The organism is Microcoleus sp. CAWBG27, assembly GCF_020883145.1.
GTDB lineage: Bacteria > Cyanobacteriota > Cyanobacteriia > Cyanobacteriales > Microcoleaceae > Microcoleus.
The window spans coordinates 1-57671 of record NZ_JAHREU010000023.1 but is presented as its reverse complement, the minus strand read 5'-3'; the positions used below and the strand labels follow the sequence as shown (position 1 = coordinate 57671).

The 57671-nt window shown below is 44.7% G+C and carries 42 protein-coding genes and 1 pseudogene (1 of these 43 running past the window's edge); 25 read left to right on the top strand and 18 right to left on the bottom strand.

Going from position 1 to position 57671, the window contains the following annotated elements:
* The 3 genes from QZ938_RS15130 to QZ938_RS15120 all read left to right on the top strand — a co-directional run.
* Positions 1-703, top strand: the 3' end of a protein-coding gene (locus QZ938_RS15130) for a response regulator (RefSeq protein ID WP_293155928.1). Its footprint begins 734 nt before the window's first position; 703 of the gene's 1437 nt are visible here — the last part of the coding sequence; the start codon falls outside the window, past its left edge; its stop codon occupies positions 701-703.
* 124 nt (positions 704-827) lie between these two features.
* Positions 828-1223, top strand: coding sequence for a response regulator (locus QZ938_RS15125; protein ID WP_293155925.1), 396 nt, complete (start codon positions 828-830; stop codon positions 1221-1223).
* A complete protein-coding gene (locus QZ938_RS15120; RefSeq protein ID WP_293155922.1) occupies positions 1220-3826 on the top strand; it encodes a PAS domain S-box protein in 2607 nt (868 codons plus the stop codon). The genes QZ938_RS15125 and QZ938_RS15120 overlap by 4 nt, the downstream gene beginning before the upstream one ends.
* A gap of 107 nt (positions 3827-3933) precedes the next feature.
* On the opposite strand, the gene QZ938_RS15115 is transcribed toward QZ938_RS15120, so the two are convergent.
* From QZ938_RS15115 to QZ938_RS15090, 6 genes are all read right to left on the bottom strand, one after another.
* Positions 3934-5022, bottom strand: coding sequence for a response regulator (locus tag QZ938_RS15115; RefSeq protein ID WP_293352215.1), 1089 nt, complete (start codon positions 5020-5022; stop codon positions 3934-3936).
* 574 nt (positions 5023-5596) lie between these two features.
* The gene (locus tag QZ938_RS15110; RefSeq protein ID WP_293352217.1) at positions 5597-7096 is read right to left on the bottom strand and encodes an ATP-binding protein; all 1500 of its coding nucleotides are present in this window, start codon (positions 7094-7096) and stop codon (positions 5597-5599) included.
* 1347 nt (positions 7097-8443) lie between these two features.
* Positions 8444-8890, bottom strand: a complete 447-nt coding sequence (locus tag QZ938_RS15105; protein ID WP_293155910.1) for a response regulator — start codon at positions 8888-8890, stop codon at positions 8444-8446.
* A 50-nt stretch (positions 8891-8940) separates the two neighbouring features.
* Positions 8941-11637: a PAS domain S-box protein gene (locus QZ938_RS15100; RefSeq protein ID WP_293365567.1), complete on the bottom strand. Its 2697-nt coding sequence runs from the start codon at positions 11635-11637 to the stop codon at positions 8941-8943.
* A gap of 474 nt (positions 11638-12111) precedes the next feature.
* The gene (locus tag QZ938_RS15095) at positions 12112-14031 is read right to left on the bottom strand and encodes a response regulator (RefSeq protein ID WP_293352221.1); all 1920 of its coding nucleotides are present in this window, start codon (positions 14029-14031) and stop codon (positions 12112-12114) included.
* 444 nt (positions 14032-14475) lie between these two features.
* Complete coding sequence (locus QZ938_RS15090) at positions 14476-15762, bottom strand: chemotaxis protein (protein ID WP_293155901.1); 1287 nt, start codon at positions 15760-15762, stop codon at positions 14476-14478.
* A 426-nt stretch (positions 15763-16188) separates the two neighbouring features.
* Between QZ938_RS15090 and QZ938_RS15085 the strand changes: the two genes are divergently transcribed.
* The 5 genes from QZ938_RS15085 to mrdA all read left to right on the top strand — a co-directional run bounded on the left by QZ938_RS15085 (position 16189) and on the right by mrdA (position 23242).
* Complete coding sequence (locus QZ938_RS15085; protein ID WP_293352223.1) at positions 16189-18732, top strand: GAF domain-containing hybrid sensor histidine kinase/response regulator; 2544 nt, start codon at positions 16189-16191, stop codon at positions 18730-18732.
* 131 nt (positions 18733-18863) lie between these two features.
* On the top strand, positions 18864-19049 hold the full coding sequence (locus QZ938_RS15080; RefSeq protein ID WP_363318846.1) for a four helix bundle protein: 186 nt from the start codon (positions 18864-18866) through the stop codon (positions 19047-19049).
* Between the two features lie 212 nt (positions 19050-19261).
* Complete coding sequence (locus QZ938_RS15075) at positions 19262-20296, top strand: RRXRR domain-containing protein (RefSeq protein WP_293156774.1); 1035 nt, start codon at positions 19262-19264, stop codon at positions 20294-20296.
* 145 nt (positions 20297-20441) lie between these two features.
* Positions 20442-21128, top strand: coding sequence for an N-acetylmannosamine-6-phosphate 2-epimerase (locus QZ938_RS15070; protein WP_293352259.1), 687 nt, complete (start codon positions 20442-20444; stop codon positions 21126-21128).
* 296 nt (positions 21129-21424) lie between these two features.
* Positions 21425-23242, top strand: coding sequence for a penicillin-binding protein 2 (mrdA, locus tag QZ938_RS15065; RefSeq protein ID WP_293352225.1), 1818 nt, complete (start codon positions 21425-21427; stop codon positions 23240-23242).
* A 551-nt stretch (positions 23243-23793) separates the two neighbouring features.
* Here the strand turns inward: mrdA and QZ938_RS15060 are convergent.
* Positions 23794-23937, bottom strand: a complete 144-nt coding sequence (locus QZ938_RS15060) for a hypothetical protein (RefSeq protein WP_293156770.1) — start codon at positions 23935-23937, stop codon at positions 23794-23796.
* Between QZ938_RS15060 and QZ938_RS15055 the strand changes: the two genes are divergently transcribed.
* The gene (locus tag QZ938_RS15055) at positions 23936-24616 is read left to right on the top strand and encodes a pentapeptide repeat-containing protein (protein ID WP_293352227.1); all 681 of its coding nucleotides are present in this window, start codon (positions 23936-23938) and stop codon (positions 24614-24616) included. The two genes, QZ938_RS15060 and QZ938_RS15055, sit on opposite strands and share 2 nt — an antisense overlap.
* Before the next feature lie 179 nt (positions 24617-24795).
* Here QZ938_RS15055 and QZ938_RS15050 read toward each other — a convergent pair whose 3' ends face one another.
* On the bottom strand, positions 24796-25482 hold the full coding sequence (locus tag QZ938_RS15050; protein WP_293363249.1) for a DNA/RNA non-specific endonuclease: 687 nt from the start codon (positions 25480-25482) through the stop codon (positions 24796-24798).
* A gap of 13 nt (positions 25483-25495) precedes the next feature.
* Entirely contained in the window at positions 25496-26539 is a 1044-nt protein-coding gene (locus QZ938_RS15045; protein WP_293352231.1) for an IS630 family transposase, read from the bottom strand.
* Between the two features lie 428 nt (positions 26540-26967).
* Here QZ938_RS15045 and QZ938_RS15040 point away from each other — a divergent pair, with 428 nt between their 5' ends.
* Complete coding sequence (locus QZ938_RS15040; protein ID WP_293352233.1) at positions 26968-27603, top strand: IS630 family transposase; 636 nt, start codon at positions 26968-26970, stop codon at positions 27601-27603.
* A gap of 85 nt (positions 27604-27688) precedes the next feature.
* On the opposite strand, the pseudogene QZ938_RS33050 reads toward QZ938_RS15040, so the two are convergent.
* Both QZ938_RS33050 and rpe read right to left on the bottom strand, forming a co-directional pair.
* A pseudogene (locus QZ938_RS33050) lies at positions 27689-28229 on the bottom strand (RNA-guided endonuclease TnpB family protein); the annotation flags it as partial.
* 488 nt (positions 28230-28717) lie between these two features.
* Complete coding sequence (gene rpe, locus QZ938_RS15030; RefSeq protein ID WP_293156758.1) at positions 28718-29419, bottom strand: ribulose-phosphate 3-epimerase; 702 nt, start codon at positions 29417-29419, stop codon at positions 28718-28720.
* A gap of 666 nt (positions 29420-30085) precedes the next feature.
* Here rpe and QZ938_RS15025 point away from each other — a divergent pair.
* On the top strand, positions 30086-30460 hold the full coding sequence (locus tag QZ938_RS15025) for a hypothetical protein (protein ID WP_293156757.1): 375 nt from the start codon (positions 30086-30088) through the stop codon (positions 30458-30460).
* Positions 30461-30564: 104 nt separating this feature from the next.
* Positions 30565-31971, top strand: coding sequence for an LCP family protein (locus QZ938_RS15020; RefSeq protein WP_293156753.1), 1407 nt, complete (start codon positions 30565-30567; stop codon positions 31969-31971).
* Between the two features lie 108 nt (positions 31972-32079).
* On the opposite strand, the gene QZ938_RS15015 is transcribed toward QZ938_RS15020, so the two are convergent.
* Positions 32080-32502 carry a DUF2809 domain-containing protein gene (locus QZ938_RS15015; RefSeq protein ID WP_293156750.1) on the bottom strand — a complete coding sequence of 141 codons (423 nt, stop codon included), beginning with the start codon at positions 32500-32502 and terminating at the stop codon, positions 32080-32082.
* Between the two features lie 159 nt (positions 32503-32661).
* Here QZ938_RS15015 and QZ938_RS15010 point away from each other — a divergent pair, with 159 nt between their 5' ends.
* Positions 32662-33303 carry a ceramidase domain-containing protein gene (locus QZ938_RS15010; RefSeq protein WP_293156747.1) on the top strand — a complete coding sequence of 214 codons (642 nt, stop codon included), beginning with the start codon at positions 32662-32664 and terminating at the stop codon, positions 33301-33303.
* Positions 33304-33736: 433 nt separating this feature from the next.
* On the opposite strand, the gene QZ938_RS15005 is transcribed toward QZ938_RS15010, so the two are convergent.
* Both QZ938_RS15005 and QZ938_RS15000 read right to left on the bottom strand, forming a co-directional pair.
* Positions 33737-36427: an ABC transporter substrate-binding protein gene (locus QZ938_RS15005; protein ID WP_293352235.1), complete on the bottom strand. Its 2691-nt coding sequence runs from the start codon at positions 36425-36427 to the stop codon at positions 33737-33739.
* Between the two features lie 617 nt (positions 36428-37044).
* Entirely contained in the window at positions 37045-37986 is a 942-nt protein-coding gene (locus QZ938_RS15000; protein WP_293352237.1) for an alpha/beta fold hydrolase, read from the bottom strand.
* 233 nt (positions 37987-38219) lie between these two features.
* Here QZ938_RS15000 and speB point away from each other — a divergent pair, with 233 nt between their 5' ends.
* The 9 genes from speB (at position 38220) to QZ938_RS14955 (ending at position 49640) form a co-directional block, all read left to right on the top strand.
* Entirely contained in the window at positions 38220-39149 is a 930-nt protein-coding gene (gene speB / locus QZ938_RS14995; RefSeq protein ID WP_293352239.1) for an agmatinase, read from the top strand.
* A gap of 286 nt (positions 39150-39435) precedes the next feature.
* Entirely contained in the window at positions 39436-39993 is a 558-nt protein-coding gene (locus tag QZ938_RS14990; protein WP_293156732.1) for a thioredoxin family protein, read from the top strand.
* Between the two features lie 225 nt (positions 39994-40218).
* Positions 40219-41007 carry a molybdate ABC transporter substrate-binding protein gene (modA, locus tag QZ938_RS14985; protein ID WP_293352241.1) on the top strand — a complete coding sequence of 263 codons (789 nt, stop codon included), beginning with the start codon at positions 40219-40221 and terminating at the stop codon, positions 41005-41007.
* 156 nt (positions 41008-41163) lie between these two features.
* The gene (gene modB / locus QZ938_RS14980; protein WP_293352243.1) at positions 41164-43074 is read left to right on the top strand and encodes a molybdate ABC transporter permease subunit; all 1911 of its coding nucleotides are present in this window, start codon (positions 41164-41166) and stop codon (positions 43072-43074) included.
* 192 nt (positions 43075-43266) lie between these two features.
* Positions 43267-43665, top strand: a complete 399-nt coding sequence (msrB, locus tag QZ938_RS14975) for a peptide-methionine (R)-S-oxide reductase MsrB (RefSeq protein WP_293156724.1) — start codon at positions 43267-43269, stop codon at positions 43663-43665.
* A gap of 144 nt (positions 43666-43809) precedes the next feature.
* Positions 43810-44538: a UMP kinase gene (pyrH, locus tag QZ938_RS14970; RefSeq protein ID WP_293156721.1), complete on the top strand. Its 729-nt coding sequence runs from the start codon at positions 43810-43812 to the stop codon at positions 44536-44538.
* On the top strand, positions 44525-45073 hold the full coding sequence (gene frr, locus QZ938_RS14965) for a ribosome recycling factor (protein ID WP_293121796.1): 549 nt from the start codon (positions 44525-44527) through the stop codon (positions 45071-45073). The genes pyrH and frr overlap by 14 nt, the downstream gene beginning before the upstream one ends.
* A 749-nt stretch (positions 45074-45822) precedes the next feature.
* Positions 45823-46293, top strand: coding sequence for an NADAR family protein (locus QZ938_RS14960; RefSeq protein WP_293156718.1), 471 nt, complete (start codon positions 45823-45825; stop codon positions 46291-46293).
* Positions 46294-46637: 344 nt separating this feature from the next.
* Complete coding sequence (locus QZ938_RS14955) at positions 46638-49640, top strand: GAF domain-containing protein (protein ID WP_293352245.1); 3003 nt, start codon at positions 46638-46640, stop codon at positions 49638-49640.
* 33 nt (positions 49641-49673) lie between these two features.
* Here the strand turns inward: QZ938_RS14955 and QZ938_RS14950 are convergent, their stop codons facing one another.
* Positions 49674-50441, bottom strand: coding sequence for a pentapeptide repeat-containing protein (locus QZ938_RS14950; RefSeq protein ID WP_293352247.1), 768 nt, complete (start codon positions 50439-50441; stop codon positions 49674-49676).
* Positions 50442-50813: 372 nt separating this feature from the next.
* Positions 50814-51527: a pentapeptide repeat-containing protein gene (locus QZ938_RS14945; protein ID WP_293339001.1), complete on the bottom strand. Its 714-nt coding sequence runs from the start codon at positions 51525-51527 to the stop codon at positions 50814-50816.
* A 980-nt stretch (positions 51528-52507) separates the two neighbouring features.
* On the opposite strand from QZ938_RS14945, the gene QZ938_RS14940 reads away from it, so the two are divergent.
* On the top strand, positions 52508-52945 hold the full coding sequence (locus tag QZ938_RS14940; RefSeq protein ID WP_293158055.1) for a helix-turn-helix domain-containing protein: 438 nt from the start codon (positions 52508-52510) through the stop codon (positions 52943-52945).
* A gap of 698 nt (positions 52946-53643) precedes the next feature.
* Here the strand turns inward: QZ938_RS14940 and QZ938_RS14935 are convergent.
* Together QZ938_RS14935 and QZ938_RS14930 are read right to left on the bottom strand one after the other, a co-directional pair.
* Positions 53644-54000, bottom strand: coding sequence for a metal-sensitive transcriptional regulator (locus QZ938_RS14935; protein ID WP_293158052.1), 357 nt, complete (start codon positions 53998-54000; stop codon positions 53644-53646).
* Positions 54001-54221: 221 nt separating this feature from the next.
* Positions 54222-55436: an RNA-guided endonuclease TnpB family protein gene (locus QZ938_RS14930; protein ID WP_293352249.1), complete on the bottom strand. Its 1215-nt coding sequence runs from the start codon at positions 55434-55436 to the stop codon at positions 54222-54224.
* Between the two features lie 300 nt (positions 55437-55736).
* Here QZ938_RS14930 and QZ938_RS14925 point away from each other — a divergent pair, with 300 nt between their 5' ends.
* The gene (locus QZ938_RS14925; RefSeq protein ID WP_293352251.1) at positions 55737-57017 is read left to right on the top strand and encodes an HhoA/HhoB/HtrA family serine endopeptidase; all 1281 of its coding nucleotides are present in this window, start codon (positions 55737-55739) and stop codon (positions 57015-57017) included.
* Between the two features lie 107 nt (positions 57018-57124).
* Positions 57125-57571: a hypothetical protein gene (locus QZ938_RS14920; protein ID WP_293352253.1), complete on the top strand. Its 447-nt coding sequence runs from the start codon at positions 57125-57127 to the stop codon at positions 57569-57571.
* Positions 57572-57671: the final 100 nt, after the last annotated feature.

Here is a 57671-nt window from a genome sequence, read left to right as displayed (position 1 = left end):
GCAGCAACTAGATGCGGAAGGGATTGATAATGCTGACAGCCTTGCTAGCATTTTAGTCAATATCGGATTGCAAGGAAATGTGCAAGAATTCGTGCCGTTGCTCAAAGACCCTGACAGCGAAAATATTATCAAAACCGCCTACGATTTTGCTAGTATTCAAAAAAGCGCCAGAACCATCGCTACCGCTACAGAACGCGCTGCAAAAGTCGTTTTTGCTCTCAAAAATTATGCGCGTTACGATGTGCATGGGGATAAACTAGAAGTGAATATCACTGATGGAATTGAAACTGTATTAACTCTTTATCAGAACCAGCTAAAACAAGGTGTAGAAATCGTCAGAAACTATCAAGCTCAATTGCCTCCGGTATTGTGTTATCCAGACGAACTCAATCAAGTTTGGACAAATTTAATTCACAATGCCTTACAAGCGATGGACAATCAAGGAACTTTAACAATTGACGCCTGGGAGCAAGATACCAACTTTGCCGTAAAAATTACCGACAGCGGCGCTGGAATTTCACCGGAGATTTTGCCGAAAATTTTTGAGCCGTTTTTTACGACCAAACCAGCGGGAGAAGGCAGCGGATTAGGATTGGATATTGTCAAAAAAATCATTAAAAAACATCAGGGTACAATTGATGTGGAGTCGGTGCCCGGTCAAACTGCATTTACAGTGTCTTTGCCGATTAATTTAATTGAGTAGGTAAAACACCAGACTGAAATCTGGGGCTAAAAATTTGCAGTCTAGGCGCGCGGAATGTAGAATTTGGAAAACGGCGTGCTGCCCATCCGGGTTCACCCTGCCAGACGAAAGGAGGAAACTAGCGATGTCTAAACCAGCAATTTTGTGTGTTGACGATGAAGTAGCGGTGTTGGAAAGTCTGGAAATTGAACTGCAACATGCATTTAAGGGTAAATATCTTTGCGAATTTGCTGAAAGTGCTGCCGAAGCACTGGAGATTATTGAAGAGCTGTGTGAAGATGAGGTTAACATTCTAGTTATTGTCTCTGATTGGTTGATGCCTGGAATGAAAGGAGATGAGTTGCTGATTAAAATTCATCAAAAATATCCGCAGATTGTGACAGTTATGCTGACGGGACAAGCGGAAAAAGAAGCAATTGAACGCACAAAATCTCAAGCCAATCTTCATGCTTTTATACAAAAACCTTGGCAAAATCAAGAATTAATTGAAGCGATTAAGTCTGGTCTAGCAAAGTTATGAAAAAACCTGTAATTATTTGTGTGGATGATGAGCAGACTATACTCGATAGTCTGGAAATAGACCTGCTAAAAGCCTTTGAAGATAAATATTTAATTGAAACTGCCCAAAGCGGCGAAGAAGCTTTGGAATTGCTGTCTGAACTTTTAGCAGAACAGTATGAAGTTCCTTTGATTATTTCCGATCATATCATGCCGAATATGAAAGGAGACGAGCTATTGAGAAGCGTTCATGCCATCTCGCCGAGAACTCTCAAGATTATGCTGACGGGGCAGGCTAATTTGGAGGCGGTAGCCAATGCTATTAATTATGCTAAATTGTACCGATACATACCTAAGCCTTGGCAAACGGATGATTTAAAATTAACTGTTACTGAGGCAATCTACAGATATTTTCAAGATAAACAATTAGCCGAAAAACAAATAGAACTTCAGGAAATGAATCAGGAGTTGGCAAGATTAAACCGCAAGCAGGCGATGCTGATTGCCAAACTCCACGAAAACGAAAGTCGGTTGACGCAATACCTGGAAGCGATGCCGTTGGGCGTGTGCGTGCTTGATGCGAACGGTCAATCTTTTTATGCTAATCAAAAGGCACGGGATGTATTTGGAAAAGGCAATGTACCCCATATTAATTCAGAGCAGAAAGCAGCAATTTATCAATTCTATAAAGCCGGAACTAATCAGAGATGTCCTGTGGAAGAATTGCCAATTATGCAGGCGCTGCGGGGCGAAAGTGTGCGGACTGAGGGTGTAGAAATTCGGACTGGTAATAAGGTGATTCCGGTGGAGAGTTGGGCGACTCCTATTTATGATTCTCTCGGGGATATTTGTTACGGGATTATTGCTTTTACTGATATTACGGAACGCAAGCAAGCTGAAGCAGCGCTGGTGCAAGCTGAAGAGAAGTATCGCCGGATATTTGAAAATGCTCTCGAAGGTATTTTTCAGACTGCACCTGACGGAACTTTGATCAGCGCTAATCCTGCTCTCGCTCAAATCTATGGCTATGATTCTCCTGAAGAATTGATGGCAAGTGTTAATGATTTTCAGCGCCAATTGTACGTGCAACCGCACCGCCGTCAAGAGTTTTTTGAGTTGATGCAAGAGTACGGTACTGTGTCTGAGTTTGAGTCGGAAGTTTACCGCCGAGATGGCACTGTTATCTGGATTTCTGAGGATGCGCGTACTGTTTTTGATGCTAGGGGTGAACTGCTTTACTATCAGGGTTTTGCTGAGGATATTACTTTGCGAAGACTTGTAGATGCGGAACGCCTGAAGTTTACGAATGATTTGGAAAAAGCTTTGATAGCTGAAGAAAAGTTCAATGAAGCGCTGTTAGAAAGCGAAAATCGGCTGACTCAATTGCTGGAAGCGGTGCCGGTGGGTATATTTGTGGTTGATGGTATTGGGAAACCTTGTTACATGAATTCTTGGGCTGAGAAAATACTTGGCAAAGGCTTGGTTTCTGATGTTATTCCTAGCACTTTGCCGGAAGTTTATCAAACTTACTGCGCCGGAACTAATGAGCTTTATCCAAGCGAGAGACAACCGATTGTGCGGGCGCTGGGGGGGGAAGTGGTGCACTCTGATGATGCAGAAATTCACCGCCCGGAGAGGATTGTGCCGATCGAGATTTGGGCGACTCCAATCTACGACGAACGGAAAAACATTGTTTACGCGATCGCAGTTTTTCAAGATATCACAGAGCGTCAACAGGTGGAAACCGAGCGCCGCCAATTTACAAACGAGCTGGAAAAAGCTTTGGCAGCGGAAGAAAAATTAACAGATGCTTACGGGCGGTTTGTGCCGCACCAATTTCTCCACTTTCTCGGATATGAAAGTATTCTGGACGTAAAATTAGGCGATCAGGTGCAGAAAGAAATGTCGGTGTTGTTTTCAGATATTCGGAATTTCACGGCTCTTTCAGAACAGATGAGTCCTGAAGAAAATTTTCAATTTATTAATGCTTATTTGTCGCGGATGGAACCGGCAATTACTGAAAATTTTGGGTTTATTGATAAATATATTGGCGATGCGATTATGGCGCTGTTTAATGGCAGTGCGGACGATGCGGTGAAAGCTGGAATTGCGATGCTAGAACAGCTTAATGAGTATAATATGAGTCGCAGTCGGCCCGATCGCGCGCCGCTGCAAATTGGCATTGGCATCAATACGGGTTCTTTGATGTTAGGCACGGTTGGCGGCCAAAGTCGGATGGATAGCACGGTGATTAGCGATGCGGTTAATTTGGCTTCCCGTGTGGAAAGTTTGACGAAAGAGTATGGAGTTTCGATGTTAATTACTCACAATACTTTTGTACAGTTAAATGATGTTTATGATTTTAGGTTGATCGATCGCGTTACAGTCAAAGGCAAATCGCGCATGGTTACGGTTTATGAAATATTTACGGCCGATCCGCCCGAGTTGCGGCAGAAAAAGTTAGATACAAAGACAATGTTTGAGCAAGGTTTGGTTTTCTACAATAGTGACAAATTTCTCGAAGCTACAAGATTGTTTTCGGCGTGCTTGCAAGTCAATCCTGGGGATAAGGTAGCTCAAATTTATATACACCGATGTGTGAAACGGGCGATCGCTCCTCCATAAGCTTTGTTAGCCGGAGAGATTGTCTGTTTGCAAGAATGAGATGCTCCCGATCTCAACCCCGCTCCACTAAATCATCCCCAAATCTCAAATCTCAAATCTCAAATTGTTTAGATTGGCAGGAAAACGGAAACAATTGTTTCTTGCTGTGGCAAACTTTCTATTTTAAATTGTCCTCCGTGCAATTCTGCTAGGCGTTGAACAATGGCCAAGCCCAATCCCAAACCTGGTTGTTGGTAAAGTTTGCGATCGAACTGCCTGTAAGCTTCTAGCTGTGCAATCTGATCGGGAGTCATGCCGCGGCCTTGGTCTTTGACAGACAGAATAAAAGTCTCATTTTCTACGAAAGTGCTTAAGAAAACTGGCGTTCCTTCTAAAGAAAATTTGAAGGCATTGTCCAGCAGTTCCTCAACAATTTTTGTAAGTCTCATAGAATCAATAGCTACCGACGCATCCTGCAAATTTAATTGTAAATCGTCTGTTCTATTCACCTGTTTCGCTTGCTGGAGCGCTTTTTGAGTGAGCAAAGATTGTACGCAGCTAAATTGGCTACAGCGCATTTCTTTTAGCAGTTCGGGATTTGTGCCTGCTATCTCCAGTTCTGCATACAGCAAAAAGTTCTGAATCAGCCGATACAAGCGATGACCTGAAGTGTTAATTTGACCGATCATTTCTAAGATGTCTGAATCCTCGAACACCTGATATTCTGACAAAATTAACTCGGAAAAGCCCAGAATAGCATTCAAAGGAGTCCGCAATTCGTGGGGGAGCGACATACTAATATTAATGCGTAATTCGTCTAGGGTTTTTTGAGATTGCTTGCTAATTGTTTTCTGTTTATCAAGTCGAATAGCAATTGCTTTTAGCAGTTCTTGTGGCGTACAAGGCTTAGTAATGTAATCGTCTGCTCCCATTTCCATGCCAGTGCGAATGTCACTTTTATCGGCTTTGGCTGTGAGGAAAATAAACGGAATTGTGGCAGTTATGGGGTCGGAACGCAAAGCTTTGAGGACGCCGTGACCGTCAATTTCCGGCATCATCATGTCGCACAAAATTAAATCGGGGATTTGTGCGATCGCCAATTTGATGCCGACTTTACCGTCGTTCGCTCCAATGCCTTCAAAATTCTCGGCTTCCAGCAACTCTAAAATGTTTTCTCTAATCGATTCTTCGTCTTCTATTACTAAAATCTTTGCCACGGTTATTGCTCCTTTTCGTTAGTAGTTGTTGCAAAAAATCTGTGTGAGGACACTTGACAAATTTGTTTGTTTGTGTTATTAACTGAGCGTTAAGTGGCGGATGCTTATAGTTGACAATTTAGTCGTGAAGCTGGACTGCATTTAAATTGTATAACCTTTCTCCAAAAAATGATGTATGGCCTTTCGAGATCCCATATGAGGTATTCATGGGCATAGGCTTGCGCCGGGCATTGGCCAAACAGGGCATTGGGCATTGGGCATTAACCTCCGCGGGCATACCTCACCACGCTTGAGAACCGCTATATGTCTGGTAATTAGTAATTGGTAATGAGTAATTGGTAATTGGTAATCGATAGTTTCTTTCCTATAAGCTTTGTGAGGTTTAACTCCGGTCAATAGGCTCTGGGCGCGTGTGTGTTCTCATTCCGACGATCGTAGCAGAATTTGACATAGCTCATCTTTATGAGAACGGCTATATATTTGAATGAACTATTAAAATTAATCAACTCCTCTCCCCCTCTCTCCCTCTCTCCTTCTCCCTCTCTTCCTCTCCCTCTCTCTCTGGCGCAGCAGCTTATTGGCTGGCACAAATTAAAGGTAAGGTAATAGTGAAAGTTGTGCCTTTTCCTTCTTGACTCTCGATCGCCAGTTTGCCGTCGTGAAGTTCCACGGCTCTTTTCACAATTGCTAAACCGAGACCTGTTCCCGAAATAGTGCCGACATTTGTAGCTCGGTAAAAAGTTTCTAAGATCCGCTCTATATCGGCTTGGGGAATCCCGATGCCCTGGTCTTGAACCTGGAAAACAGCTTTGCCGTTTTGACAATTGAGTCGCAAGGAAACTGAACTGCCGGCGGGGGAATATTTGATGGCATTTGAGAGGACGTTTCCCAACATTTGCCGCAGCAGTTTTTCATCCATGTGAGCGTCGCAGTTGCCCCCTTCAGGTATAAAGGCGATCGGATGTTGGTTGCTATCGTTGAGCTGCTGTTCTTCTACGAGGTGACGGCAAAATTTTTCGAGGTTTAAGGAAGTCGGTTGAAATGGTAAGGTGTTTGCTTCTATTTTGCCAATTACGAGGATATCTTCTAATAACTCTGTCATGCGTTTGATGGCTAGTTGAATCCGCACAAAATGAGTGGATTTTTTTTCTTCTGACCACTTAGCGCTGTAATCTTGGAGCAATCCAGCGGAAAATTGGATGGTTGTCAGGGGGGTGCGGAATTCGTGGGAAACCATGGTGACAAATTTGGCTCGCAGTTCGGAAAGTTCTTTTTCTCGTGCGAGGGCTTTGAGAATTTCAGCTTCTGCGCGTTTGCGATCGCTAATGTCGCGGGCTTCAGCAATCAGCAGCAAAACTTGTCCTGTCTCATTTTTAACTGGTTTGAGTGAGAAATCAACTGTGACTATTTGGCCGTTTTTGCCTAACAAGTCGATTTCGCTGCGGAAAAACTCGCCGCGGCTGGCTTTGGCGATCGCAAATTGCAGTTGTTCGGAAAAATTTCGGGTTTGAGGCCAAATCGCCATTTGCCAAATCGGGCGGCCGACTATATCTTGCGATCGCACTCCGGCAAAATCGAGGGCTGTCTCGTTGACTTCCAGCACGACTCCTTCGGGAGTCAGCAGCTTGGTGAGTTGAAACGAAGAGTCAAAAATCGCCCGAAAACGTCGCTCGCTTTCCCGCAGCATTTGGAATGTTTGCGATCGTTCGATCGCGTAGCGGATAGTCCGCACTAATAATGGAGTAGTAATTTGACCTTTAACAATGTAATCTTGAGCTCCCAAGCGAACTGATTCCAGGGCTATAGCCTCATCGTCCAAGCCTGTCATCACCACCATTGCTGTATCGGGGGCCACTTCTCGCAGGCGAGTTAGCGTTTCCAAACCGCGGCTGTCTGGCAAAGAAAGGTCGAGCAATACTATATCAAAGTTTTGTTTGCACAGTTGGGCGATCGCCTCATGCAGGAACTCAACAGACACGAGTTCCCACTGAACGCCCCCAGATACTTCTAAAAGTTCTGCAAGCAAATCAGCATCAGCGGGATTGTCTTCTATTAACAGAATCTTAATCCACATAGCTTAGAGGTTTTTGGCTGTAACATTTTCACGGCGTATCAATCTCAGCTTAAACTTTTTTTCTTGACCCTGCCATTTGCAACTTGAAAATTATTATTTGGTAACACTTCCAAACCACTTTATTTAGCCAAATTCAAGTCAAGCATAATGCAATCAAGACGGGGTACGCCCACTACAAACTTTCTGGCTGGAAAAAAATCCTTGCTGACCGAAGAGCGAAACGCAAGCCCCGGGCTAACGACACGGATCCAAGTCGGTAGCGGTTGAAACCGCCTTCAATATTTCTTTACATACATCAATCAATACTTCGGACAGTTTTAGATCTGATCGAGTATCTCAAACCCTTGATGGCTATAGGGCTGACTATTTTTTCAATCTTTAAGTCTAGCCCGCTCGTTTCAAAAAATCATTAAAAATGCCAGGGCTTAGTCTGTAACGCTTACAGAGTCGTTAAAAAACTGTCCGAACTATCGATCGATGAAACATATCGAAAATTGATGTTATGATTAAGAAGATTGAGTAGGAATAACCATCTACGTGTTGAAACAACCTAGTACGGTGCAATCCCGGCAACGGACATATCCGACTTGATTCGGAATAGTTAAAGGGCAAACAAAAGGCAGGTTGTTGAGCGTACCGTAACTTTTGGCTAGTGATGGACTCTGAAAGCAAAAAAAACTAAAGTATACGCAATGCTTGAAGAAATTCAAGTTGAGCGAGTAGCGGCGAATTGATAGCGCCTTTGTAGATCCGATTATGGTTTCTTCAAGAATCCCCTCGCCTTTAGGCATGGGGAGTATCAAACTCCATCTTCCACTCTTATGCCACTTGTGAAAAAAATGCTTTTCGCCAGACTTTTTCTAGCCAAGTGATACTATTTGCGATTTGCGATTCTGGCATGAGAAATGGCTCTGGGGTTTGGAGTTAGCCTACATTTGCATTTTTTATCAATATCAGGACTGCTGGTTCATCAGTTGACAGTTGACAGTTGACAGTTGACAGTTAACAGTTGACAGTTGACAGTTGACAGTTGACAGTTGACAGTTGACAGTTGACAGTTGACAGTTAACAGTTGACAGTTGACAGTTGACAGCTACCCATAGCCGTCGATAGAAGAGGATTGAAGCAATGAATCATTTTAAGCTGTTAGTGATTTAGATTTATTGCCTCAACCCCTTACAGTATGGGGCATGGTACACAAATAGTGCAGTTTGAATGTCGAACAGCTTATTTGATTTCCCCAGTTTAGGGGGAGGCTTCAGACCCAATCTTCTGGGTGAATCCTCCTATACCGAATTTAAAAAATTGAAAAATTTTTATATTGGCCATCAGCAAAATATCTGTTGTTTAATTTAGAGGAAGCTTGACGACTGCGAGCCAGAATTCCTCAATTAACCTGACTACCTTAGTAAATTGTACGAAGTCTACAGGCTTAGTTATGTAACAGTTGGCGTGGAGCGAGTAGGACTTGGCAATATCCTCCGGAGCTGCTGAAGTGGTGAGAATCACTACAGGAATTAATTTTAAATTAGGGTCAGTTTTAATTTCTTCTAGCACTTCAACGCCACTTTTTTTGGGCAGATTCAAATCCAGCAAAATTAAATCAGGACGGGGTACGCCCAGGTAGGGTGCTGTTTTGTGTAAAAACTTGATTGCTTCAACTCCATCCTCCACAAAATGTAAGTTATTCAATATTTTACCCTGGCCGAAGGCTTCTATTGCCAAATCGGCGTCGCTGGGCGAATCCTCAATCAGCAGAATCTCAACGGGTCTAACAGTGCTTCGATCGCTCATAACTGGCGTATCCTTTTGATTAGAGGAAAAAAAAATTGAACTTTGACCCTTCAGCTATTAATTATAGGAATAGTGAAGTAAAAAGTCGCTCCTTTTCCCTCCTGAGATTCCACCCAGATCCGCCCGCCATGGCGTTCCACAATGCGCTTGCACATCGCCAAGCCTATGCCAGTACCGGAATATTCGCGGCGTCCGTGCAGGCGTTGAAAAATGATAAAAATGCGATCGGCATACTCAGGAGCGATGCCAATGCCCCGATCGCGGACGCTGAACAGCCATTCGCCCTCTTGCCTTTGGGCTGCGATCTGAATGAACGGGATGTCTTCGCGGCAAAATTTGATGCCGTTGGCGATCAAATTTTGGAATAATTGCACCAGTTGAGATTCATCTGCCATCACCGTTGGCATCGCGTCGCAGGCGATCGCAGCTTTGGTTTCGGCGATCGCAATTTGCAAATTGCACAAACTTTGCTTGACAGCAGCATTGCAGTCGGCTGGCTCAAACTCCTGACCCCTCGTTCCCAGTCGCGAATACGCCAACAAATCATTAATCAATTGTTGCATTCTGGTCGCGCCGTCAACAATATAATTAATATACTTATCGGCGCGCTCGTCCAAATTTTCTTGATAGCGCTGGGCGAGCAATTGAGTGTAACTGGTAACGGCTCGGAGCGGTTCTTGCAAATCGTGGGAAGCCACATAAGCAAATTGTTCTAGTTCCTCGTTAGAACGCTTCAAATCTTCTGTAAGTTGCAGCATTTGCTGCTCTGCTTCTTTGCGGTCTGTAATGTTGTAAACCAACGCACAACAAGACAGCATATTCCCCAGATTATCGAATACTGGACTGGTAGAAATATAAGTCCAAACATCTTTACCCTCCTTAGTTTTTAATTGTACTTCACGTTTTTCACCAATAGCTTGCTGGCGCCGATCCACAGGATAGAGATTTGATGTTCTTTCCGGTTCGTCCGTGAAATCAAAAATCGGTCTACCTAACATTTCTACTTCACTATAGCCAAGCATTCGTGCCATTGCGTGATTGACGTAAGTCGTGAGGGAATTGCTGTCAATTACCCAAATACCTTCTTCTGCTAATTCAACTATTTGTCTGTACTTGAATTCGCTTTCCTGCAAGGCTGTTTCAGTTAGTTTGCGATCGGTGATATCTTTCATGAAACAGTGGTGACCGTTAAATGTCCCTTGGGCGTCGCAAGCTTTTACCAGAGTTATTTGCTTGTAAAAAAACGTTCCATTTTTCCGGACTCCTCTAGCTTCCACGTCTACTTTGCCAGAAATTAGCATCTCCTCATAAGCTGAGATTAGCATCTCAATATCATCAGGATGTACGGTGAGTATCCATTCCATACCGACCATTTCTTCGGGTTCGTAACCGCAGGTATGAGCGTAAGCTCGGTTAGCATTGACGTAGCGTCCCTCAATGTCCAGTCGCGAAATGCCTTCCACGGCATTTTGCAAGGCAATGTTGAGGTCGCGGAAATCTTTTTCAGCTTGTTTGCGATCGCTAATATCCTGACCGATACCCAAAAAACCGTTAATATTTCCGTTGTCGTCAAATAAGGCAGTCACAGACAGCAGTACCGGAAACCGCGAACCATCTTTGCGAATGTAACTCCATTCATTTTCGTCAGCTATTCCCCGACGCGCCCCGGCGACAAAAACCTCAAACCCCGGCTCTATGTTTACTCCCAATTCTTGAGAAATAATTTCTGCTCTTTTACCGACCTCCACAGGATCGTGAATGATTGCTGGTGTAAATTTTCCCACCACTTCTTCGGAGGAATATCCTAAAAGTTTCTGGGCTGCCAGATTAAATGTTTTAATAGTACCGTCTGGTTCGGTAGAAATAATTGTGTAGTTAGGGCTATTAAGAATTGCATTTTGCAGTTGCGTCAATTCTAACAAAGTGAACGCAATTTTTTGTCTGTAGGCGATTTCTTTTTGCAATTTGTGGTTGTAAATTTCAATTTGAGCAGTGCGATCGACTACTCGACGCTCCAGGGTTTCATTGAGCAGTCGATTTTCTTCTTCTACCTGCTTGCGTTCTGTAATATCAGTAATAGTAGCAACATAACTTTTAACCTTCCCATTTTCTCCAACTTGACCGACAGCTTGACCGAATACCCAACTGATTTTAGTGCGATCGATGCCTTGAAAGCGGTACTCAGATTTAAACGGCAATTTCTCGGCAGCGGCGCTGTACCATTGGTCAAAAACCCTCTGGCGGTCGTCTGGATGAATGCCTTGGAACCACCCTTTACCCAAAGCTTCATCGCAGCCCATTCCCGAAATTTGACACCAGCGCTCGTTGACATACAAGCAATCTCCTATAGCGTCTGCATAAAATATTCCCACCGGCGAAGCTTCAGTTAAGGTTTGATAGCGAGCTTCTGTTTCTCGGCGTTCGATGATTTCTTGTTGCAGTATGCGATCGATCATCCCTAATTGAGTTGGACTCAGGAGAGTTAATGCTTGGGGAACTAAAGGAATTAATGCAAAAGCCGTGTAAGCAGAAATCGCGGCGGTAATAATTTTCAGACAGCCCGAAACCCAATAAACAGGATGCCAAAGCGTCCAAACTTCCATTACATGAGTAGTGCCACAGGAGATAATAAAGGCGGCAAACAGCCAAAAAATGTTGCGAAATGGTAAGTCTTTTCGCTGAGCGATAAAATAAATTAGCGATAGCGGTATTGAATAGTAAGCCATGGCAATTATCGAGTCTGACACGATGTGGAGCGCCACAAGCTCTCGCTGCCAAAGGTAACAGTGACCGTGAGGAATGTAATTCCCGATGAATAAGAGGTTATTTAAAACAGTCCACATGATAAAGAAATGAGTAATGGGGAATGGGGAATGGGGAATGGCATTGGTGTAAACTTAAGCTTAAAAACCCTTATATCTCTCGTTCACAATCGAGGCGCGATCCCCCTCGCATCCCCCTTGTAAAGCATAGCTGATAGTCAGGGAGTGGAGCGATAGAGACTAAGCTAGAAGCGAGATTTGTCATGTATTTGCGCCGAGAATCGACACTAATAGGACGGCTGATTTGGGCCTGCTTACCAGAAATAATTGGTTGAAAGCCGGAGCCCCGGGAGAAATTAAAATCAGACTATTCATTGCTCCAATCCTCGGACTGACCGGGAGAGGTCGCCCTCTTGCTGTCAACTGTCAACTGTCAACTGTCAACTGTCAACTGTCAACTTACCGCTGTGTCAGAGCAAGTTTGTGTCGGAGTTGAGTCCGCTCCAAACGATTCAGGATGCGAGCAATTAATTCCGGTTCCACGATCGGCTTATTCACGTAGTCATCAGCACCCGCGACAAACATTTGACGCACTATTTCCGACTCAGAATGAGCAGTCAAAAATAGCACGGGAAGCTTGCTCCAGCGCAAATCGTTCCGTACCGCCAAACACAGCTCGATACCACTATAACCGGGCATCTCCACATCTAAAATTAGCAAATCTGGACAAGTGGTTTCGAGTACCTCCCAGAACTTTTCGGGCCGCTCTAATGTTGTGACTTGCAATCCCCAAGGTTGTAGAATCATTTTCAGCGCAGCCAATAGATGCACATCATCGTCTACTACCATAACTTTGGCTTCAGCAGCGCCTGTTTGATCGAGAACCTGGGCGACTGATTTGAGTATATCTGCTGGGGTGATAGATTTGTGTAAAAAGCCCGAAGCTCCCAAACGAGCAACTTCAATTCGATCGCTCAATTGATTGTTCCCGCTAAAAATCATCACTGGAATATCAGGTTTTTCAGTGCGGAGTTCGGCTAGGAGAGTAAGTCCGTTTTCCTGAATTCTGGAAAATGTCAAATCCAGCAAAATCGCGTCGGGAGGCAGTTGAGAAATCGCGCTTCTTGCGGATTGCCCAGATGTGGCAACTTCTATCTCAAAGCCGGAACCGGATGCTGCTGCTTTTAGTAAATCGCTCTGCAAAGTATCATCATCAACGATCAGAATGCGGCGCTTTTTGGAAACCGCAGTAACCAGCTCGCTTTCAGGTTCCGGCGGGCGATCGAATATCTGTTTGAGCAAATGCAGAAATTCCTCAATCTGCTGAGCAGTCTCCGGTTTAAAGATGTTTTGGGCCTTGAACAACTGTTCGATATTGCGCGCAACTTCCGAACCTTTCGGCAGCCCTAAAGTTCCCAAAGAACCGACTAATTTGTGAGCTTGCTCCTGGGCTTCCCGCCGCAGTTGGTTGTCCAAGGTTCCGGTTTTCAGTTGGGCGATCGCGCGATCGAATATCACCACCTTTTCGATAAAATTAGCTTTTAACTTGCCCCGAATTTCCGCAACCACACTCAGGACTTGGAGGCGGCGCTCATCGTTGCTTAATTCCTGGCTGTGCGCGATCGATTCAGCAGATACATTTTCTTGACTTTTAGCAGTTTCTGCCGTATCCCGGGCAACTTTTGGACTCTCAATCTCCTCCGGCAGAGTTTTGAGCCGGTAGCCCAATCCATACACCGTTTCCACTAAATCTACAGTCATCCCGGCTGCTTTAAGCTTGTGCCGCAGCCCCTTGATATGAGCGGTAACGGCTTCTTCCTGAGGAAATTCGCCGGCCGACCAAATGCGATCGAGGATGGCACTGCGACTGAAAATGCGCCGGGGATTTCTCAGGAAAAGTTCCAGCAGATTGTACTCTTTGGGAGTCAAATGCAGAACTTTTTCGCCATAAGTTACTTCCGTAGTGTCCGGGTTGACTTGCAGTTTTTCCCAAGTCAAACTTGTACTCGACAAACTTGCCTTACCCCGGCGCAGCAAAGCCCGAATTCGAGCAATTAATTCTTGGAGATTAAAGGGTTTGACCACATAATCGTCTGCACCCGCTTCTAAACCTTGGACTCGATCGTTACTGCTATCTAGCGCTGTCAGCAGTAAAATCGGCATTTGGCAGCCGGACGATCGCAATTCCCGACACAAACTAATACCGTCGAGTTTAGGAATCAGCACATCCAAAACAATCAAGTCGTAATCGTAGGCTTGTGCCAACTCCAACGCTGTTTCGCCGTCTTCTGCCGTATTTACATTGTAATTATGAGCGTTCAGCGCTCGGGTCAGCAAATTGATTGTAATTGTGTCATCTTCTACTAGCAAAATTTTCATAAGCCTAGCCTGTTATTTGACCAATTCTTGTGACTTTAAATCAAAATCTTGTGATGCAAATAGCGTTGCCTAACTCTTAATTTATTGGTATTAACCTCCTTCAAACAAATAGTATTGTGCAAATTGTAAAATTGTTACTTTTTATTTTTTCAGACCAACCGCCCCGACGATTATGAAGTTCTTGAAACACGAGCTTTTTTCCAGATATCACGACGATAACTCAAGGCGTCTTCCTTTTTCCTTCTCCTTCTCCTATATAGCGGTTCTCAAGCGTAGTGAGTATGCCCCCGGAGGCCACGGAGGCCACGGAGGCCCATCCCTCCGCTTCGCCCCATGCCCCATGCCCCATGCCCCATGCCCCATGCCCCATGCCCATTCGTACCTCATATGAGAGCTAGAAAGGCTATACATATCGAAAAGTTAAATCAGATGAACGCTAGAATTTTAGGGTTTTTTCGACTTCAGCGCCTGCTGAATTTTTTGAATCAGATATTGCGATGAATCTTGCTGCTTAACTATATCTTCCCATTCAGAAATTTCAGCTTCAGCGTCTTCTAAATCTTTAACTAAAGAATGAGCAACAACACTTTTTTTAACTCCCAAATTTTCTTTAATGGCGGTCGGTGAATTGAAATCTTTTTCCGCTATTAATTCCTCCAACTCTAACAAAGCCATTTCCGCACGATCGATCTTGATGGTCACCGATTTAGCTACATTAGCACCCGCTCTTGCTGCCTCCGTGAGTTCGTGAACCCGAAGTTTAAATCGGCTGGCAATTTGCTCGATTTGGGTCCCCAATTCAAAAGTTTTACTTGCCAGTCTGCCAATTTCCAAACTCACCTTGCTCAGACCGCTGGGCTGATTTCCCATTTGATTGGTAACTACAGCCACCTGTACTGCTAAATGCCTGACTTGTTCGATCGCCTCCCCGATGGTTCGGGAAGTGCGGTTAACCGTTTCTAAATCATTAGCTATTGCTTTGCTAATACCCAAAATTTTCTGTGTATTATTGCAAATAGAATTAGCACCTTGAAAAGTAGCTTGAAATGCTTGGCGACCTTCTGAAGAAATTAACTTCGCAATCCTCACAAATCGCTGATTCATTTGAGAAATTTCTTCAGCTTGTTTGAGCAGTGTCACTTGCTCGCGACTCGGAGTATTCTGCAATACTTGGGCTTGAAGGTGTTGGGATTTTAGCAACTCCTGGCATTCATAAAATTTTGCCTTTTCTTGTTGAATAATTCCCATATATTTCTGTCTTTCTACTCTGTATTTTTGAATAAGCTTGTTAGCTTGAGCTAAAAGTTTAGACTGGGCAATCACCAGAGTCCGAACGTCCAAAAGGCGGAAACTATGATTGTCCATTACCACAATAATTGGTTCATAAATTAAATCTTTATGCCTGTTGAGAGACGCTTGTACGGCATCCTCAACTTTCCAGTTTTCCTCCATCAGCAAAGGCGGTATTCTTATAAAATCTAACAAGGCTCGAATCGGGTGCTGCCCGTAAATTTCTACGCGATCGGGGAGACTCATTTGCTCTCGAAATTTGACGCGAGAAATCATGCCCAATACCTGTGATTCGTGAGTAATAATCACTCCCGGCAGGTCTGGTTCTTGCTCGAATCTTTGAGCTACTACCTGTCCTGGAGTTGCAGCAGTCACTTGGAAGTGGTGACACGGCAGATGTCCGATCGTGAAATCGGGGGTGAGTTGAGTTGGATTGCTCATTTACCCGGATAGTGTTAAGTAGAAGTTAACAAATTATATATTGATATTATACTGGATTAAGATTGTTTAAAGTAGTCAGCAACCCAGTCTTAAAAGAACTGAGCTTGTAAGAGTAATATCTCGCAAGCTGTGTTGACCAGCCTCAGCCTTAACTGGCTACGTTATTTGAGTCACGACACCGCAGAAAAACGGATACAAGCGCGCGACTTAAGTTGCGAGCAGCCCAAAATCTTAGCTCGAAGTTCCTGCTCCGGTGATTCACCTAGCTGCAAGTAAATCTCAAATCTAAAATCTCAAATCTAAAATCGACTGACTTCTTTGATCTCAAGTCTTTTGGAGCGGCCCCGTCTGCTGCGCCCCTGGTTCCCTCCCCAAAACAGCGGCATTCATATTTTGTCCTTTAAAACAACCGGGAAAATACCTAGATTGAAACCAAAAACCTTAAATCGAACTTTGCCTCTAGCAACCTTTGAGGCTGCTTACCAGTTGTTACAGCAAATGGCTGAACTCCCGGGGGCTATTTGGCTCGCCGACGATGCGATCGCGAATCCTGAAAAAGGGAAAGGAAACTCGTCAGAAAGGTTTGCAGCAGTGGTATCAGATCGGTTTAGCGCGCTGCTGCGGGGCGAGGTATTAGATGAGTTGGCAACAAACGGACGCAAACACAGTGAAAAACATCTCACTTCGCAATTAAATGTGGATTTGACTTTCGATCCAGGGGCGATCGCCAATTTCCTCTCTCCCCTCGCAGACAAACTCGCAGAAATAACGCCCGCACCGCCAAGACAAATTGACATTCGCGCCCTCAAACAAGCAATTAACAACATACAGCCGAACTCGGCAATTTTGCAAAGCGAATTCACCCTAAATTTGCTGGATCTTCTCGCTACCGATGCCAGCAAAAACAATCGCCCGCCCCTACACGTCCCAACAGAAATAGAGGGAAACTCCGCGATCAAACCCATCGATCCAGAAACGCTACAGCACCAGATTGCCGAAGCCGTCAATCACTTACAAATTGCCAGTCCCTGCATTTCATTTTGTCAGCCTGTAGAAGATGCTTTGCAGCAGCAGCTAGAACAAGAGCGACTTTTGAATCAGGTGACAACTCAAATCCGCCAGAGTTTGGAATTACCAGTAATTTTGTCAAAAGCAGTTTCGAGAGTGCGAGAGTTTTTGGATGTCGATCGCCTGTTAATATATCAATTTGAAAAAGTGCCAGCCCCCCACCATGACGAATTAGGTAAAGAAATACCTATGGCCGTTTCTGGCGAAGTCACAGAAAATCCCGGTTTTTACTTGTATTTAGGTCGCGTTACCTACGAAGCTTTAGCCAGCGATGCTATCTCGTCTGTACTGGATTTTAGTGAAGGCGCCCAGTGCTTTCCCGATGGAGTCATTGACAGAGAGAAATATCGCAAAGGTTTGGCTTTGTGCGTCACTGATGTGGAAATAACTTACTCTTCGCACTCTTGTTTTTTAGATTTGATGCGGCGGGCGAAGGTGCGCGCGAAGTTGCTAGTGCCGATCGTAGTTCAAGACCAATTGTGGGGGCTGCTAATTGCCCACCAGTGTACTGTGTGCGAGTGGGAGGAAAGCAAAAAAACATTTTTGCGGCAAATAGCAGAACATTTGGCGATCGCCATTTACCAAGCCGAACTTTATGCAGAAGTCCAGCAGCAAAAGTGCACCTCAGAACAGCGCGTCATAGAGCGAACCCAAGAACTGCGCGATGCCCTCGCCGCCGCCCAGTCTGCCAGCCTCGCCAAGAGCGAATTTTTGGCAGCTATGAGCCACGAATTGCGGACTCCCCTCACCTGCGTCATCGGCATTTCGGACACGCTGCTGCGGTGGTCTTACGGCAAAGTTGGCACCAAAGAAGTACCAATTGCCAAACAGCGACAGTACCTGCAAACTATCCGGGACAGCGGCGACCACTTATTAGAATTAATTAACGATATTTTAGATTTATCGCAAGTAGAAGCAGGAAAAGCAGTATTAAAAATTAGTGAATTTTCAATTTCTAAATTAGCTTCTCAGAGCCTGCACGCCTTCAAAGAAAAAGCTATAGCTAAAGGCGTGGAACTCGTGCAAGAACAGCGGATCAAACAAGAGTGCGATCGCTTCACCGCAGACCCGCGCCGCCTGAGACAAATTCTGTTCAATCTTTTAGGAAATGCGATTAAATTTACTCCCGAAGGCGGGCGAATCGTCCTGCGAGTGTGGGTGACAGAAGATAAAACTCGGACGCCAGAAGTGCGACAGCCCGGTACTGCACCCCCAGGTAGCACCGCTGTTTTTCAAATCAAAGATACCGGCATTGGAATTCCCGAAGATCAGCGATCGCTCTTGTTTCAAAAATTCCAGCAGTTAGATTCCCCCTACCGCCGCGAATACGGCGGCACCGGTTTGGGATTGGCATTGACAAAACAATTAGTAGAACTTCACGGCGGCGCGATCGAAGTCAACTCTACAGTTGATGTCGGCTCTACTTTTACAGTTTTTATACCCATCCAAACTAAAAGCAAAGATGAATCCACAAAATTCAAATATGAAAAATCGAATTCATCTTTACCGCTGCACTCTTCCTCCTTGCGAGGCAGCCTCGTCCTCGTAGAAGAAGATGAAGAAACTGCCATGCTGATTTGCGATATCCTGACAGCCGCAGGAATGCAAGTAGTGTGGATGATTGAAGGCTCGGCGGCGGTAGAACAAATTGAACTTTTGCAGCCCAATGCTGTAATTGTGGATATGCGTTTGCCCGGTATGAACGGCTGCGAAATAATTCAACAACTTCGCCAAAAACCCGCTACTGAAAATCTCAAAATTCTGGCTTTAAGCGCTAAAGAAATTCCCGCAGATGAAATATCTTTTGTGACGGCGGGAGCTAACGATTGTTTGGCTAAACCGATTCACCCCGAGCAATTGCTTGACAAAATTCTTTCTTTAATGGCCGGGATTAATGGATAATGGGGCATAGGGCATTGGGCATTGGGCATTGGGCGAAGCGAAGCGGAGGGATGGGGCATGGGGCATTGGGCGGAGCGTAGCGGAGGGATTGGGCATCGGGCATTTAATATAATTGAGTTTTTGTGGTGATTATGGGAAGACCTGATTTTGAGGAATTAGAAGTTTATAAGTTAGCGGAAAGTTTGGCGAATCAGATTTGGGAGATTGTTAAAAAATGGGATTACTTCACAAAAGACACGATGGGCAAACAGATAGTTCGGTCTGCTGATAGTGTCTGTGCTAATATTGCTGAAGGAAGAGGTCGTTATAGTCACTAACCCCAGCTATCAAGGCATGAGGCTTGGAAGAGGAAGATTCACCACCTTCTTAATCTGAGACTAAAACAGTGTCTAGCCTGCGTCTTTAAGACAAACTGAGCCATCTGGGAGTGGTATCCTACCAGACGTTAAGAATGCTTCCCTAGTTTTTAACCTCTCTGATGTGCCAGTGGCGAAGGGAAATATATACCTAGAAATAGGACTTACCGTAAATGTTTGTACCCGTTGTCAACAGTCAAAATAGACCGTTAATGCCGACTACCCCAAGTCGCGCAAAGCGCTGGATGCGATCGGGCAAGGCAACACCATTCTGGAAGAAGGGGGTATTTTGTGTCCGGCTAAATGTAGAACCTTCAAATCACAACTATCAGCCCATTACCGTAGGCATCGATCCGGGTAGCAAGCGCGAAGGATTTACCGTTAAATCCAAATCACATACCTACTTAAACATCCAAACTCATGCTGTTGATTGGGTGAAAGACAGAGTTGAAGTAAGGCGCAATATGCGACGTTCTCGTAGGTTTCGGAACACGCCGTGCCGTCAAAACCGAGCTAACAGGTTGGTCAACAAAAATCGCATACCCCCATCTACTAAGTCGAGATGGCACTGGAAGTTAAGGATAGTTAATTGGTTGACGTTAATGTTTCCGATATCAACATTTGTTGTGGAGGATATTAAAGCGCGAAAGAGGAAAAACGGACGTAAGTGGAACGTATCGTTTAGTCCTTTGGAAGTGGGCAAGCACTGGTTTTACGACCAACTCAGAAAGATTGCCCATCTTGAGATTAGATCGGGAAACGATACTTACGAACTGCGTCAAAATTTAGGACTAAAGAAATCCAAACAGAAGCTATCAAACAAGTTTGAGGCTCACTGTGTTGATTCTTGGGTGTTGGCTAATTGGTACGCGGGAGGACACATTCAACCCGACAACTCATCGCTAATTGAGATTGTCCCCCTTGAATTTCATCGCAGACAACTCCATCGCTTGCAACATTCTACTGGTCATATTCGATCTAGATATGGTGGCACTTTAAGTGTGGGTTTTAAACGCGGTTCAATCGTTAAACACCGTAAATATGGGTTCTGTTACGTTGGAGGCTGGCAAGAATCCCCAACAAAGAAAGACCCGTACCGGAAAACAATTAGCTTGCACGATTTAAAAACTGGCAAGCGTCTAACTCAAAACGCATCGCCCACAGATTGTAAATTTTTGTCCTACAACTCGTGGCGTATTGCAAATTAAATTTGTAAAGCCGTCAAGCGAAGGACGGGGTTTCTACCCATAGGGCACAGGGAATAAATTACAAAAAAGCCCCATGCCCCATGCCCCATGCCCCATGCCCCATCCCTCCGCTTCGCTTCGCCCAATTCCCAATTCCCCCTTCCCCATGATTAACTGTCAAATTCCCACAGGATTAATTGTTTCTTGTCAAGCACCTGCTGATTCGCCGCTGCACGATCCGATCGTGATTGCAGCAATGGCTCGCGCCGCCATCAATCGAGGTGCATCGGGCGTGCGGATTGACACCCCGGCTCACATTGCAGCGGTGCGACAACAGGTATCAGCTCCTATAATTGGCATTTGGAAGCAGCAATTGCCGGGATGCGAGATTTACATTACTCCTCGGTTTGAAGACGCGCGGGCGATCGCACTTGCAGGAGCAGATATTATTGCCATTGATGCGACTTTGCGAAACCGCCCTGCTGGCGAAGACTTAAAGACATTAATCGATCGCATTCACAAAGAATTAGGGAAATTAGTCATGGCGGATGTAGATACTATAGAATCTGCGATCGCCGCTGCTGAAGCTGGTGCAGATACTGTCGGTACTACTCTTTTTGGCTACACACCCCAAACAGAAAGTTTCTCGCCGCCCGGATTTGATTTGCTAGCGCAAATGGTAGCAAAGCTCAAGGTTCCCGTTATCTGCGAAGGCGGAATCTCTGGGCCCTCCATGGCTAAAAAAGCATTGAATTTAGGAGCAACGGCTGTTGTTGTCGGTGGAGATATTACTGGAATTGATATTAAGGTGACAGCCTATGCGTCGTTCATTCAGTTGACAGTTGACAGTTGACAGTTGACAGCACCCTCTACCTGGAAGTCCGAGGATTGGGGTAATGAATCGTCTGATTTTAATTTCTACGCCAAACAAGCGAGGCTTTCAAGCAATTATTTCTGCTATCAGGAAAAAAAGCATAAAATTGTAGAACGAAAACCATACGGGATTTTACGCACTTATGTCTCTGCCAATAGACATATTTATGTCGGTCACTAAAGAGCTAAAAGTTGTCATCGCTGTATCCTGGACGAAATAATCCGGATGAGAATTAGATCTGCCTGTTAATTCAATCAAAGAGCAGATTAATTAATATGGCTAGCGATTTTTCTTTTAACTCTAAAGTCCGATTAAACAAAAATACCTCGGACAATCCCGGACAGCAACGGAGTCGATCGCTCCAAGTGATGATTTTTATGCTAATAGTCACTACCATGGTGGGGATGCCGATCTTTCGTCTAGCCGAATTGCAACTGGTACAGGGAGCCTACAACCGACAGCGGGCGGAAAATAACCGCATTCGCCCTGTCTCAGTGGCCGCCAATCGCGGTCAAATTGTAGATCGCAACGGCAAAATTTTGGCAGCCAGCCGCGTATCGCGATCGGTGTATTTGTGGCCAAAAGAGCGATCGGCCCAAGAGTGGCAAGAAGTCGCGGCTACACTGAGCCCGATCGTCAAACTTCCCGCCACCGAAATCATCAAAAAAATCGATGAAGCAGGCTACAAATCAGCCCTACCAGTGCGAATCAGTAAAAATATTGATATCGGTACTTTCGTCGCTTTGGGAGAACAAGCTAATACTTTGCGAGGAGTTGAAATTCGCTCCGAATCGAGCCGAGACAATCCCAACGAACAATTAGCAGCTCACGTTTTGGGATACGTCGGGGAAGCTAGTTTAGATCAATTAAAAGCTAATCCAACATATCCGATGGGCATGATTGTCGGTCAGATGGGAGTTGAAAAATTAGTTAATTCTACATTAGAAGGCGTTTGGGGAAACCGCTTAATTGAGGTGAATGCTAAGGGGGAAGAAATCCAAGACTTAGGTATAAAAGACCCTATTCCCGGCAAACCCGTGCAGCTAACCTTAGATTTAGATATGCAAAAAACTGCCGAAAAAGCTTTGGGCGATCGCCTGGGTGCCGTTGTAGCGATCGACGTGAAGACCGGAGCACTGTTAACAATGGGTAGTTGGCCGACATTTGACCCCAACATTTTCACCCGCAAGGTGACTCAAAAAGAATGGGATAGACTGCAAGGGCCAGAAAAACCATTTTTAAATCGGGCAGTTCAAGGCTATCCAGTCGGCAGCACTTTTAAAATTGTAACTTCTGTCGCCGGGATGGAATCGGGCAAGTTTGCTCCTGACTCGACTTTACTATCATCTTCTTCAATTACGATCGGTGGCATTTCTTTCAACGAACACGGCGCGGGTCAAGGTGTTATCGGTTTCCGCGATGCTTTGGCCTTTAGCAGCAATACATTTTTCTATCAAGTAGGCATGGCGGCAGGCCCGGAACAAATGTCGAAATGGGCGTCTAAAATGGGCATTGGCGGGACGATTAATTTAGATATTTTGGGGATAGACGGCGCCAATCACGGTCAAGTGCCCACGCCAGCAGAGAAAAAGAAAATGTACAAGGAAGATTGGTATGTGGGCGATACCGTCACAATGGCGATCGGTCAAGGCTTGGTACTTTGTACTCCCCTAGAATTAGCAGTTATGGTATCAACAATTGCTAACGGCGGTTCGCGAGTGCAGCCGCACTTGTTGGCATCTCAAACCAATACACCCCTCACGAAAAAAATCCCAACAGGAATTAAACCTTCTACTTTAAAGGTCATCAAAGAAGGATTAGTTGACGTGGTGAAAAAGGGTACAGGCCGCGGTCTGAATGACGGTACAATTCCTTTAAGTGCTGGTAAGACAGGGACTGTGGAAATGCCCGGTCATCCTGACAATTCTATGTATGTAGGTTTTGCACCCGCTGACAAGCCGGAAGTTGCGATCGCAGTTATAGTCGAAGGTGGCGGATTTGGTGCTGTCTCGGCCGCACCAATTGCTCACGAGGTCTTTAAAACCTATTTTCAAAAGCAAGGTTTTAAACCTACTAATAAGCCTTTCAAATAATAATTGATATTATGTCCTGTCAATTACCATAAAAACGGTTTGTAGTGAGGACTTTAGTCCGCGCCGTGTCAATTATCCGCCATAAAAACGGTTTGTAGTGAGGACTTTAGTCCGCGCCGTGTCAATTATCCGCCATAAAAACGGTTTGTAGTGAGGACTTTAGTCCGCGCCGTGTCAATTACCATAAAAACGGTTTGTAGTGAGGACTTTAGTCCGCATCCAAATCCGAGGAGAGGACTGAAGTCCTCACTACAAACCAATCTTAATTATGGTAATTCGAGGGGACATAATATTAATTATTGACTGTTGACTGTTCATATTTTGTGATGTAAGGTGCGCCCGCGCACCTTACTGTTATCAATGCACTCAAAAGTTTTCTCCAACCAATCGTCTCACCTCCAAAGTCGATAAATTCATCATTTGCGCCACCTGTTCTATATTCATCCCAGAATTTAAAAGTTGAGTTAAGGAATGAAAATTCAATAATTTCAGCATCTTTACGCCCGCTAGCTTTGCAGGCAAGGATTGAAAGTTCGAGATTGCTTAAGTTATTAAATTGCCATTCCTAAGAGCGATCGCAAAGCTGAATCCGCTGCCAGCCGCGCTTGCTGTTCTTCCTTGTGAGCCTTCAAAGATTGAGTTATTTTAGTAGTATCAACATTTTTATTCTCAACAGATTCTAGAAATAAAGTCATGAACGAAGAAGAAAAAGAAGCAGAATATATCAGAATATACAACAGTAGAAAACATTTGTGGTTGGAAGAAGTGCTGAGGCGCTATGAGGCTGGGGAGAGAGACTTTTCTTTGATTAAAGTGAAATTGAGCAACGAGCAGTCTAAGGAGCGCTACTTAAGTGGAGTGAACTTGAGTGGAGCTAACTTCAAGGAAAGTGACTTACGATCCCTGGTTTTTTACGGACAAGGAATCAATTTTAGTGGCTCAGATTTGAGCGACCTCGACTTGGCCTACGCACATTTTGAAGATGCGGATTTGAGTGGGGCTAACCTGAGCGAAGCTTGTCTGTGGCGAGCTAACTTTGACAGAGCGGATTTGACTGGGGCGAACTTGACTCAGACCGATTTGCAGGAGACTGGTTTTCACATGACTAATTTGAATAGATGCAAATTTAGTGGAGCCGAAATGATTGACACCGGGTTTGGTTTTTGTGACTTAATTGATAGTGATTTTAGGGATGCTAAGTTTCAAAAGGGGGTGGGTTTTTCTAAGTGTGACTTGACGAGAGCTAACTTCTTTGGCACTGACTTTAAAATAAGTGAAGTTAACGAGCACAAACCTGGAAGGGTTGTTCTCAAAGACGTTTACTTTAAAGATACTATCATGCCCGATGGTACTATTTGGAATAGTGAAGACTAATTCGTCGCTACCAGAGTACGTCTAAATCAGTTGTATCATCTTTGTAGGGGCAATTGTTTCGTAGTTATCCCGTGATTGTTAGGGCAGGCACTCTTGGCATCGCTCCTACATATCTATACAAATGATTTAGACGCGCTATATCAACTAATTACCTACCCTCCGCAAAAGAGGAAGTTAGTTTAACCAGGTTTTTGGGGGATAAGGGATATGATTGTTTTCATTTTTTCCTTGCTGTTAGGATCTTTAATCTGAGAAAGAAAGTCATATCTAAATGAGTCGCCAGATTTTTCTAAATCTGCATTAAGTCTTTCTTCTAGCTTGCCAATGGGAATTAAACGCTCTTCCCAGCCCAAAGTATTATTTTTGACGATAATATTTCCCTTGGCATCTTTTGTGGTGTAATCTAGGCTCTTCTGAATTTCATAGGAATTGTTCGGCATCCAAAAAGCAAAGTAATAATCTGGCTTGTCAGATGTTGAATTTGGCTTGAATCCCAGCACAACTTTCCAGAGAACACTAGGAACTGTTATCGTTCGAGTGCCGTCCGCTGTTTTGAAATTTTTAAAAGAATTGGGATTATCCTGAAGTGGAGCTTCCACAACTCTTCCTCTTTCATTTAAAACTGTCACAGTAGGAGGAGTAGAATATTTTGTTAACTCTCCACCACCAGAACCGTACACACCAGAAGAGATATAGAACTTATAAGGTGTTGGCTGTCCTTCATTTTTAAGACGCGCCAGATCCTGTAGTTTCTCTTCCAAACCGCTCCAAGCACCTCCATTTCCCTTGGAATCTTGAGGAACAATATTCGTAGTTAAGAAACTAGCATAAGTAGGTAGGCGGGAAAAAACCAATCTATGTAACAAAACATTAAGCTACTTAATTGGAGTTAAACTTAAGACGTTCAGTGGTGTAATTTCCCCTCTGTCCTCTAGCTTCTACTCCATGAATTACGGCATAGGCTAGTTCTAATTCATCATCAAACATTTGTCCCGCTAACTCATCTTTCTTAATATGTTGCCACTCCAATTCAATGGGGTTCATTTCCGAACAATACTTGGGCAAAAAGAAGATATATAAACCTTGCTTTTCCCAATGTGGCCATAACTCTTGGACTTCTTTGCATCGGTGTATTGGGCCGTTGTCTTGTACAATTACTCTCGGTCGTCCAATTTCAGCAGCTTCCTTCGCTTCTCGCTCCATCATTTTGATATAAGCTTTTCGATCAACACCCCCAATTACTAAACCATAAATAAAACTGATTCCCTGTTGAAGAAGTCCTATAATACTTAGTCTACGACCACGCCGTTTCGTTTGTTCTAATCGTTTCTGCTCACCTATTTGGTAATAAGTATAGCCTGGTTCACTCCACGCACAAAAACCTGATTCATCTAAATACTTTAAGTCAATTCCTCCCGCCGCTGCCTCTAATTGCAACATATCTAAGTCAGATTGCTTCGTTTCTTGTACTATGGGGTCTTGTTTTCCTTTGTGACTTTTTCTGGCTCGTTTCCAAACAACCCTTTTTTTTAGTATCCTTCTTAATCGATCGGCACTTAGTTTGACAGAACGTTCTTTTTCTAATTTCTGGACTAATTGAACACTGTTATATGTACGTGATTCGTTTTTGAGGGCTTCTTTTAAAAACTCTATATCTTCGTCTTTCCACGTTGGCTTTGCCCCTCGACCAGGCAACTCCCAAAGCCCTTCCATGCCTAGATTCGACCATTTATGTAAAACCTCTCTCACTGTTTGTAAAGTCCAATTAAAATGAGCAGCTATTTTTTCAACGTACCAGCCATGTGCATTTAATCTAATTACTTCTGCTCTATCTTTAACTTTTTGTGGAACATCCGCAGTTCTGAGTTGGAAGAGAGTTTTGTCTTGCTGTTGAGTCAGGAATACCCTTAATCTAGCGCCCATATATTTAGTTACCTCAGTCAATACTTCGGACAGTTTTTTAACGACTCTGTAAGCGTTACAGCGTAAGCCCTGGCATTTTTAATGGTTTTTTGAAACGAGCGGGCTAGACTTAAAGATTGAAAAAATAGTCATCCCTATAGCCATCAAGGGTTTGAGATACTAGATTAGATCTAAAACTGTCCGAAGTATTGCTCAGTAGATCTATTCTCTTTGTTTACTTATCTTAACATAGTTCGTTTTTTTTGCGCCGACCTACTTAAACCGTATTGGGGCATAAAGGGCCAAAAGGATATTTAACGTCTCTTCAGAAAACTGAAGTAATCGAATGGCTAAAGAATAAAGAATCTTGGGATTTCGATGAGCTAGTTAATTATTTAGACCAAGAGTTTGGTGTCATATATAAATCAAAATAGAGCTACTATGAACTTTTGTCTATTGCAAAAATTACCTGGAAAAGAACTCAGAAAATTAATCCTAAAGCCGATAATGAACTGGTCAAGACAAAGAGAGAAGAAATTAACAATACTTTGTCTGAAAACAATGTCCAGATAGAATCTGGGGAAACAATAGTATTTTTTATAGATGAATGTCATCTACTTCATGGTGATATCAATGGCTACGCTTGGGGTCTATCTGACACAAGAATTGAAGTCCCAATTACCAATCAAAAAAATAGACAAACTTATTTTGGTGCATTAAATTATCAAACCAAACAATTCCATGCTCAAGGCTATGAATCTGGTGATGGAAAATCAACAGTTAAATTCATAAAATACTTACAAGATAAATACAAAGGGCGGAGGATTATCTTGATTTGGGATGGGGCTAGCTATCATAGATATGGAGAATTTAAAGATTATTTGTTATCAGTCAATGCTGACAAAGAACCTGATAATTGGTCGATTACTTGTATTTTGTTTGCTCCCAATGCTCCCGAACAAAATCCAGTTGAAGATATTTGGTTACAAGCTAAATTTTTTTTACGAAGGTATTGGTATTTATGTAAGTCTTTTAAGATCGTCAAATTTTTGGAGAGAGTTTTTTACCAAGGAACAGAAATTTGATTTCCCGAAAATTCATCAGTACACCTATACATAGAAAATCATTTAGGATTGCTATAGCTACTAATTCTTTTGGGTTTTCGACGACGGTGGACTCCGGCTGGGTACAGGCATTGTAAATTACCTCTATTACATAGGAATCACATTTTGGCACTAATCTAATTTGACAAATTCGCTTTGGTTTTACCTCGGTTTTAATTAAAATATTAGTACCGGAAAGTTTTATAATTCTTTTCTTTAGTTGCTTGCTACTAATGGCTTGAATCGTATAGACTAGAATATTCCGACCCTTGACTTTATCTTTGTACTTCGGTAATTTCGGGCGACCCGTGAATCACGCGCAAGTCGATTTTGTAAGCTTTGACTGCTTCAAAAAAAGACTTCCAATTTTTGTCTAATATCATTAATATTTGTTGACTTACCTTGGCGGGTAATTCTTTGTATGCTTGATGAGATTTCATCAAACGATTCATTTCGTTGTAATTGATATAACCCCATCCGTAGACAAAACTTTGAGGGATAACGTAGTTAGCAGCGTTATACAAATTTTTGGATTTAAAGGCTAGTACATCTATTTCAACAAAACGATTCTCGCTGGATTTAATGATGTGTCTCTCTGCTAGTTGCATTTAGACTCTCCATTTTTTAACGCTCGCGATAAATTTATCAGTTCACCCTTGTGACTATATACTACAATTGCTTACTACTGCTTGTAAACTTAATGAAGTTTTATAATACCATTTTTTTAAAGTTATGACAGACTTTTGCAAACAGGGAAAGTGTATGAATTACAATGTCTTGTCGTGCTCGATCTCTATCGGATCTTTAGAAAAATGGTATAACGTGCGCTTACCCTGCGACGGTGACGGATGCGGAGGTTATTAAAGAGATTAAACGATCGCTTTTTTGTTGGCTAGTTCCTGGCTTTGTGAAAAATACCGTTAACCTGACGTTGCGGCTTAGATCTTGATACTTTTGGGACTGACAATGTCGGCTCAATATTGGAAATCAACAGACGTTTAAATATCTCAAAAAATTATCGCTTCACAGATGCCTGTGAAGCGATAATTTTGGGAAAAGTCTATTAGCAATTTATCGGACGCGATCGCATTTTCAATTAAACAGCCGCCAACTGTGGAGTCGGACGCTTGCTGTTGCGGATACCCTCGATCGCACCTGCGTAATCCTTCGCCTTAAATACCGCAGAACCAGCTACGATCGCATTTGCGCCCGCTTCCAACACCTGCCAAGTATTATCCACCTTCAAACCACCATCCACCTCAATCCAAGGATCGAGACCTCTCTCGTCGCACATTTGGCGCAGCTTGCGAATTTTTGGTACCATAGTCGGGATAAAGCTTTGACCGCCAAAGCCCGGATTGACGCTCATAATCAGCACCAAATCGCAAAGATCCAGCACGTGCTCGATCAACTCCAGCGGTGTCGAAGGATTCAAAACCACACCAGCCATTTTGCCCAATTCCCGAATTTGACCCAGGGTGCGGTGCAAGTGAGGCGAAGCATTGTGTTCGGCGTGCACCGAAATAATGTCAGCACCAGCTTTCGCGAAGTCCTCGACGTACTTCTCCGGTTCCACAATCATCAGGTGGACATCCAGAGGTTTCTTGGTGACGGGGCGAATTGCTTCGACAATCAGCGGCCCGATCGTAATATTAGGTACAAAGCGACCGTCCATCACATCTACGTGAATCCAGTCGGCGCCGGCGCGATCGACAGCCTGAATCTCTTCTCCAAGACGGCTAAAATCGGCTGATAATATTGATGGAGAAATAACGATCGATTTTTGGGATTTGGTCATAAAAAAAATTCGGTAAGTGGGAAACTCATAGTCTTTAGACCTGAGAGGAAAACGACCCGGCGATTTCAATCGCCTTGAATCTTTGCATTACCGCCTTGGAGTTGTAAGAGTCCGGTGTACTTTTGTAGTGTACTTTCAATGGGACAATTACCATTTCAAATCTTACAACCCTGTACGCATAATGTTCGCTCCTGATGGAGCCTCCCTTGCGGGGTAATGTTCGCCTCGACCTGGTTATAAAGGCTTGTTAGACCTGCGACACTGTTTCAGTGACTTTAAAACTGTTTAATCGCAGATGACAGAGCGGAAAACTGGCGTCGCATTCTCCGGTGTCGTGACCTAAATAACGTCTCCTCCTAAGAGGGGTCTGGTCAGAACAGCTCGCAATTTCTTACGAGCTCAGTGGCTAAAGCCCTGAGTTCCTGACGGCTAGGTCTGTGTCTCCTGTCTCCTGTGCTGTATCCAGTTTATCAAAATGCGGCTCTCCGGCTCGAAAAGTTGTCAATAATAGGTAAGAGCAGGTTTAGCGGCCAAATTTTGCCTCTAAAAGACAATTTTTGTGCAAAACCTGCCCTGCTGCGAATTTTGCTTTACGATATAAATTTTCCGTATAGCAAATAACTTGCGTGCAAAACTAGACCTCCTGCAAATTTTCTGTAGCCAATTATGAAAAATAAAGATCCCTTAGACAATCCCGAACTCGATCGGGCAAGTCTGTTTGTACTAATGATCCCAGTCATCGGCTTTTTCCCCGCCCTGTGGAATCTTTACCGCCGTCAGGGCAGCCCCGAGCGCAAAGCCGTCAGCCGATTGGCAATTGCCCTTGCATTTAGCTGGCTCTTAGGACATATTCTTTTAGAAGCTGGAGCGATTTCTGCGGAATCTTCGACACTTACCATGTTATTAATGAGTAGCCTGCTGACAACCAGCTATTTTATCGTTGCTCTGGGACTGATGGTTCGCCTCTGGAAGCGTCAACCGCTATGGTTGCCCGGAATTAGCCGCGTAGCCGAGCAAGTGGTCGGCAAACATTTATCATAATTTAGGGTTCCTTTAAGCCCCTACTGTATTGATTGACTGCGTTTTCAGCTTGATACTACATATTGTCACGATCTTTTTTATTTTTGTTGTGTGTGAGGAAGCCAGTGCCAGCTCAAAAAACTCCTAATCAAGACCCTATCAAACAATCAACCGCTCAACCTTCAACCAAAAAATCGCACCAACCGCATCGAGGCCGTTGGCTGGGTTTTGGTTTTGGTTTGGCTGGAGTAGCCATGCTCTCAGCCACAGCCGGAGCGCTGCTAGCCGTCTCCCTTTCCACAACGCCGCTTCAGCAACAAAAGTTGAGCCCTGAAGAAGCGGCGGTGTTTTCTCAAGGCGACATGGCAAAGCTCAGCATGAAGATGCCGGAGCTGACTCGCCCAGTTAATATTTTAGTCTTAGGACTTAAGGTTCTGAGTTCAGACCTCGAAGGCCATCCCGATAAAGACAAGGGATACGATGTCTGGCAAAACTCTTTTAAGGGTTTAACCGATACTATGCTGTTGGTGAGGTTTGACCCTCAAAATAAAAAAATAAGCGTGCTTTCCATTCCGCGAGACACCCGCACCTATGTCGAAGGTAGGGGTGTCGTGAAAATCAACGAAGCTAATTACTACGGCGGCCCTGCTTCATCCGCTAAGTCAGTAAGCGGACTGCTGGGCGGCGTGGGAATCGATCGCTATGTCACAGTCAATATTCAAGGCATCAAAAGTTTGGTAGATGCCCTGGGCGGGATTACTATTAATGTCCCTAAAGACATGAAGTATACCGATGAAAGTCAGCATTTATATATAGATTTAAAGGCTGGCAAACAACGTCTGAATGGCGAACAAATCGTACACTATTTGCTTTACCGACATGACGATTTAGGCGATATCGGGCGGGTACAGCGCCAGCAATTGTTGATGCGGGCTTTTGTGGAAGAGCAAGTTAATGTTGGTTTGCTCTCTCGGTTGCCGAAGATTTTATCGGTGATTCAGTCTCACCTTGATACTAATTTGAGTATAGAAGAATTGGTGGCTTTGGCTGGTTTTGCTACTCAAACCGATCGCGCTGGAGTGCAGATGTTGATGGTTCCTGGCAAATTCAGCGATCCTAAGGACTACAAGGCAAGTTTTTGGTTGCCAGACCAAAATGGCATCGAAACTCTGGTAGCAAAGCATTTTGACTTCGGTCAAAATACTTGGACAATCGAGAATGCTGATTCGACTTTTCTGAAGGTGGCGATTCAAGACAGTACGGGCGATCGATCGGCGGTTGAAGATTTTGTCAGGACTTTAACTCGGGCAGGCTATCGGAATGTGCAAGTTTCTAAAGCTTGGTCTGAACCGCTAGACCTAACGACGATTGTAGCTCAAGACGGGGACATTAAAAGTGCTCAAGCGATTCGCCAGTCTTTGGGTTTTGGAGAGGTGCTGGTTGAGAGTACGGGTGCTTTGCAGTCAGACGTGACAATCAGATTGGGTAAGGATTGGTTGAGTAAAAAAACTCAGTCTGGCGGAGGGCTTTAAGTCTTTTTAAACGGAGATATTTTTGCACTAATATCAGCAGGCAAGATGCCTGTTCCACAAAAATTAGATTTTATTGTGGAACGGGCATCTTGCCCGTTTATGAAAGGCTTATTGACAATGGTTCGATCGCCTCAGCCACCGCACCCACACCCAACCCAAAAAACTACCGATAAAATAAGACGGAAAATCCGACCAAGTAAAGGAGTTTCCCAATACCAATCGTCCCGGTAAAGTAGCTCTAGCTGCTTGTAAAAACGGAGGTTGCCACAGTTGCAGAAACTCCAATCCGCAGGTAGCAATACACACTCCTATAGCAACCCAAACGAGGGAAGCTTGCGGCCACAAGAAAACTGTTAGCAAAATCCAAAATATTTGATAAGCTACGGCCCCGAAAAAGTCGTTGAACCATTCCGGTGCAGGGCCGCGAGAAAACCTGATCGTGTAACCTAAAGGGATAATTACAGCAATGCTGATTAGCAAGGCTACTCGATATTTAAAAAAATGGTGACGGGGATAAAATGGAGAATTCATTAAAATTGAGACAGGTTTTTTGTTCGATTTAAGGATTGTACTGTAGTCTGAATTAGACATCTCCTAAAGAGCCACTCAAGGGCAGGCGTTCCGCCTAATCCCTACTTCCCACAAGAATTGTGGGAGAGGTACATTATACTCTCAAAACAGTGACATGAAATGAATGATTACATCGATCTTTACTGCGAACGTATTATTCCTGGTTTATGGAGTGAACCACTAAATGCTGTATCTAATATTTCTTTTTTCATTGCAGCATGGGCTATTTTTCAATTGACTCGGCAACAGCAAAAAGTACCGACTGGTATTTGGATATTGATTAGTTTAGCCACCAGTATAGGTATTGGAAGTACCCTATTTCATACATTTGCGACAGAATGGGCAGGATTGCTAGATATGATTCCTATTGTGCTCTTTCAGCTTGTTTTTTTATGGTTGTATAGCCGTCAAGTAGTTAGAATGAAATATGGATATGCAGGAGGATTGCTAGTAGGATTTTTATTTGCAAGCAACTTCAGCAATCAATTTACAAATGTTCTCAACGGTTCTCTTTCTTATGCTCCTACTTTTTTAGTGTTACTAGGGCTTGGACTATATCACTACCAACAGAAAAAGCGTGAGCCATTTGTTCTATTAGCAGCATCGGGGGTATTCCTGTTAGCCCTTTCATTCCGAACTGTCGATCGCGCAATTTGTCCTTACTTTTCAACGGGCACTCATTTTCTTTGGCATCTTTGTAATGGTATTTTGCTGTACTTATCAGCAAGAGCATTAATCCTAAACAGGTCTATGATGGAGTAGGGTTTACTTAAGAAAAATCTGACTTGCCCAAAATGGCTATATTGCCAGAAAATCGTCAGATGAAATTCATCAAAAGCATTAAGTAAACCGTATTGCAATACAATCCACTCCATCAAGAGAAGAGTTTTGAACCGTATTGGGGCGCTTTTGGCGCAGAGGGAAGAGTATTGCGAGGGTTTTGGATGTCGTAAAAAAACCTTTTATCCCTCCCCTCTCTGTGTTCTCTGTGTTCTCTGCGGTAAAATCTTCTTAATATCTACTTCACCTCTTTATAATCCAAAAATCGTCAGATGAAATTCATCAAAAGCGTTAAGTAAACCGTATTGGTCTATGATGGAGTAGGGAGCGATCGCCTCTACCCCTCTCCACATCCCTAAGCACCTCTTCTAGCAACATCCGCTCTAAATGCCGGGAGTAAGCTAAAATCTGCAATCTACCGATCGACTGGCATAAAATTGTAACCCGTACCGGATTTAGAATCGGGTACAATTTGCAAAAGAACTACTTTGCTATTGCGATCGCCACTCGACAAAAATCTAATTTCCCCCGTCGCACCGCTAACTTTGAAATCCTCACCAGCTAAGGCTTTAGCCAGCATCACTCGCCCCGCTTTACCGCTATTCGGCTCAATTTTCCCGATCGACCTTCCCAGCCGCAACACCTGCACCGCATCGTAACTCATCGCCGTCCGCCAGCTAACATCAATTCCCCACAAATTTCTAGCTAATTCTACAAATTTTTGATTTTTACTATCAGCAAAATGCCAAGGTACAGAAATTATCGCCCCGTTCAAAGCTGCTCCACCCTGTTTCAATAAATCCGTATTGTATAGAGCATCACCGCCAATTATTGGCAAACCTTTTTGATTATTTTTAGCGATTTCTAGGAATGAATTTACAGTATCTGAATCTGGTAGCAAAACCAACACATCTGCTTCCATCCCATCGATGTGCGCCGCAGAATTTGGCTCAGATAAATCTACTTCTTTAACAACTTGACCGCCTTCCAGAATCAAAGTAGTAGAAAAAGCTGTTTGCAGCGACTTGCTATAAGAACTTTTGGAATTGTAAAAAACCGCAGCCGTGCTTTTTTTCATGCCAGTTAACATATAGCGAGCTAAAGCCGTACCTGTAAATTGGTCGCTCGGTATCGTCCGAAAGAAATAGTTTACTCCGTCAGGGCGCCTCGGAACCGTTGCTAATTGAATGCTCGTGCTCGTAGGTGCGATCGCCACCATTTGATTTTGACTGTAAATTGGAGCAACTGCGATCGAAGTTTTGCTGGTGCCGTGACCGACAACTGCTAAAATACTGCTATCTGCAATCAGACTCTGTGCAATAGCCTTCGCCCGATTTTCATCATTACCGTCATCAGCAATTACTACCTTTAAAGGCACTCCCGCCTTAATTGCTTCGTCTTGAGCTTGAGCTATCCCGCGCAATATTTCCGCCGCCCCGCTGAGATTGTCGCCAATCGGAACTACTGCGGCAATTTTCAAAGCTTGTGCAGTACCGAGTCGAGCGTTATTGAGATAAATTAAAGTTTCCGCGTCTGTGCGATCGACTTTTACAGCCGCTTCTAGCTGATTTACCGCCGTTTTGAAGTCACCGCTGGCGATCGCGCGAACTCCTGCTTGCTTGTCAGGATTTGCCGTGCTAGCGAACAAAATGCGATCGCCCGCACTGATGTAACTGCTGGCATCTACGGGCGAGGAAGTTTCGGCATTTTCCGGTGTCACCCCAGGCAAAGAGGGCAATTGAGAATCGCTAGGATTCAGACTTCTCTCAGCTAAGTGTACAGCATCTTTGAGGATACTTATCAACTCTTTTTTGAAGACAAAAGCACCCGCACCTAAAGCAATTAAAAATATCAAAAATACATAAATAAGCCAGCTTTTGTTGCTGCTTTTTTGAGAGTTATCTTGCTCGTGACTGCTCGCCAAAGTAGCCACTGTTGGCTCCTCCAAAGCTGCTAACATTTCCTTAGCATTAGCGAACCGACTTCGGGGGTGAAATCTAATCGCTTTATCCAGAACTGCGGCAAATCTCACACTCACCTTTGATGAATGATTCTGCCAAAGCATCTCCCGAGTTTGGGGGTCAGTTTCTAAATCCTGGGGCCACTTGCCAGTTAGTAAATAAATTGCCGTCAATCCCAAACTGTACAAATCGCTCGAATATTCGGGTCTGCCTGCCGCTTGTTCCGGAGCCATAAATTGGGGCGTTCCAATGGAGATTGTTACATCATTTAACCCAGCAGTCATCCCTTGATTAATTGTTTCCTTAACTACGCCAAAATCTATCAAAACTGGTTCGTCGTCAGACTTGCGTAATATAATATTTTGGGGTTTAATATCTCGGTGGATAATCTGTTTTTCGTGTATATAATCCAAAACTATTAGCAGACTTGTCAGGATTTTTTTAACTTCCTCCTCGTTCATTCTTCCAACAACTTTGACTCGGTTGTTAAGCGTTTCCCCGTCTATCCATTCCAGCGCCAAGAAAAATAAACCGTTTTCCTCAAAGTGCCCGTAAAGTTTGGGGATTTGAGAATGCCCTTCGCCCAACTTTTCCAAAACAGCAGCTTCTTGAGAGAAACGCTCTCGAACACTTTGATCGATATCAGGATTATTTGTCTGGGGCTTAAGCTGCTTAATGACGCAACACCGATGCGAAGGCATTTGCGTGTCTTCGGCCAACAATGTTAAGCCAAAACCTCCTTCTCCCAACTTCTCAATTACCCGGTACCGATTGTTTAAAAGTTGTTCTGATTCTGGGTTGGGTTCCGGCGGCTGCAAAATATCGCCGTTGATTTGCACGGGACTTTCTACTGCGAGAATTCCATATTTGCCACTCCCGTTTGGTTCGGAATGAATTAGCATGGATGTGTCGCCGTTGTCTTTTAACTTTCTCTTGAGTTCAAAAATGCGATCGACTATTATTTTCTCTTCGTCACCTGTTGGGGGACGCTTGTACAACACATTAAAAATCGCTGTCGGTGCGACATATTTGCCGTAGTGTTTGCTCAACAGCAGCAGCACGATATACTCTTCTTTGTTTAGGTCTATGCACTCGGAACCTAGCTTGACGGCGCGGGTTTTAGTGTCGATGTTCAAGTTGTTCATACCGAAAAGTTTTATTGATAACTAAGAAATTAATAAAAATGCAAGTAATTGGTAAGAAATCGAGTATAGCCTCGATCGGGCAGATATGGTACAATAACAGCACTGGGGTCAACTACTGGAGAGATGTTTAGCTCCTCAACTGGATCGAATGCTCGTACCAGAGGCTGCAAAACAGGCTCGATCGCCGATTGCACGAGCGAGAACCCAAAATATCCTTAACGGTTAGACTTAATTGTATAAATATTTGATTTATAGCCAAACCGCAGATTGACGCAAATCGACGCAGATGTATTTCGAGATAAGTCTTCTTAAAAATTTTCAAGTTCCGTAAATAGCGATTGCCCGCCGTGAGTTGCACTGATTCAGGATTTTCGGCAGGGAATCGATCGCATTCAGTTACATGGGAGTCTTTCTGACTACAATATTGTTGGCAACTCGATAAATTTGGCGGGTACTTCTGACCAAATTGCTGTAATTCAAGGTGGCTTTACTCCTGATAGTTTCTTGTTCGTTTAAGAAGTTTAAAAAGATCGGGCGGTTGAAACCGCCTCTATACAAACAAAACCCGCCGGACGCCGGTTGAAGAAGACCGGGCGGTTGAAATTACGTTATTTTCTTTAGTCCGCGGAGGCGGACATCGTTTGTGTAGACGCGGTTTCAACCGCCGTCTTCGTCTTGTCTGCAATCCATTCGAGTAAAATCGGATTGACTAATTCCGGGGCTTCATCCTGGGGACAATGGCCTACGCCCTCCAGCGGAATAAACTTTTCTACAGCCGGAAACTTGGCTAATTCTCGCCCGAGGGCGATCGGCTCCCAAGGGTCTTTTTCGCCCCACACAATCAAAGCAGGACAGTTTAAACGGGGTAACAAATCCTCCGGTAAGGGGCCTTGAGAATAGCTAATAAATGCTACAAATACATCCACTGCGCCGTTGTCTCGCGCTGGTTTTAACAAGATTTCTACAAGTTCGTCGCTGACAGCTTCGGGACGGTGATAGGCTTGCAAAAGCACTTTTTTGACCGTATTCGGCGTTGCTAATTGTTTGAAAAATAATTGACTAATCCACTTGACATTTAAAACTTTTTGTGCGATTGGCGCTCCAAAACTGCGATACCAAGGCATTTCGGCGCGTTTGCGATCGTGCAACAAGCGCAGGGAACAATTGAGTAAAATGACACCAGAAGCAATATCGGGAAAATCAACGGCGGCTTGCATAATTGCTACGCAGCCGATCGAATTTCCCACCAAAAAAGCAGGCCCGCCCGCAACTTCCCGACAAAAATCGGCAATTAACTCTCCCCAAGTCTCAAAAGTATAATCAATCTCCAGCTTGGGCGCAGGCTTAGCAGAAGCGCCAAAACCGATAAGATCGATCGCAAAACAGCGACAATCAGCAGCCAACGCCGGTAAATTCTTGCGCCAGTGGCCCGAAGACGCCCCGAAACCGTGGACAAACACCACCGCCGGGCCCTGGGTGCCCGCAGCCTGGTAACAAATCGGAAAACCTTTCCACATCCAGGTTTGAGGCGCAAGAGCAGTTAACGTAGAAGAAGTCATATAGGTAAAAAAGTGAAAATTTAAGAGTTGGAAGGACTAAAGTCCTTACTACAAACCGTATCGCAATTCGAGGCAACTGCTAGGACATAAATCCCAAACCTTCGCTCCCTCCTCCCTCTGCGCCCTCTGGCGCTGGTGCGGTTAAATCCTCTTCCTTCTTCCTTTGCAGTTAGAGTCGATACTATGTCACGATTAAAGATGCCGACTTTTTTTGCCTTATTGAAATTTCCCCTATGCCAGCGATCATCTCAACTTCCGTCGTGCCGTTTCTAGGATCGGAAATCGTACCCGACTACGACACAGCCCGAGTAGTTATTTTACCAATTCCCTACGAGGCAACCACCACCTACCGCCGCGGGTGCGAAAACGGGCCGGCTAAGCTGCTAGAAGCTTCTCACCAGCTCGAATGCTACGACGAAGAACTCGATCGCGAAGTTTGCTACGATGTTGGTATTTATACCGCATTGCCGATCGCCGATACCCGCAACAAGCAACAAGTTTCATCCTTAGAAATGTTGCAAGTTACCCAACAAACCGTACACCAGCTAATTACCGAAAATAAGTTTGTCATCTCCCTCGGAGGCGAACACAGCATCACCGCTGGCGTTGTCGAAGGCTACCGCCAAGGATACCCCGACGAACCCTTCACAGTCGTGCAAATCGACGCCCACGGCGACTTGCGGCACGAATACGAAGGCTCGATTCACAACCACGCCTGCGTGATGCGGCGGGTTGTCGATATGGGCTTACCGACACTGCAAATCGGAATTCGCGCTATCTGCAAAGAAGAAGCCGACTTGATTAAAGCCAAACAGCTAAACGTCTTTCGAGCTCGGGAAATCGCGACTCAACCGGATTGGGCCGATCGCGCCCTTGCTAGCATAACAACCAAACGAGTATTTTTGACGATCGACCTAGACGGCATCGATCCCACATTAATCCCAGGAGTTGGCACGCCGGAACCAGGTGGGTTAAATTGGTATTCGCTCACCGGATTTTTACGCCGGTTATTCGAGTCCTACGAAGTCATCGGCTGTGACATCATGGAACTAGCACCTGTTGTAGATTCTGTAGTCTCAGAATTTACCGCCGCCAAACTAACATACAAAATGATTGGATATCAAGCTCTGGCGAAAGGTTGGCTAAAGCAAGACGAGGAATAAATCGCCAAGTCCGAATTCAAATAGGCTGTTGGTCAGGCTATAATTAAGTTCAACAGTTGACAGTTGACAGTTGACAGTTGACAGTTGACAGTTGACAGTTTCAGAGCTACCTCTACCCAGGAGTCCGAGTATTGGAGTAATGAATAGTCCGATCTTAATTTGTCATTCAAAGACGGGCGGGCTTTCAACCAATTCTTTCTGGTAAAGTCGAAAAATAACCTATTTGATTCGCACCGATCCTTTCATCTTTCATATTGGAAAATACTGCTCCTCACATCCTGAAAAAATGAGTTTAATCAGCGAAACAACAGGTACTCCCATTAACGGCTACGCTCCCGATTTTGAACTGCCGGGAGTTGACGAAGAAGTTCACCATTTATCTCGATATTTAGAAAAATGTCGAGCGATAGCGGTGATATTTATGTGCAATCAGTCTCCCTGCGTCGAGTTGTATCTCAATCGCCTCAAACAACTGCAAGCAGATTTTCAAGATAGAGACGTTACTTTAATCGGGATTAATGCTAATGATGCCAACCAGCATCCCGACGAAAATTTTGAAAATATGAAAATTTTTGCAGCCAACAATCAACTCAACTTCCCGTACATCCGAGATATGGCTCAAGATGTGGCTGAGAGTTTTGGGGCTTCTCATACGCCGGAGGTTTTTTTGTTAGACCAAGACGGCAGATTGCGCTATAAAGGTTTAATAGACGACAATGCCGACAATTCAGAAGCGGTGCAATTTTCTTATTTGCGAAGTGCGATCGACCAATTGCTGAATGACCAACCGATAGAACCTTCGAGTACAGAGGCGATCGGTTGTACTCTCAAATGGCGAGCATAGACGGCGGTTGAAACCGCCAGAAAGTCAAACATAGACGGCGGTTGAAACCGCTTCTACACAAACATAGACGGCGGTTGAAACCGCTCCTACACAAACGATGTCCGCCGGACGCCGACGGTCGAAGATAACGTATTTTAACCGCTCTTCAACCCGCGGAGGCGGGTTTCGTCTGTATAGACGCGGTTTCAACCGCCCGGTCTTCAACCGCCCGGTCTTCTATTTCTGATGAACTTAAAAAATACACGTATTCTCAATTTAATTATTGCAGCAATTGTGGCGATCGCACTGCTGATTAATTGGACTCCCGCCACAGCGCAGCAGCGAACATCTTTAACCGTATCCGCTGCCATCAGCCTCTCGCCAGCCTTAACAGAAATCAAAACAGTATATCAAACCAGCAATCCCAATGTGAATATTACCTATAATTTTGGTGCTTCCGGCGCCCTAGCCCAGCAAATTCAGCAAGGAGCCCCGGTAGATGTGTTTTTAAGTGCCGCTACCAAACAAATGGATGCTTTGCAGCAAGCTAATTTGCTCCTCAACCAGACACGACGCAACCTCCTGACAAATCGCCTGGTATTGATTACACCCAAAAATAGCGCTGTTTTGAGCGATTTCAAACAGTTGACGGATGCCAAAATCAAGAAAATTGCGATCGGCGAACCCAACAGCGTCCCCGTCGGACAATACGCCCAGGAAATGCTAACTAAACTAGGATTGTGGCAGCAAATTAAGCCAAAATTAGTGCTAGGAAATAACGTCCGTCAAGTGCTGACATTTGTCGAAAGCAGAAACGTTGATGCTGGCATAGTCTACGCCACTGACGGCAAAACATCCGACAAAGTAACTGTACAGCTAACAGCGGCCGCAAATTTGCACTCGCCCATCGTTTATCCCCTAGCAGTTATCAGAAACAGCCGCCATCCCGCAGCCGCCAAAACCTTTGTTGAGTTCTTGGCGGGCGATCGCGCTAAAATAGTATTTCAGAAATACGGATTCGGTTTAGCTCGTTAATTAGCAACCCGGAGAAAGAGGGCCGGCACCGGGCACCGCCCCTACAGTTTATTCTCTTCCTTCTCTTTCTTCCTTAGCGCCCTTTGCGTCTTCGCGGTTCGTTTAAAAAAAATCTCATTCAAAAATTAGATAAGACTGCGATAGTTAATCCCAAATATGGAATTCGACTTATCTCCATTGTGGATATCCCTAAAAGCATCCGCCATCGCCACATTCCTTACCTTCTTTCTCGGAATCGCCGCCGCCCGGTGGATGCTTTCAACCCGCATCCGAGGTAAAGCCTTAATAGAAGGCATTTTCATCTCTCCCTTAGTTTTGCCGCCCACAGTAGTCGGATTTTTGTTGCTGCTGCTGTTTGGGAGAAATGGCGCGATCGGTCAATTGTTGCTAAAATTCGACTTAACAATCCTCTTCACTTGGCAAGCCGCCGTAATTACAGCCACAGTCGTATCATTTCCCCTGATGTACAAAACTGCTTTGGGATCTTTTGAGCAAATTGATGCCAACCTTCTCAATGCAGCCCGCACTTTAGGTGCTTCCGAATGGACAGTTTTTTGGCGGATTATGCTACCTCTAGCCTGGCCGGGAATTTTAGCAGGAACTATTCTCGCATTTGCCCGCGCTTTGGGTGAATTCGGCGCCACGTTGATGTTAGCTGGGAATATTCCCGGACAAACTCAAACTATCCCGATGGCGATTTATTTTGCTGTGGAAGCTGGGGATATGAGGCAAGCTACTATTTGGGTTTTGATTGTGCTCAGTCTTGCTTTGAGCGTGCTTACTGCTGTTAATTATTGGACTGATTTACAAAAAAAATCTCCCCAACCAAATCCTAAATATCGCCATCGTAAGTTAATTATAAACGGGGTTCATGCTTCTAACCTGGATGGGCATTTTGCCCATCCCACAACTTATTTACATTTTCCAGATAAACCGCAATCTAATGTTGCTAAATTGGCTAATTATGGTGGCACAAATAAAAAAAATAATCAACCGGGAACAGGACTTTTTCTAAACATTTTCAAACCTCTTTCTGGCTTTGCCTTAAATGTCGGTTTCGATATCGGGCAGGAAGTGCTGGGAATTTTGGGCGCGTCGGGTTCGGGCAAGAGTATGACTCTGCGCTGCATCGCAGGTTTGGAAACTCCAACTAGCGGTAAAATTGCAGTCAACGGTAAGGTTTTATTTGACTCAGTACAGGGCATTAATGTGCCTTCTAAAGACCGCCGTATCGGTTTTTTGTTTCAAAACTATGCTTTGTTTCCGCACTTGACTGTGGCTGAAAATATTGCCTTTGGCTTGCAGCATTTATCTGCAAGCGAGCAACAACTTCGGGTCAAAGAACAATTAATTTCGGTGCAAATGTCGGGACTGGAAAATCGCTATCCGCAGGAACTTTCGGGCGGCCAGCAGCAGCGGGTGGCTTTGGCGAGGGCGATCGCAAGTTCGCCGGCTTTGCTGCTGTTAGATGAACCTTTTTCGGCTTTGGATACGCACTTGCGGAGTCAACTGGAACGGGAGTTAATGCAGACTTTGGCTAATTATCGAGGCATTACTTTGTTTGTCAGTCACAATTTAGAGGAGGTTTACCGGGTGTGCGAGAATCTGTTGGTTTTGGCTGATGGAAGTGCGATCGCCTTTGATACCAAACAGAACATTTTCGATCGCCCGCGCAACTTCACCGTCGCCCAGTTGACGGGCTGTAAGAACTTTTGTGCTGCTAAACCTGTTGCCGAAACTGTCGTGGAGGCGATCGACTGGGGCTGCGATCTGACTGTCGCCGAGCCAATTCCCAAATCTCTAGTTTCTGTAGGAATTCGGGCTCATCAAATCAGTTTTGTCAGCGCGTGCGATCGCGAAAATACATTTCCTTGTTGGATCGCCTCAACGGTGGAAACTCCGCACCGGGTGACATTATATCTCAAGTTGCACTCGCCTCCCCACAATTCCCAAGATTATCACTTGCAAGCTGAAGTTTTCAAGGAAAAGTGGCGGGCAATTAAAGACAATCCTTTTCCCTGGTATGTTCATTTGGAGCCAATTAGGTTAATATTAATGGAGGCATGAGTTAACAGCAAGAGACAGTCATATTATGTCCAATAAATTGTCCCTCAAAAAGGTTCGTAGTGAGGACTTTAGTCCTCAGAGGACTGAAGTCCTCACTACGAACCCTTTAGGTGGCGGTAATATAAGGAGATAATATTAACCGTTAATGGTTAACTATAAACAACTAATTTCATCTACTCCAAACATTAAACCATGACAGACAAAGTTAAGAAAACCGATGCCGAATGGCAACAGCAACTCACGCCCGAACAGTTCAAAGTCACCAGAAAAAAGGGAACAGAAAGAGCTTTCAGTGGCGAATATCACGACAACAAAAAGCCCGGAACTTATAAGTGCATTTGCTGCGGCACCGAACTGTTTACATCAGAAACAAAATACGATTCCGGTACCGGTTGGCCGAGTTTCTACGCTCCCATTAAAGAAGAAAATGTCAGGAATGAGGCGGATAATGCCTTGTTCATGCGCCGTACTGAGGTACTGTGTGCTGTTTGTGACGCTCATCTCGGGCACGTATTCAACGATGGGCCCAGGCCAACCGGTCAGCGTTACTGCATGAATTCTGCTGCTCTTGATTTCGTTCCCAAGGAATAAATTCCGCCAACAGATACTGCTAAGTTCTCACCAAAGTATTCTGGAACAAGCCCAAAAGCCTGTTCCAGGCAATTTTATGTTCAAAATGCACCCGTGCTGCTATCTTATGGTGGAGGCAAACAGAAGTAAAAAAATAGTGGCGGCATGGGGATGGTTTATCAGCGGGTTTTGCTGAAGCTCAGCGGTGAGGCGCTGATGGGTAGCTTGGGCTACGGTATCGATCCGGTAGTCGTTGGGTCGATCGCCCAGGAAGTGGCCAAAGTCGTTTCCGAAGGCATTCAAATCGCGATCGTTGTCGGCGGCGGTAACATTTTTCGCGGCGTGAAAGCTGCTTCGGCAGGGATGGATCGGGCAACAGCCGACTATGTGGGCATGATTGCTACGGTAATGAATGCTATCACTTTGCAGGATGCACTGGAACAAGCAGGAGTGCCAACAAGGGTACAATCGGCGATCGCCATGCAAGAAGTAGCTGAACCCTACATTCGGCGGCGCGCCATTCGTCACTTGGAAAAAAAACGGGTAGTGATTTTTGGTGCCGGTTCTGGCAATCCTTTCTTTACTACTGATACTACAGCCGCATTGCGGGCGGCTGAAATTGATGCAGAGGTGATTTTTAAAGCGACGAAGGTAGATGGGGTGTACGATTCTGACCCCCACGTCAACCCAGACGCACGCAGGTATCAAACCCTCACCTACGCCCACGTCTTGAACCAAGACTTGCGGGTGATGGACAGTACCGCGATCGCCCTGTGCAAAGAAAATAATATTCCTATTATGGTATTTGACCTCTCGGTATCGGGCAACATCTACCGAGCCGTAATGGGAGAATCTATTGGAACTCTTGTCGGAGGATTTTGTGAAGTTAGCTGAAGCTGAAGATCATATGCAAAAGGCAGTTGAGGCTACTCAACGGTCTTTTAATACTATCAGGACGGGACGCGCCAACGCCTCCCTCCTCGATCGAGTCATGGTAGATTATTACGGAGCTCCAACTCCGATCAAATCCCTTGCCAATATCGGAACCCCGGATGCGACAACGATCAACATTCAACCGTTCGATCGCACAGCGCTTACCTCAATCGAAAAAGCAATTTCCCTGTCCGATGTAGGCCTCGTACCTAACAACGACGGTTCAGTTATTCGCTTGAACATTCCACCGCTTACCAGCGAAAGACGCCAAGAATTTGTCAAAATGGCCGCGAAGTTTGCCGAAGAAGGTAAAATCGCAATTCGCAATATCCGTCGCGATGCCGTTGACTCGATTCGCAAGCAAGAAAAAAGCAGCGATATCTCTAAAGATGAATCGCGAGACTTGCAAGATAAAATTCAAAAACTGACGGACAAGTACATTGCCAAAATAGAAGATGTTCTGGCATCGAAAGAGAAAGACATCACGACAGTTTAGAGTCTGAGAAATTGGGCATGGGGAAAGTGCAGCAATCTTAGCCGGAAAAAGGAAAATAAAGTATAGCCTTTCTCAAAAAAGTGAGGTATGCCCTATGCCCGGTTTGGCCTATGCCCTATGCCCGGTTTGGCCAGTCGTACCTCATATGGGAGCTCGAAAGGCTATATGTATTCTCAAAATCCCAATTTCTGGCGATCGATTCCTCATTCCCAATTCTCGATCGTTAATTACAATAGAAATTACATCGTTTCCGATGCTGAGGCAACGGAAACATAATTTTTTCATGAAATCCCCACTTGCAACCGCGTCAGACAATAACAACTGAGTTCTTTGACTTGTACTCCTAGGGCGCGCACCGCACACCATCAGAGAAGCTGCTGCGCCAGATCGATTTCTCTGGCGATTGAGAGGCATAGAAGGCGATATAAAGAAACGAATTAACGATTTTTGATGACGATCGAAATATACAATTTAAATGCACAAGTGCGATTCGTCAAGCGAGTATCTCAGCTTTTTATTTGAGTGCGAGCGGGACAACACTCAAATAATACCAATTTTCAACGAAATAACAGTATTCTTGTTCCCCCCCCCCTGATTCATGGGGGGGCTAGGGGGGTCGAAGAGTGTTGCACACTCTTCGATAAATGGTATAAAAAATGCTTTTTATCAAAATTAGATGCTCCCTTCGTCAATACTGTAAAATTGAAAATGTAAAATTTAATATCTAATATCTAATATCTAATATCATTATGATAATTTATTTTTATAAAGTAGAGGATCCTTACGGCTGCTTTTCCAATTTTTCACTACACGACATTTGCTTGTACGGTCAAGATTGGTTGACTGTGGAACATTACTATCAAGCCCAAAAATTTGTCGGTAGCGCTGATGAAAGATTAGTGGCCGCAATTCAATCCGTACCAACTCCTCAGGAAGCAGCCAAATTAGGTCGCGATCCAAACCACCAAATGCGCCCTGATTGGGAAGCGGTAAAAATTCCCATTATGCGCGAGGCAGTTTTAACTAAGTTTCTCACTCATTCAGACATTCAAGCTATTCTCCTCGCCACAGGGGATCGAGTGATTGTGGAGGATTCGCCAACAGATTACTACTGGGGGTGCGGCTGCGATGGAACGGGCCAAAATCATTTGGGTAAAATTCTGATGAGCGTGCGAAGCGAAATTAGTCAGCGCCCGGGGCCAGATCAAAACTCACATTAATCTATCATTATATGAAGTTATACAAACTAATGTCAACTTATCCTAAAAATAAATAATTATGAGACTAAAAATTCAATATTGCAAGAAATTGATAAGAGGATTAAAATAATAATTATCATTTGGTTAAGTCGCCCTGTCTGTTGAAGGCAAGGAATACACCTCAGCGATCGCCGATTTTTGTTCTTCAGGGTGCCACAGGGGATACACGGTCGTCACTAAGCAGTACGCCACGGATTAATAGTAAAGCTCGGTTTAGTCAAAAACTCAGCCTCATAAAGTTGAGTTCGATCGCGAATGTAGATCAAAACTTCTTATTATCATTCCATAATTGCCAAAGGAGATTTATGCAAATCACAGAAAATACGCAAGAATTACATCATAAACTAGACAAAGAAGTTTTGGTAAGGCGAATCACAGAACGCATCCGCCAATCTCTAGAATTAGAAGATATTTTAACCAGTACAGTAGCAGAAGTGCGGTCTTTTCTGAAAACAGATCGCATTATGATCTACAGGTTTAGTGCCGACGGCTGCGGAGAAGTTGTTGCCGAATCAATTAATAATATATATCTCCCTTCCTTGAAAGGTCTCCATTTTCCAGTAGACGACATTCCTCCCAGCGCGCGGGAGATGTATGTCCGTATGCGCCAGCGGACAATAGTAGATGTTAACTCCGAGACGATCGCCCTCAGTCCCGTTGATGCTGCGGATACCGGTCAACCTTTAGTAAATGAAGAGATCCACTATCGCTCGCTCGATCCTTGCCACAAAGCTTACTTGATGGCAATGGGAGTCCAATCTTCCTTAGTCGTGCCAATTTTGCACCACAGGAGTGTGTCGCAACAGAACAAAACAGAGATCTGCGAGGCCCCCGCCTGCGTAAGTAGATGCGAGCCTGGAAGCGATCGCCAAACTCACATCGAACTGTGGGGACTGTTAGTGGCTCACCACTCCTCCCCCCGCAATATTTCATCCACAGATTTAGAAGTAGTTCAACTCGTAGCAGATCAATTGTCGATCGCCATCGGCCACTCGCTCCTGCTCCAAAAAACCCGCTCTCAAGCATCTCGGGAAGCCACCGTCAGTCGCGTCGCAGCCCTGTTGTACGGTCAGATCGACATTCAACTACAACAGGCTTTAGAAGCCACTGTCACTGCTTTGGGGGGGAGCGGCGGCCGACTTTATCTCAACCCCCGGAAAATCAACAGCGAACAGTTACCGGTTCCCCAGATCGATCGAAGATTTCCCATTGCCCCTACAGCGATCGATGCTACCTTTGAACTGTTCGTCACAGGGACTCAACCGACACTTCCCCATTGGGAAACAGTCAGCGCGATCGAAGCTCATCCCCTCTGGCAACAATGGCTGATCGCAGGATTGAAAAATACCCCCGATTTTCCCAAATTCCCAATTCCCAATTCCCAATTCTCAGCTTGGATAATTACAGACTTATACAAAGAATCTCTATTTAGAGTGTTAGTTCCTGCTTTCCAAGGAACTCAAATTCGGGGTTTGCTGGTAATTCCCCTCCACTACCAACAACAAGTAGTTGGCTGTTTGACCGTTTTTCGCAATGAAATTGATACCGAAAAAATGTGGGCGGGGCGCTTTGACAGCAGTGTTGCACAAATCCTTCCCAGACAATCCTTTGAAGTCTGGCGAGAAATCAAAAAAGGTCAGTCGCCCGAGTGGAAATGGGAGGAGATCGAGCAAGCTTTAGCGATAGGGAGCCAATTTTGTTCGGCAATTGGGCAGTACCTTCTTCATAAAGAAGTGCAAGCCCTGAATGCCAACTTAGAACGCCAAGTTCAAGAGCGTACCGCCCAATTGCAAAAATCCTTAGAGTTTGCCCAAGTATTGACGCGAGTCAGAGACCAAATTCGCAGCACCTTGGATTTAAAGACGATACTGCAAACTATTGTGCGGGAAGTGAGAGTTTTGTTAAATACCGATCGCACGGTAATCTACCAATTTGGCGAAAACGAACACGGCGAGGTAGTTGTCGAAGCTATTCGCGGCCAGTGGCAGTCAATTTTAGGTATCAAATCTCCGCAAGAATGCTTTCCCGAAGGCTCAGACTGCTTTTATCGAGCGGGACGCGTGCGAGCAATTAATGATATTGAGACTGAGAATTTAACGCCCTGTCACCGCGAATTTTTGGAAAAGTTGCAGGTGAGGGCAAGTTTAATTGTGCCGATGATCGCCAAAGATGCCGAATGTTGGGGGTTGCTGATTGCCCACGAGTGTTCTGGGCCGAGGGTTTGGCCAACCGCAGAACAGGAGTTGCTGCAAAATTTAGCCTCTCAAGCTGCGATCGCCATTCACCAAGCAGAACTTTATCAAGAAAGTCTGAATGCAGCAGCAGCCGATCGAGCAAAAGCCGAACAACTAGCTAAAACCGTCACTGAACTGAACAATACCCAAGCCCAACTGATTCAAACCGAGAAAATGTCCAGTCTCGGACAACTGGTTGCCGGCGTCGCCCACGAAATCAATAACCCCGTTAACTTTATCTACGGCAATCTCTCCCACGCCAGCGAATACAGCAAAGACTTGCTCTGCTTGGTGGAACTCTACCGCCAGCACTACCCCAATCCCAACCCAGAAATTAGCGAGTGTGCCGAAGCAATCGACATCGAATTTCTTGCCACAGATTTGCCAAAAATTTTGGGTTCTATGAAAGTAGGAGTTGAGCGCATCCGCCAGTTAGTTGTATCTTTACGCAATTTTTCCCGGCTCGATCAAGCTCAAAAGAAAGGCGTTGACATTCACGAAGGCATCGACAGTACCCTGTTGATTTTGCAGCACCGGATCAAAGCCAAGTCCGATCGCGATACCGTACAAATAATGAAAGAATACGGCAATTTGCCCTTAGTTGAATGCTATGCCAGCTCGCTCAATCAGGTATTTATGAATCTAATCGGCAATGCCATTGACGCCATAGAAATGGGACAAATAGATCGAGTTGCGAACGTTAACTCCCTAGTACCAAGTGCAGCCGTGACATATTTGAGTTCGCAACAACAGGATGTCAGAACAGTAGATATCAAGACCAAAACCGAGCATTTGATACCTGATTTGCCATCCCCTTGCATTCGGATTCGCACCGAATTAATTGATGAAAAAACAGTAAGAATTTGCATTGCAGACAACGGTCACGGCATCCCCAAAGAGTTAATTTCTCACATATTTAATCCCTTTTTTACTACTAAACCCGTCGGTCGGGGGACGGGTTTAGGACTGTCTATCAGTTATCAAATTATAGTTGAGAAACACAAAGGGGTACTCAAGTGTGTTTCTGTACCCGGTGAGGGTACTGAGTTCTGGATCGAGATTCCTCTGAATTAGTAAGTTAACAGTTAACAGTTAACTTACTAACAACTATAGAAAATTCAGCAGAAGAGAAGTGAGCGACTCCAGAATACTCATAAAGCTGCCGCCCCCAGTGCGCGGCTCCGTTGGCTTTTGGCGGGCCACAATTGCTTCTGCTAGCTGCTTTGACAATTCCTGACCTTGGGGATTTCCTTGAGTGGTAAAGAGTTGGTTTGCTCTTGCAACATCTTGAGCCGCGCCGGCGAAGTCTCCCAAGTCAGCGCGAGACATACTGCGCGCAAAATAAACCGCAGCTATATCCGATTTCAGATTCAGGGCTTGATTGTAATAGTCAATGGCGTTTCTGTAGTTTCCCGCTTGAGCTTCCAGCACTCCCAATCGGTAGAAGTCTTCTGCGGTACCAATATTAGTTGGCATTCCTCTAGCACCCAGCAGTTGGGCGTTAGTTAAATTGGTGTCAGTTAAATTGGCGTTGCTGAGATAGGCGCTTCTCAAGTCAGCACCGCTGAGGTTTGCCCCCGTCAGGTTTGCGCCCGTCAGGTTGACGCCAAACAAACTGGTGCCGCTAAGGTTTGCCCCGCTGAGATCGGCGCCAGTGAGGTTGGCTCGGCTGAGGTTAGCCAATCTCAAGTCAGCACCTTTGAGATTGGCTCCTGTTAAGTTGGCTAAAACCAGACCAGCGCTGCTGAGGTCGCAGTTGGGGCACTGTCGCGTGGCTAGTAATTGTTGCGTGTGTTGAATGTTCTCGGCTCGTGCAGGGGCGATCGGGGCGATCGCGCTCAGCAGCGTTGCAGCAGCCATGATTCTGAGTTTCATCTTAAGCATCCAAAATCCCAATTAATAACTCTAAAATAGCTTTTATCGCAGCAATTGAAAATCTAGATCGCAGACATTGCTAAATATTGCCAGATTCTCAGCTATCTATCCCAGACATCATACATAGGGCTGACGCACGGGTGGTCAGAAACCGGGTTTTTTAGGAAAATCTTTCGTTGTAGTCCACAGATTAGGTAAAAAACCCGGTTTCTTTGGCCTTAATACGTCCAGGACTGATACATTGAAACTTTGAAATTTACGGCCTCACCAGAGTCTCAAATAAACATTTTGCTACCAATAAATTAGGGTAACAAAAAAATGTTACCCTTAGTATTGGTTCTCGCCAACCATAACATTGAAGACATAAATTAATCAATCGTGAACCGTACCGTCGGGCATCGTTGCACCCTTAAGATATACTCCGCTCAGGTTAACTTTTGTCAGGTTTGCTCCCAACAGGTTTGCCCCGCTTAAGTCTGAGGCACTTAAAATTGCTTCAGTCAAATCTGCCCTAATTAGGCTCGCTCCCATTAAGTCGGCTCCGCTGAGGTCTACTTTAGTTAAGTTGGCTCCAATTAAATCTGCTTCTGTGAGAACGGCCCTTCGCAAGTTTACTCCGTAAAGGTTTACTCCGTGCAAGTCTGTACGAGAGAGTGTTGCCCGAGATATGTTGGCTCCGATTAAACTTGCTTGGATCAGGGAAGCTCCACTTAAGTCTGCTTTGCTAAGATTTGCTCCCATCAACTCAGCTCGATACAGGTTAGCTTCAGCTAAAAGTGCTTCGGTGAAGTCGGCTCCAGCTAAGTCGGCTCTGCTCAAATTGATCTGGCACAAATTGGCTTTGCCAAAGTTGACTCTGCTGAGTTTGGCTTTGCTGAGATTGGAGCCAATCATGTCGGCTTCAGACAGATTGACTCCAATCAATTCTGCTTCGTAGAGGTAGACTTCGTGCAGGTAGACCCCACTAAAATTTCTTTCTCCTATTGCGTATAGCTTGAGCAATTCGTCAACGTTCATTTTGGCTTCTCTACACCTTTTAAAGGAACAATACTCTTCGCAAGCTGCTTGCACCGGATCTTCTGCCATTTTAGACTTGAGATGCTAAAAGATTTACGCCGAGTACAAGATTGCCCTAGACGGTTTGGGGAGGGTGAAGGACAAAACAAGATGCTTGTTCACCTGGGTAAAAATTTTTAACAAAAATGTCAATCTTATCGTACTTCCTAACTAAATCAAAGAATTCTCGCTGGAAAGTGCGATCGAGGCCATAACTTTTTATGGCTAGTTGAGGTTACTGAGTATTTGTGTGATAACGATCACTAATTAATGTTAGTAGTATCACATAGAAGCAACGTTTTCGATCACGACAGGCAGGCGAAAATAGCCGATAGTGGTACTGTGATGTTGAAAATTTGACAATCCCACGGTAGACGTGTTTTACTCAACTGGCGATCGAGCAAGTAATTTCACAGAGGCCTGCCCGCGTGCCGTGAAAGTTGGTTGCACCGTCACTCGGCGCGATCCGCTTCGGCCCATCAGAGTGCTAATGTCTCAGGATTTCTCACAAAGGGAAAGCCAGAAATACACTTCTGGGAGCAGTAGAATCTGTGTCTAAATGTGCTTATAGCTAGCGTACAGACCAAGGTTATATGCTAGCTATAAATTGCCAAGACATTCGCAAAAATTACCAAAAAACACCAGGAAAACCATGATATATGTTTAACAAAAAGAGAATAAATGGTATTCCTTAAAAGTCAACTATTGCAGCTAATGTTGCGGTCGATCAGTTAACTGATATCAGTATTAGCAATGATGCTTGTGCCATCCAATACCAAACTGACTCATAAACCGGGTCTTTCACCAAAAGACGCGTTCCAGCCCTTGCTCCAGGTAAAAAAAACAATCTTCTGAGCATCTGAGTAAGTCCAGGCATGAAAAAGTTTAATTGAGATAGCTTGTCTATTCCTTTCTTGGCAAGCAAAAGGCGAGCATTTAGGAGGGGAGAAGATTTTTCTCCCCAGTCAAAAAAACAATTGTATAGTGCGAATCCTCGTGAGGTAATTGATATGGCTGGAGTATGTAAACTTAGCATCACAGAGACCACAGAAGAACTAAAAAGCCTGTTAACCGAACAAAAAACGGCAAGCGGCTTTCAAAAAATTCAAGCACTTTACCTGTTCAAAATTTGTCACGTTAAGACAGTTAAAGAATTGGCAATGACGATCGGCGTAAACCGCATTACTGTGCAGCGGTGGCTGAGAAAGTACAGATCTGATGGACTTGAAGGACTCCTGGAAACCAAGCACAGCGGTGGCAGGAAGCCGGCGATTCCTCCTCTGGCCCGCGCTAGTTTGGCAATGCGCCTCAGCGATCCCCAAAAAGGCTTTAAAAGCTATGGAGAAATTCAAGAGTGGTTGCAGCAGGAATACAGCATAGACGCTTCCTATAAGGCCGTTTACGCAACAGTCAGATACCAGCTCAAAGGCAAGTTGACGAAAGTTTAAATAGACAGTTCATCCCAAGTCTGGTTAATCACCCTCCTATTGTTGATACTCAGAGTTTAAAGCTGTTGATGACTTTGGTTGTCACTAAAAACTCACTACTTCTTTTTGAACTAAGATCGCTCTCACCAACTGCCGATCGTATAAATTATCTGTTGTGCCGATTGGGTTGAGGGGGAAATATTTGATGGTTTTCCCTGGTTGGTGAAAGATTCTTAAGCAATGCGCCCGAACTCATAACTTGCAAGTTGTTGTCTGATTTGCAGGTTTTGTTATAGAAGAAGGAAGTTCGGCAACGGATGTAACGGATGTAAAAGATAGAAGGAAGAAGGAAGAGGGAAGAAGGAAGAGGGAAGAAGGAAGAGGGAAGAAGGAAGAGGGAAGAGGGAAGAGGGAAGAAGTCATCAATAACGGCTTACCTCAGAATGAAAAGAAGGAATAAGGCAGCTTTTAGTTATCTATAGTCGCGAGAGACTTTTATTTGCAATTAATCCCATGAAGAAAGCGATCGCTCGCCAGAACTTCCTAACCCTCAGTCATCACATCAATAACGGCTTACCTCAGGATAAAAAGAAGGAAGAAGGCAGCCTTTAGTTATCGTCGCGAGAGACTTTTATTTGCAATTAATCGGATGAAGAAAGCGATCGCCAGAAATTCCTAACCATCTGATGGGGGTGGTATATGTAAGAAAATGGCAGCGACTAAGGCAAAAACCGATCCAAAGCAGCTTTCAACTCTTCTATTTCGGTATCGATATTGCCTTCTTTAGCGGCCCTGGCAATGCACTGAGTTAAATGTTCGTCAAGAATGATTCTTGCTACGCGATCGAGCGCGCCTCGAACTGCTGCAACTTGCACGAGAACTTCGGGACAGGGACGGTTTTCTTGCACCATTGTTTTGATGCCCCGGACGTGTCCCTCAATCCGAGATAAGCGATTAACCAGCCGCCGCCTCGATTCTTCATCGTGATGGTGAGGGTGGACTGATTGATTGTCGTGATGGTGGTGGTGGGAATTTGAGGGTACGGATTTGTCAGTAGAAGTGTCAGATATAATCATCAGGGTTGTGCCATTTGAGATTTGAGATTTGAGATTTGAGATTTGAGATTGGGGATTTGGGAATAAGTTGTTCCGTAGTGGTTTAGAGCGCTGGACTACAGTTTAATTGTTTTTTTGAAACTGGTATTACTAGGGAAAATTTTCACGTTAGAATTGAGAATATGTTGAGTTTGTGCTGGCTCCAGACTCGTGTATTGTAGCTGTGTGAACGACCCAACACTCTACCCGAAGCGGGTAGAGTGTGGGCTTCCAAGTTCAAGGGCAACAGCCTCGGCGACAGTGGATTTTTGCCCATATCGTTTTGGTCTTACATTGCCTCCCTTGGCAGTAACGCTGGTTCCCAACGTCAATAACCGTAAGCCTTCATTTTTAATATTGATTGCCGCGTTAATGTCTCTGTCGTGTCGATTGCCACAGTGGGCACAGTCAAATTCACGCACAGATAGATCCATTTTTGGCAGCGACAGTAAAGTATTAGAACACAGATGAGATGATGGAAAAAATCGACCTACTTCTAGATAGACCTTGCCTTCTGCTTCTGCCTTATATTTAAGCATGGTGCAGAATATTCCCCAGCCAGCATCACTGATAGATAAGGCAAGATTGTGATTTTTGACCATGTTCTTTACTGCCAGATTCTCGACCACAATCACTTGGTTTTCGTTAACTATCTTACGGGATAGTTTGTGTCGGAAATCTTCACGCACTCTAGCTATTTTTGCGTGGACTTTGGCTACAGCTAGTTTAGCCTTTCGTCGTCTGTTGGTAGTTCGATCCTTTTTTCTGGATAACTTACGCTGTTTGCGTTTGAGGTTACGTTCGTGCTTCTTCAAATGTCGAGGGTTCTGGTATTTCGAGCCATTAGATGTAACTACAAAGTCTAGTAAACCGAGGTCAATACCAATGGCTCTACCATCTTCATTAGCGACTGGGTTTTCTATACCATCATCCATCAGTAGGGAGGCGTAATAACGACCATCAGGCATTCTAGATACCGTCACAGTCCTTAATTTACCAACAAGAGCGCGATGAATTTTAGCCTCAACCACTCCAAGATTACCAGGGAATTTAATCTCAGTATCGCTCAGAATTTTAACGTTCTGAGGGTACTGCATTGATTGTCTACCTTGACGTTTCTTGAAGGTCGGATATCCTGTTCGGCCATCAAAGAAATTGATAAAAGCTTGGGACAGATTAAGTACAGAGGACTGGAGGCATTGCGAATAACACTCTTTGAGCCATTCATGCTCAGTCTTCCATACTGGAATCTGTTTCTTCATCATCAAAGCCGATATACCTTTCCCAGTCTCCTTATAGGTTTGGGACATGGTAGCCAGAGATTGATTCCACACCCATCGAACACAGCCAAAAGCCCCTGCCAAATGACTCTGCTGTTCTTGGGTAGGATAGATTCTGACTTTGACTGCTTTTAACACGATGCTTTTATCACAAAATGCTTACATATGATAACACAGATACAGACCAATCAAGGGATTTTGTTCGCCTGCTCATACACCCGCGCATCTCCCGCTGGCTGTGACGAGAGCGCCTTGTGCGCGGGTGCAATCGGCGGACGATCGCGCATTCATCCCGTCGCTCACGGATTGTACAGGTAGAGCGCGGGGATGAATGCTGTTTCAGCTAAATATATTTAGGATCTTGATAGCGGGCGATTATTGAGTCCGATCGCACGCACGCCTTTACTAGAATAACCCAGACTACCAAATATTGACGCTATGCGACTATTTAAGTTTTTTGGATCCGCACCCCGCACCGATCGCCCTTTCGCCCTCATTTTAGCAATGACGATCGCCCTGAGTGCTCTCTTCATCAATGCTGCATCCGTCTTGGCCGCTGGCAAAAATCAGCCCAACTGGCCCCAACAGACAGAAACAGCCGTCCAGAAAGTACCTTTGAGTTCCAGGGCAACTTCCCAAAATCCGCAAATGCTCGCACTGCGGAGTCCGGAACTCCCGGCGCAGGTGGCTGCAGATACCAGCAGTTTTGTGACGGCGGCAGTCGATCGAGTCGGGCCTGCTGTTGTCCGGATTGATACCGAGCGCACTGTCAGCCGCAACCTCGACCCCTTAATGGAAGACCCCTTCTTCCGCAGATTTTTGGGAGAAGATTTGCGGAGCATGACGCCCAGACAAGAACGCTTGCGGGGTCAAGGTTCTGGCTTCATCATTGACAAAAACGGGATTGTGTTAACCAATGCTCACGTGGTAGATAAAGCCGATCGAGTAACTGTCACCTTAAATGACGGCCGGACTTTTCCAGGAGAAGTCCAAGGTACTGACGAAGTAACAGATTTGGCTGTTGTTAAAATTAATACCAAAGGTGTTAACTTGCCCGTGGCACCACTGGGAGACTCCGATGCGGTGAAAGTGGGTGATTGGGCGATCGCCGTGGGAAACCCCCTCGGATTTGACAACACCGTCACTTTGGGAATTATCAGCACTTTGAAGCGATCGAGCGCAGCCGTCGGCATTCCCGACAAACGTCTCGATTTCATTCAAACAGACGCCGCCATCAATCCCGGCAATTCCGGCGGGCCGCTGTTAAACAGCAGAGGAGAAGTGATTGGCATCAACACGGCGATTCGGGCGGATGCAATGGGTATTGGGTTTGCAATTCCGATCGACAAAGCTAAGGCCATCTACGCCCAGTTAGCCAAGGGAGAACAAGTCAGCCATCCGTTTTTAGGCATTCAGATGATTGCTTTGACTCCGGAAATGGCCAGAGAGAATAATTCTGACCCCAATGCTCCTTTGATTGTGCCGGAAGTTACAGGGGTATTGGTGATGCGAGTTGTACCCAATACGCCTGCTGAGAAAGCCGGGATTCGGAAAGGAGATGCGATCGTTCAAATTGAGGGCGAGAAAGTGACTCAACCCGAACAGTTGCAAAATTTGGTGGAAAATAGCCAAATCGGTCAAATTTTGAAACTGAAACTGCGGCGGGGTTCTCTGACGAAAGATGTTGCTGTTCAAACGGCTCAACTGAGAGATTTTTAGAGCTGAAGGGGAGGGGGGAGGAATTGTTAAAAATCTCCATAAATAAAGTTTGTAGTGAGGACTTTAGTCCTTCTCTCTTCCTTCTTCCTTCTTCCTTATTCCTTTATATGACACGAATTCAGCTTGCTTATCCCAAAATTCCCAATAGTAAAAATTGCCCTAATAAACAATGTATAGCTTTTGAGAAATACGATGGTACTAACTTGCATTGGGTGTGGGAAGTTGAACTCAGTTGGTATGCTTTTGGTACGCGCCGAAGTAGATTTGACTTGGATGACATGGGAATTTCAGAATTTAATGCTGCACATCCAGGTTTAGAGGAAGCACCTGAAATATTTAGGAGAGATTTTGCTAGTCCTTTAGAGTCTATTTTTCGAGAGAACGAACAGTATCACTGTGCTGAAATTACTGTGTTTACAGAGTTTTTGGGAGATCGATCGTTTGCGGGAATGCACAAACAGGGCGATCGGAAACAATTGGTGCTTTTTGATGTGCAAACCGATCGCGGTATGGTTGCTCCCGATCGCCTTAGGAATGAAAATTTAATAACATAAGCAAGTTATAATAAACAAATGAGTGACGACTGCCAAGGATGTAACATTTCATTTTGGTCGTCAAAACTCATCCTTATTCGATGTTCACCTTCTTGGTTTC

Coding starts and splice junctions, on each gene's coding strand:
- QZ938_RS15095 (WP_293352221.1), bottom strand. CDS start 14,031: ATGAAAATTTTGCTAGTAGAAGATGACACAATTACAATCAATTTGCTG.
- QZ938_RS14955 (WP_293352245.1), top strand. CDS start 46,638: ATGCAAATCACAGAAAATACGCAAGAATTACATCATAAACTAGACAAA.
- QZ938_RS14960 (WP_293156718.1), top strand. CDS start 45,823: ATGATAATTTATTTTTATAAAGTAGAGGATCCTTACGGCTGCTTTTCC.
- QZ938_RS14990 (WP_293156732.1), top strand. CDS start 39,436: ATGAGTTTAATCAGCGAAACAACAGGTACTCCCATTAACGGCTACGCT.
- rpe (WP_293156758.1), bottom strand. CDS start 29,419: ATGACCAAATCCCAAAAATCGATCGTTATTTCTCCATCAATATTATCA.
- QZ938_RS15000 (WP_293352237.1), bottom strand. CDS start 37,986: ATGACTTCTTCTACGTTAACTGCTCTTGCGCCTCAAACCTGGATGTGG.
- QZ938_RS14920 (WP_293352253.1), top strand. CDS start 57,125: ATGACACGAATTCAGCTTGCTTATCCCAAAATTCCCAATAGTAAAAAT.
- QZ938_RS15010 (WP_293156747.1), top strand. CDS start 32,662: ATGAATGATTACATCGATCTTTACTGCGAACGTATTATTCCTGGTTTA.
- QZ938_RS15055 (WP_293352227.1), top strand. CDS start 23,936: ATGAACGAAGAAGAAAAAGAAGCAGAATATATCAGAATATACAACAGT.
- speB (WP_293352239.1), top strand. CDS start 38,220: ATGCCAGCGATCATCTCAACTTCCGTCGTGCCGTTTCTAGGATCGGAA.
- QZ938_RS15025 (WP_293156757.1), top strand. CDS start 30,086: ATGAAAAATAAAGATCCCTTAGACAATCCCGAACTCGATCGGGCAAGT.
- QZ938_RS15070 (WP_293352259.1), top strand. CDS start 20,442: ATGATTAACTGTCAAATTCCCACAGGATTAATTGTTTCTTGTCAAGCA.
- QZ938_RS15080 (WP_363318846.1), top strand. CDS start 18,864: ATGGGAAGACCTGATTTTGAGGAATTAGAAGTTTATAAGTTAGCGGAA.
- QZ938_RS15090 (WP_293155901.1), bottom strand. CDS start 15,762: ATGAGCAATCCAACTCAACTCACCCCCGATTTCACGATCGGACATCTG.
- msrB (WP_293156724.1), top strand. CDS start 43,267: ATGACAGACAAAGTTAAGAAAACCGATGCCGAATGGCAACAGCAACTC.
- QZ938_RS14940 (WP_293158055.1), top strand. CDS start 52,508: ATGGCTGGAGTATGTAAACTTAGCATCACAGAGACCACAGAAGAACTA.
- pyrH (WP_293156721.1), top strand. CDS start 43,810: ATGGGGATGGTTTATCAGCGGGTTTTGCTGAAGCTCAGCGGTGAGGCG.
- QZ938_RS15125 (WP_293155925.1), top strand. CDS start 828: ATGTCTAAACCAGCAATTTTGTGTGTTGACGATGAAGTAGCGGTGTTG.
- QZ938_RS15015 (WP_293156750.1), bottom strand. CDS start 32,502: ATGAATTCTCCATTTTATCCCCGTCACCATTTTTTTAAATATCGAGTA.
- QZ938_RS15075 (WP_293156774.1), top strand. CDS start 19,262: ATGTTTGTACCCGTTGTCAACAGTCAAAATAGACCGTTAATGCCGACT.
- QZ938_RS15045 (WP_293352231.1), bottom strand. CDS start 26,539: ATGGGCGCTAGATTAAGGGTATTCCTGACTCAACAGCAAGACAAAACT.
- QZ938_RS14945 (WP_293339001.1), bottom strand. CDS start 51,527: ATGGCAGAAGATCCGGTGCAAGCAGCTTGCGAAGAGTATTGTTCCTTT.
- QZ938_RS15105 (WP_293155910.1), bottom strand. CDS start 8,890: ATGAGCGATCGAAGCACTGTTAGACCCGTTGAGATTCTGCTGATTGAG.
- QZ938_RS15110 (WP_293352217.1), bottom strand. CDS start 7,096: ATGTGGATTAAGATTCTGTTAATAGAAGACAATCCCGCTGATGCTGAT.
- mrdA (WP_293352225.1), top strand. CDS start 21,425: ATGGCTAGCGATTTTTCTTTTAACTCTAAAGTCCGATTAAACAAAAAT.
- modA (WP_293352241.1), top strand. CDS start 40,219: ATGAACTTAAAAAATACACGTATTCTCAATTTAATTATTGCAGCAATT.
- QZ938_RS15060 (WP_293156770.1), bottom strand. CDS start 23,937: ATGACTTTATTTCTAGAATCTGTTGAGAATAAAAATGTTGATACTACT.
- QZ938_RS14950 (WP_293352247.1), bottom strand. CDS start 50,441: ATGAAACTCAGAATCATGGCTGCTGCAACGCTGCTGAGCGCGATCGCC.
- modB (WP_293352243.1), top strand. CDS start 41,164: ATGGAATTCGACTTATCTCCATTGTGGATATCCCTAAAAGCATCCGCC.
- QZ938_RS15120 (WP_293155922.1), top strand. CDS start 1,220: ATGAAAAAACCTGTAATTATTTGTGTGGATGATGAGCAGACTATACTC.
- QZ938_RS14935 (WP_293158052.1), bottom strand. CDS start 54,000: ATGATTATATCTGACACTTCTACTGACAAATCCGTACCCTCAAATTCC.
- QZ938_RS15005 (WP_293352235.1), bottom strand. CDS start 36,427: ATGAACAACTTGAACATCGACACTAAAACCCGCGCCGTCAAGCTAGGT.
- QZ938_RS14925 (WP_293352251.1), top strand. CDS start 55,737: ATGCGACTATTTAAGTTTTTTGGATCCGCACCCCGCACCGATCGCCCT.